The sequence below is a fragment of the Xenorhabdus bakwenae genome (assembly GCF_030272115.1).
In the GTDB taxonomy this organism is placed as follows: domain Bacteria; phylum Pseudomonadota; class Gammaproteobacteria; order Enterobacterales; family Enterobacteriaceae; genus Xenorhabdus; species Xenorhabdus bakwenae.
The window spans coordinates 1,326,235-1,383,905 of sequence record NZ_CP119194.1; the positions used below are offsets into that span (position 1 = coordinate 1,326,235).

Consider the following 57,671-nt stretch of genomic DNA (forward strand, 5'->3'; position numbering starts at 1 on the left):
AGAACACTACAGAACATAGCGATAAATACGCCACCAACTGGAATAAAGATAGATAAAGCAGCAAATACAAGAGCAATAATAGATAATGCTTTCATTTTTAAACATCCCTAATTAAGGTGCCAAAATGTTCAGAAGCCTACCACTGAAAGGCTGGGCTGATTCCCCATTACTGGGTATTATATTCACCACCATCTCGGCATTGTTAAATTTAAGTTTTATTCATATTCGCTTTATTTAAGCGATATATCTTCGGAGCTGGTTCTGACACCAATCACAATAGTACTTGAATTCACATATTAAGTGCAACATCGTTATAAACAAAGTAAATGAGTTTTTGTCCCTTTAAATATCTCCTCCGGTGTACTATAACCACGTGTTTTTCGTGGCCGCTTATTTAAGCTGTTTGCCGCGAGATTTATCTCCAACTCTGATACCTTATTAAAATCGGTTCCTTTTGGAAAGTATTCCCTGATTAATCCATTCGTATTCTCATTTATACCCCTCTCCCAAGGCGAGTAAGGATGAGCAAAATAAATTTTTGCCCCTAAATTTTTACTGATAAGTTCATGTTCGGCAAATTCGAGGCCATTGTCAAAGGTAATGGTTTTAACTTTCTGTTTTAAAAGTGATAAGTGTCTTGTTATCGCTTTTGTGACTGCTTCTGCTGTTTTATTCTCAAGCTTAATGATAATGGTAAATAGCGATTTTCGTTCAACTAAGGTCAGCAGTGCACTTTTATGATCTTTTCCAACGAGGGTATCGCTAAATATTTAGAGTAGTTCCGTTCGTCGGACGTAAAACTAATTCTCGGCCATCGTCCCTGAGTTTCAACAAACGGGGTGTATTGCCTGAAAAAATTATCAGAGACCCATTTCTCTGTCGCTGTATCCGTTAAACCGAGGTTTAATGTAAATCAATACGTTAGTTCACGGAGTTGATATGATTATCCATCATGGACTGAATGGAGGTGAGTTATGGCGAAAATTGGCTATATTCGGGTATCAACGACTGATCAGAACAGCGACTTACAACGCAATGCATTAATCGCAGCCCACTGCGATCACATCTTCGAAGACAAAATCAGCGGCAAAACGGCTAACCGTCCGGGACTCAAACAGGCATTAGACCACCTGAAAGCAGGTGATACACTGGTTGTCTGGAAGCTCGACCGACTGGGGCGCAGCGTGAAAAACCTCATCACCCTCAATGAACGGTTAAGCAATGACGGCATCCACTTTCAAAGCCTGACCGACAGTATTGATACCAGCTCACCAATGGGTCGATTTTTCTTTTATGTGATGAGTGCGTTGGCGGAAATGGAACGGGAACTGATTATTGAACGCACGAATGCTGGATTAGCCGCAGCTCGGGTACAGGGGCGAATTGGCGGGCGTCCGGTGGCACTGCCAGAGCAAAAATACCAGCTCGCCTGTCAATTGCTCGCAGAGGGAAAAGCGCGGCGGGATATTGCTAACATTTTCAATGTCTCACTCTCAACGATTTATAAATACCTGCCTGTAGGTTCGGCAGCAAATGATGATGTTTTTTGAAGAGGGGCGACGCCCCTTATAATGCTGATTTTGCCAGATCCAATAAATCACCCGCAGTGACTGCATGCAACCCTTCCCGAATGTCTTCACTGACCCGCTTAAGCGATAACGTGAATTCAATCCGTCTGGCTTTGCCATCGGCAAAAAACTCTGTACGATTTTCGGTCAGGCTGTCGATGACAAACATCCCGTAAATCATCCCGGTGCCCTCAATCAACGGCCACGGTTTGGCCGAAAACGCCATTGTTCTGAGCAGCTCCAGAGAAATATCACCGCCTGTCACTTCGGGGTACAAAATCCCATTCAGGGTTATAGCGTCTTCCCCGGGGCCAACATATTGCCATTTGGCCGATTTGCCGACGCGATCATTTTTTACGTGGCGCCAGTCCATATTGCGGTTCATGGACTGATACGGCGTGCTACTGAGCATAAAAACAAACATGCCATAAATCATCATCATGGGTTTAATCCTCATCGTACAGGCTGGAACGGCGGCGAATGCCTTGTTTTTGCATCAGTTTCTCTATTTCCGCTTTGACCATTGTGGCAATAGAGCGGCTGTTTTGCATATCCATACCGTGAAAGTGCAGTTCAAAAGTGTAGCGGTCATCGGTAGCTTTATTGCTGCCACCTGCGCTGGCGGGAGAAATCGGCACAGGGACGCCTGCCAGTGTCGGTTGCATCGGCTGCAACTTGTCCTTGATGCGATCCAATAATGAGGGCTGCTGTAGTGTCGGTTCCTGATACATGCCATCAATCGGAATAACGGGCGGGCGGTTTTTGAAAACGATATCACCCAGCTTATTGGGATCGGCCTGTGTTGCCGCATTACCCACGCTGGCTAACTCAGTGCTCTTTTTATCCTTTTTGGCGCTGGGGTCATAAACCAGCTTACCAAAATCCGGCGTATCGATCTTAGGAATATCCGTTTTAGGCTTATTTTCCTCCGCTTTTTCAGCGGCCTTAGTGACTGCATTCGGTGGTATGGGTGTCCACTCTTGCTGTACCATTTTCTTGGCGTTGTCATCCCAGACCCATTTTACGGATTTCTGGACTTCGGGCAGGTTAACCGGTCCCATCGCATTGGCTGCTTCGGCAGCAGCTTGGGTCGCATCCGGGATCATACCCAGTTTTTCCAGCAACCAACCCACGCCCTTGGCGACGGCTGCAATGACATCTACGACACCAGCAATGGCCTTGCCAACCAGTCGGCCGAAGGTCTGGCCGGCTTCGGTGGCGGCTTTCAGTCCTTCTGAGGAAGTTGTTACCGGTTCGAAAAGCGATTTAAACCAGTCCCAGACTTTCTTGATGGCATTGCCGATAGCATCAAAAATCGGCGCGAACGGCGCAAAGGCAGCGGCGAGGGTGTCACGTACCGGGGCGATGGCTTCCATCAATCCAGCGAAAAAGCCGGAAAACCAGGCCTTAATAGGTTCCCAGTATTTCCAAATCAGTACGGCAGCGGCAACAATGACGGCAATCAGCAAACCTAATGGACTGAACAGCAAGGACAAACCGCCGCCAATAACAGATATGGCCGCTTGAAAAGCAACACGCAGCGCCCCGAGTCCGCCACTCGCCAGCCCTGTTAATCCGTTCCTCAGCATCGATATTGCGGCCATCGGGTTAGTGAAAACCATCGATAAACCATTTTTCGCCAGCGTTGCGCCATTTTTTAACATTGTCCATCCGCCGCTTGCCAGTCCTTTTATCCGGTCGCGCAGATTGCCGATCGCTGTACCGGCATTACGGAAAATACCCCCCAACCCGTGACACTACGGCTAACGCCCCCGAGAGAGGGGATTAATCCCCTCAACCCGGCTGATAATCGTCCTAACACGGGGAACAATGTCATCAATCCGCCACCACGGGTCAGCATAAACAAACTGAGCCGGAGCGCGGCAAAGGGCACAATCACCGCCGCCGCTGCCAGTGCCAGTGCACCCATAGCAGTGATAATAATACCGATCGCCGCTGCCCCTATGGCTAAGGCTTTAGTCAAATCAGGATGCGTTTTTGTCCATTCACTGATCCGACGCAAAACGGTAGTGATACGCTGGGTAACTGAACGTAGTACCGGATCGACCTTTTCTTTCACTTCTATGCGTAAGCCTTCCCAAGCAGACGTCATGTTTTTGATATCACCATCCCAGCTATCCATATTGGTATCGGCAATTTTCTTTGAGCGACCATGGGGATTGTCATTATTGCTTTTTTTCTCGGCGTATTTTCCGTCTACCATGCCATCCAACAGGCCGGTCATGGCAATCATGGCTTCTTCACCGAAGATATCTTTTTTCAGCCTGAGCTGGCTGGGCTGATCATACTTGCGCAGGCTGATAGCCATTTCTTTCAGGATATCGTCGGTATCGCGCAGTTTCCCATTGGCTTTTTGTACCTTGATACCTAACGCGGTCATGGCATCCGCCGCGCCCCCCGTAGGAGAAATCATCCGGGATATCCCGCCACGAAAGGCGGTGCCGGCCATACTGCCTTCCATCCCGTTATCAGCCATGACACCCAGCATCGCGGCGGTACTTTCCAGACTGATCCCCAGCTGGTGTGACAGCGGACCGGCTTCCTTCATCGCCTCGCTGAGTGCTTGCAGGTTCGTGGTGGCACCCGTGAAAGTGGCTGTTAAGACATCAGACACCCTGCCCATCTGGTCAGGATTCAGTTTGAATTGTGCCAGAATTTTAGCCCCGATATCCGAGGCTTCACCCAGATCCACTTCACCGGCCAGCGCCATATTCAGGATATCCGGCAAGGCGGCCTTGATCGCCTCCGGGGTCAAACCGGCCGTCGCCAGAAACTTTTGTCCCATCGCGGCATCGGTAGCAGTGTATGCCGTGTTGGCGCCAAGTTGCTTTGCTTGATCGCGTAACATCTGGAGGCGAGGATCGCCTTTATCCAGACTGGTGAGTGCCCGCACGTTGGCCATCCGGGCGTCAAAATCCCGCCCCGGCGCAATAAAGCGATTCATGCCGTAAAGGGAGCCCGCCCCGGCCGCTACCGCCGTTGCACCGGATGCCGCCAGTTTGTTACGGGTTTCTTTGGCCGCGGTATAACGGGACTGGGCCTGTGTAACGGCGGTTAAGCGCCGTTGTTGTTCCGCCAGTTGCCGATTATAGGCGGCGGCGCGTTGAGCCGCCTGTTCAGTGACACTGGTACTACGATTGACAAAAATTCCGTGTCGGTACAGGCGATCACCCAGTGAGCGTAATTCCTGCTGCTCATTGCGTAAGGTGTTTCTGTAGCGCTCCCGTTCCTGTCGAGCTGCCAGTAAGATCCGGCGTTGTTCTTCCGTCTGTTCCCTGAAACGGGGAAATTCCGCGGCCAGTGCTTTCACTTTGGCTTTGGCGGCTTCGTAACTCTCGCTGTTCTTTTTAACGGAGTCAGATAGCCGCTCAAAGGTGCGCGTCTGACCTTGCAGATTGCGGATCGTGGTTTGGGTATTGCGGATCTGGGAAGACAGCCCCGCTGCGGCGCGGTTTGCCGCATTCAGGGGGCCGGAAAGACGGTTAGCCGCGTTCAGCGAGACCCGAATATTTAAATTGCGGTCGGTCATGATTCATTTCCGTTTCGGGTCGCCGCGCGTTCGTGCCATTTCAGCAGTTCACTGACCGTCATTGTATAGCACTCTGACGGCGACCAGTGAAATACAGTAGCAATATCTGCAATGATTTCGTCAGTATCGACAGTGGGGCAGGGAATTAACTGTCGGCCTGTTCGCTCGTCTCGCTGGCTGGCGAGGTGGGCGCTAAAAAATCAGCGACTCCGGCAGCCAGTAAAGCAAAATCCTGAATGCCCATCGTGCTGACATCCGTTTCACTCAAACGCGGGTGAGTAACGCGGGGCAACAGCGTGATCAGCGAATTCACATCACTGGTCATCACGTCATACAGTTTTAACCCGCGCAATGCGCCGACCTGCTTCATGGTATCAGTGATCGTGATTTCGGTAATTTCCTGACCGTTTGTCAGTTTCATTGGCTGACTGAGTGTGATTGTTTGTGCCATAGTGTGATAACTCCTGAGAATAAATTAATGGCCGATATTGGCGCGATGTTTTTCCAGTAAATCTTTACCATTGACCCGCCAGACCAGATTGAGCATATCGATTTCGTGCAGCTCTTCATTGTTCAGCGTGATCTTGCAGTAGGTATTTTTCAGGGTGTATTTATGCTGGGTATTCTCTCCAGCCTTGGCGCTGCCCCAATCCACTTCGGTAAACCGCCCGCGCGTCTGGATCTCACAGGCGACGGTTTCCCCTGTGGCATCGTCATAGTACGACCCGGCAAAGCGCAGTTGCAGGCTGTCAATCAGGCCGCCCCATGTTTTGAGCAGGTTTGATTCCAGCCCACCCATTGTCACTTCCATATCCAGTGCGCCCCCGTCCATTCCCATCAGAACGGCAACAGAACCGGGCATTCCTGCCCCTTGATAATCTTCGGTTTTGAGAGTGAGTTTTGGCGTTGTCACTTCCTCAACCTGCCCCAGATATGTCTGACCATCAATAAAGACGTCAAACATAAAGAGTTTTTTCGGCATCCCCATGCGAAGTTCCCCTTAGCCTAACTGATCGAAAACAGCGAAATATTCATCGGTAAACGTCTGTACCAGTTGCAGGTTTTCCAGCGGCGGTACAGGCGTGTATTTGTAGCGGATCGTTGCCGTGCCATCACGCAGCATTTCTTTCGGGTTGTCTGCCGAGTCATACCAGCATTCAAAGCCCAGCAAACGCCCCTCGGTGACGAGCTGTGCGCCTTTGCGATTGATACCGTCAACAACATCTTTCACCAGTGACGGCAGCAATGGTTTATCGAGATAGGCAAAGTGCGCTTCGGCGATCATATCTGCCAGTATCTGCGCCGTGCGGGTGTAGACTTCGAAGAAGTAAGTCTGGGTATCGCAGGTACGGTTGCCCCAGAAACGGAAGCCATCGCGTTTTATCAGCGTGGTAATACCTTTACTGTTGAGGTCATCCGAATCCGTATCCGTGCCCTGTAATGTCCAGTAAATATCGGCTGAAATACCCAGCACGCCGTTAACCGGTACGTTGGATAGCGATTTATGCCAGCCCTGTTCGGCATCAATGCGGGCACGTAAGCCCAGCGCAAAGGCAGTGGCAGGTACGGTTTCATTTTCCCCGGCTTGGCTGTTATAGGTAATGAAATCCGGGTAAATCATCATGACTTCCCGTTGATGGAAGTTGTCGCGGTAGCGCTTCACTTCCGCCAGTGTCTTACAGTTGTACGCGCTGATATAAGCGAACGCCTTTAATTTTTCCGCGAATACCTCCAGTTGCAGGGCGACCGGTTGCGTATCGAGTCCGGGAACAGCCAGCAAGCGCGGGTGTTCGCCTGTGTTGATTTCCGCAGTCAGCAGCGCATATAGCCCGGTATAGCGTCCTGCGGCATTCTGCCCGCCGATAACTAACTGATCCTGCGTGGGATTCTCGCCATCCCCTTTCTGGTTGTGCGCATCCGCCACGCGGATCACAATCACTTTCGGGCTGCACTGGTCAGAAATGGCCTTGAGCGTGGTGTATAGCGTGCCGGTTTTCCCCGCCTTACCAATCACGCTATTGATACGGGTAATGAGTACCGGTGTATCCTGCGGGAACGCCCCGGTGTCCGCATCGTCAGCGGTACAGATGACGGCAATCACCGCAGTATTAATATCGCGTATCAGCGTGCTGAGTTTGGTTGTCTCCCGGACTGATACGCCATGATGAAATGACATAGCTTTTTGCCTCATCGATTTGTGATGTGCCTATGTTGCGATGTCATGGCATGAGAATCACGCAATACCGCCTGTCACCGCGCCGCGACACAGCACGAGCGTTGTTTACGCGCCCGCGCAGGGCAATCATGAGGCTATTTCCCAAGAGTGGCGACGCACACATGAACCCGATTGATATTCTGACCAGTACGGATTACGTGAAAAAACCGGCCTTTGACCTGAAAATTGGCGGCCGGCAAATCACCATGCTCAATGAGCGGTTAATTTCATTAACCCTGACCGATAACCGCGGTTTTGAGGCGGATACGCTGGAACTCTCGATAGACGATGCTGACGGTAAAATTGAGCTGCCACCACGTGGTGCAGAAATTGTGGTCAGGATAGGCTGGCACGGTGAGCCGCTGATTGAAAAAGGATTGTTCACTGTGGATGAAATCGCCCACAGTGGCCCGCCTGATCGACTGGATATTACCGCCCGCAGTGCGGATTTTCGGGAAGAGTTCAATATCAAACGGGAATACAGTTGGCATAACATCACGGTCGGTGATGTGGTCAGTGCTATCGCCGGGCGCTATGACCTGCAACCCGCAGTCAGTCGCCAGCTCATGGACATTGAAATTGATCATGCTGACCAGACCAATGAGAGCGACATTAGCTTTCTGTCCCGTATGGCGGAAATGCTCGGTGCTATTGCCACCATTAAAAATGGCCGGCTGCTGTTTATTACTCCCGGGCGCGGTGTTTCGCAAAGCGGCCAACCATTGCCTGTTATCACCCTGACCCGCGACAGTGGTGACAGTCATAATTTTCGTGTCGCTGACCGTGCCGCCTATACGGGCGTCAAGGCGTACTGGCTGGATCTGAATTTTGGCAAACAGCCCGCAACGACCCTAAAGCGGAAACGTAAAAAGCCGAAAAAGAAAAACGAGAAGTCCAGCCGCCGTGAGGGGGAGTATCTGGCGGGAGCTGACGGAAACGTTGACGTGATGCGCCAGACATTCAAAACCGAACAGGCAGCACGACGGGCCGCCGCAGCGAAATGGGCGAAACTCCAGCGCGGTGCTGCGGAATTTTCAATCACGCTGGCGCGGGGACGGGCTGATCTGTATCCTGATCTGACAGCCTCTGTCATCGGATTTAAGACCACTATCGACAGTCACCAATGGACCATTTCGCGGGTGGTTCACACTATCGGTGAAAGCGGATTTACGACCCAGTTAGAGCTGGAGTTAAAAATTAATGATTCTGAGATGACAGAAAGTGAACAATAAGCAGAAACAATGCGTTATAATCTCGGCAGGCACACCCCCAATGATGGAGGGTTTTTTCATGGCGTTTACCTGTCCCCAATGCGGCGCTGTGGCAAAGACACGTACCAGCGAGATGATGAGTGACGAGACGCGGCGCAGTTATCACCAATGCCAAAATATTCTGTGCGGCTGTACCTTTACCACTGTCACCACGGTTGAGCGGTATTTGACACGTCCTGTCCCCCAGCAGTTACCGGCTGATTTTAAAGTCCCGAAACTGGCATTTCCGACCAGCCATTATGGTGATGAACAAATTGGATTTGGTTTTTAAACCAAAAATAAAAAGAGCCTCAATAGCGAGGCTTTTTTATTTCAATCCGTGATCTGAATCACTTTTCAAAATGGGTAAATTGGCAGGCACCTGAAGGAAGTTGCCCTTTTGTGTCGCCACCCCGTCGCCATTCTATCGCCACTTTGCATTTTTCATACAATCGCAGAAAGCAAAAAAGCCACCGTAAAGGTTAATACCGCTCGCTTAAGAAAACTAAGATAAGTCATAATTGGTCTTAGACAAGCATCTGAGGCCAATTTTTTTATGTCTGAATTTTCTCGTGAACTCCAAGCCACTGCGGCCTTAAATTACCCGGGATCCATGGATGCCTTTAGTCAACACATTCCGATGGCATGGGTGACTGAAGCGGTTAAAGAAACGGGGCGAGCCACTGTGCGAAAACGTCGATTTCCCGCCGAACAAGCCGTCTGGTTAGTGCTGGGTATTGGGCTCATGAGAAATCGTTCGATCAATGATGTTTGTGACAAATTAGATCTGGCGTTTCCTGACGCGAAAGGGAAACTGCCGCCATTAGCGTCAAGCAGTCTTTCAAAAGCCAGACATCGTCTTGGTATTGAACCCTTGCGACACCTTTTTCATACCACGGCCACCGAATGGGAAAAAGAAGATACGGCTTATTCTGCCTGTGGACTGAAAATCTTCTGCGTGGATGGCACCCAGTTTAAGGTGCCCGAAACGGCTGATAATCAACAGCTGGGTTATGCCTCAGGCAAAGCCCCCTTTCCCTCTGTGCTGGCGGTGACCCTGATGTCCGCCCGGACACATCTTATCTCCGATGTGGCGTTTGGCCCCATCACCCAAAGTGAGATTAGCTACGCTCAGCGACTGGTGGGCTCTGCCCCCGAAAATACCCTGACGTTGTTTGATCGGGGCTTTCTCTCTGCGGAGTTATTTCAGGCCTGGCAAGGCACCGGCAAAAATACCCATTGGCTCACTCCGATAAAAAGCAAAATGCGTTATGACGTCATTCAGGAATACAGTCCTTATGACAAACTTATCGATATGCCGGTTTCTCCCCAAGCCCGGCAACTGCATCCTCACCTTGAAAAAACCTGGCGGGCGCGCCTCGTTCTGATCCCGGAACCGAAGGGAGAAATTAAAGGGTTTATTACCTCTATGGAATGTCCCGTGACGTATCCCCTCAAAGAGATCCTCACTGTGTACTGGGAACGATGGGAAACCGAAGAAGGCTATGGTGAGCTGAAACAAAGACAGCTCAATAATACCGCCCTCCTGAGAAGCCAGACACGGGCAGGTATCTATCAGGAGTTATGGGGCATCCTGATCGCCTACAATCTGGTTCGGCTGGAGATGAGCCGGATGGCAAAGGACTATCGTGTTGAACCGCTTCGGATCAGCTTTATCAATGCGTTACGACTGATACAGGATGAATTTTTATGGTGTTCAGGACGCAGCCCCGGCACGATCCCGCAAAAATTAAAAGCCCTCAGAGAAAGTGGCAAACGGCTTATTTTACCTCAAAAGCGAAAACGCCCATCGGTTCCAAGGCAAGTGCTCTGCAAAGCACCCTGTTACCCTTATAAAATCAAAACCACCCGCATAGCGGGTGGTTTGCTCTCGCCCTATAAGGGCATGTTACCGACTGCGCCAAAATGACGCCGCTTTCTCTTTGTTCAAGCTAAATGTCATTGTCTCTTTGGCTTACCCCTTAAAGGGGTCCTCATACTCACGTGCACTCAATTTATCCTGTATGAAATCTTGCTTTTCCTGCTCTCGGATATACTTACGGATCGTGGCTTCATTGAGTCCTACTGTACTCACATAATATCCTTCTGACCAAAACTTCCTGTTGCCAAATTTGTATTTTAGATTCGCGTGCTTATCAAATATCATCAGTGAACTTTTACCTTTCAAATATCCCATGAAACTCGATACACTGATTTTCGGCGGGATACTCACCAACATATGCACATGATCTGGCATCAAATGTCCTTCTATTATTTCTACCCCTTTGTACTTACAAAGGTTTTTTAAAATCTCACCTATACTTGAACGTAAACTTGCAAAAATAACTTTACGTCTGTATTTCGGCGAAAAGACGATATGGTATTTGCAGAGCCACTTTGTGTGGGCCAAGCTTTGTGCTTTAATTCCCATAAACACCTTTCCTTCTTAGTTACGCATATTAGCTTGAACATCTATATCGTAACGGAAAGGTGTTTTTCTTGGTATAACCCCCTGATCTCCACCCGCATAGCGGGTGGTTTTATGTTTAAGAAGCATAGGGCTTCTTAAACTGGCTAAAGCCCTAAAAAAGAACCGCTCGTGCTTAAGCGAGCGGTATTACCGTAAAGGTGGCCTTTTCTAACCTTAACTCAATGTTTTACATCAAGTTTTCATTTGGTGCCAGGGCGGGACTGGTAATTTAATGTAACTTATTGAATATATTTGATTTATTTTTAATTATTTATTTGATGCCCCTTTTTGTGCCCCTAAAAGTATTTGTTATCTTATGATGTTATTTCAATCACCTGATAGCGTGGATGGTGGAAAATTGAGCCAGAATTCTAATAATTCGAGCCCAATCCATAATTATGTCAAACCACTTGATTAAGAACGGTTAATAACTGTTAACGGTAATGATGGTAGCCCTAACTCTTTCATAAACTCGTTGTGACAAAGGGTTGCACTCTTGATTTTTTCTTCCAGAGACACCAACTCACAGTGAACTGCTTTTAAATCTATCTTCTCTTCGGGCTGTGCCGTGCTCACATAACGTGAGATATTCAGGTTGTACTCGTTTTTCTCGATCTCTTCCATCGATACGCGGCGGGCATATCTATCTTCTTCCTTGCGGAACTGATAGTAATCAACAATCTTATCAATGTGTTCTGGCAGCAGGTAGTTCTGGCGTTTGCCTTTCTCGAAGTGTTCTGCTGCATTGATAAATAGTACATCGTCAGACTTCTTACAGCGTTTGAGCACCAGAATACAAACAGGAATACCTGTTGAGAAGAACAGATTCGCAGGTAAACCAATGACTGTATCTATATGACCATCTTTTAAAAGCTTGGTACGGATACGCTCTTCTGCACCGCCACGGAATAAAACACCGTGAGGAAGAATAATTGCCATTACACCATCATCACTGAGGAAGTGGAAACCATGTAGCAAGAAAGCGAAGTCTGCGGCTGATTTAGGTGCAAGGCCGTAGTTTTTAAACCGGAAGTCATCAGCTAGCGACTCTTTTGGCTCCCAGCGTAAGCTAAACGGTGGGTTGGCTACGATGGCGTCGAACTGTATCTTTTTGGCGGGATTCATCTCGTTGAGAATATCCCAATCATTTTCCAGGGTATCACCGTGGTGAATCTCAAATTCGGTATCTTTGACCCCGTGCAATAGCATGTTCATACGTGCCAGGTTGTAGGTAGTGATGTTTTTTTCCTGGCCATATATCTTGCCAATACCATGAGGTCCAAGCTGCTTACGTACATTCAATAGCAATGAACCAGAGCCACAAGCGAAATCCAGCACCTGCTTGATTTTCTTCTTCTTACCGGTAGCCGGTTCCTGACTATCGAGAGTCACTATTTCTGAAAGAATCTGGGAAATAGGTTGAGGTGTGTAGAATTCCCCCGCTTTCTTACCGGAATCTGCGGCAAATTGGCCGATTAGGTACTCGTAGGCGTCTCCTAAAATGTCTGTGTCTGTACTAAATTGGGAGATACCCTCGGCTATCTTTTGGATTACCACACAAAGTTTATTATTGCGATCTTTCTGTGTTTTACCTAATTTTTCAGAATACAGATTGATTTCAGAAAATAGCCCCCGAAAATTACGGCCAAATGATCGTTCTTCGATATAGTCGAAACCTTTGTCGAGAGTGATAAGCAAATCACTATGTTGAGTTCTCGCCATTTCAGCGATGCTACTCCACAAAAACGGCGGTTCAATTACATAATGGGTTTTAAGCCGCATTTGCTTTTCAAAATCGGCAATATCTGCTGGATTGTTCTGATACCAAATTGCTAGCGGTGCTCGACGGTCGTCTTTGGCTGGTTCCGGATAATCGCCCCCCAATTCCTTTTTAGCTGCTTGCTCATAGTTATCAGAAAGATAACGCAGAAACAGGAAAGACAGCATATAATCGCGAAAGTCATCGGCATTCATGGCTCCGCGTAATTGATCGGCGATATCCCAGAGGGTTTTGCCAAGCTGATTTAATTGTTCTTTAGTCATATTAATTATCTACCTAACTCTATGGATGAACATCTGGCAAATCGAAGGTGTATCTCTCCAGAAACCCATTCAGAATGCTATTGAAAAGTTGCTTGTTGTCTTCAGTGAGTTCTTTGGGATCAAATAACGAGTAGTCGCCGTGGCTCAACAAGTTTAAAGCACGCGAAAATAGCACTTCATCCTCAATGCCGTGGATACAGCCAGAAAAATCCTTAAAGCCAAAAAATGCAGAGGTTTTTTCGAGAATACCGCGCAGCACATTAAAGTGGTTGGCATAAAGTCTGCCCGCTTCTGCGGCTTTCTTTAATTCGCTGAGCATGGCTACATGGTGAAAAAATGGCGTATCAGTCGTCGTTTGTAGGCTATAGCCATCACCATTGCGGCTGTATATAAAATAGGATTTATGCGGCTGCTTTTTTAACTCATTACACATGACGTTAAAAAACAGGCTATGGTGTGATGAGATAACGGTTTTGACCTTGCCTATGGAACGCCTCAATAGCTTTGCTAGGTCAGAGCCCACCGCAATGGCATTATTGTCATCTAAAGATGAAATAGGATCATCGATATAGAAGTACTTCACCCAATTGTAGGCTTCAGAACCATCGATCACCAGTTCGCAAATCGCAAGGAACACACACCAAATGAAGATATTCTCTTCGCCACGAGAGATCTTGATGTTGTCCTGCACAACAGTCTCGGGCACTTCAGAATTTGGACGAAAGCGCGGGTTCTTTACCAACTTACTGAAACTGACACTCCAGTTGTCATAATCAATTTTAAAATTGAAGTTACTGTAGCGCGCCAAATAAGTAAAAATCTTTTCTTCAAGAGCGAGCTCTTTAAAACCTTCAAAAAATTTGGAACCTGAATTGATCTGTAACACCCTATTGGCATCGTTTTCAAGGTCGTTGTCCCAGAAGAATAAGTCTTCAGTAAACGCATTAAAATAGAGTGTATCTCGGTTTTGCCCTCTTTTTCGTTTTCCTGCATCTTTAAATTCCATTGATAGGCGTGTTTTGCCTGTGCCGTTATAGGCATACAATAGCACAAAATAGACACCGCCATTATCACTCTGGCGCAGATCATCTCTTAAAAGTTCAACAATTTTACGTAAACTTTTGCGGTTTTGAATTTTCGGTCTTCCACTCATCAGATTACATCATCCATGACAGGAAAAAGCTTCTGTATTAAGCCTTGTTTGTGATTTTTAAGCTCATTAACTTTCATTATCTGAGAGGAGATCATTTGATCAATAGATGAGAGAAAGCTGGCTATTTTATCTTGCTCTTCTTCTGACTTGGGGATGTGAAAATCATATTTTTTGAGTTGATTTCCATTTATTGAATTGATCGTTGCGCCCAGATCAGCAGCTACTTGCCTATCGTATGCGTATGTTTGAAAGAGCTGGTAAATGAAAAATGAACGATTTGTTCTAAAAATAGTCATAAAAGCACCATGAGTGCATCTAGGTAAATTTTCTGGAATTAACGCATTCTTCCCAATTAGTGCTTTTGATCCATTACGAACGCAGATCAGTATGTCACCGGGTTTGGAAAGATTTGCTCCTTTTACATCAGGTCTTACAAAAACATTATCTCCTAAGGAAATTTGCCCATTTTGAACATTTGAAGATCTCAAAACGAGCAAACCTTCCTCACAAACATCTGTCGGGCTATATGTTAAACCTGACACAAGCTCTCCTAGTTGACCTAAAGTTACTTTAATCCATTCCTGATTACTCCGAAATTCCGGAAAGCGTAGTTTGGGTACGTTTTCACCTTCGGCTGGAAAAAGTTGTTGCATCAGGCCTTTTTTATAGGATTTGAGTATGTCGAGTTTTTGGGCATGGAGTGTTATCAGCTCATCAATGGAGGCGAGGCAATCAGCGATTTTTTGTTGTTCCACTTCTCCTGGATAGGGAACAGGCATCGCCATAAACTCACTACTAGTAATACTCATACGATCATGGCGAGCACCATTATTTGATACTGTTCGCAAATAGCCATGCCATCTTGACGACTTAAAAAAATGTTCGAAGAATTCATTGTTCTTACTGTTGAACCTAAAGACTGTATAAAGAGGTGACATCACCCCTTTGCCAACCTTATTCTTTGAGATCGGTCCAACCGGTGCCACCGTGGATATTCTAGGGTTATAGACGTAATCCCCTTTATCAACAACATAATAGGTTTCAAGATTTCCTTTAACTGCAATATCCTTGTCAAAATAGTCACGCTGATCTACAACTCCATCAACCGCAGAATTCGTTAGTACTCGGGAAACATTTTCTCCCTTGTTTTTATTTTTTGACCGCTTTGCTACCTCATTCAACTCTACGCATGGCCAATGAGGATCATCCTTGAACTCTGGGAATCGTAATTCTGGAACCATATATTTCTTCTTATTCATACGCATCTAATCCCGAAATCTCACGACCTTCTGCCAGCTTTTGCAGGTAAGGTACTAAATCTTCCATTAAGGCCAGCTCCGCCATACGGCGTGCTTTCCAGCCTAGTTTCAAAGGTGCGAGCAGGTCGGTCAGCTGTTCGCCATCAAAGATCATGCGATCCAGAATGCTATCAATAAAAGTTTGCAGCGATTCGGTTTGCAAGCCGTGTTTTTCAGCAATCTTAGCTAATTCCTGTACCGCTTTTTGGATTTTAAATGTTTGGTAACCTTCGCTAATTTGCTTTTCATCAAGAGCAATACCAGCTTCTAAGCTGTTGATGTAGGCAATAATGTCCTCTCGCTCTTCCATCAGATTTGCATTGGCGCAGATCATGTCGATCAGTTGCTGGCGTGTCATTTTCTGTTTGCCGGTTTTTTGGGTAGATTTAGCAATCAGTCCCATAATGTAGTCGTAATCGATGATACTGGAAGCAAACAGCACTAGGTCAAACTCAAGTTGTTCTACCGTCTCTTCGTTTTCGTTACTTTTACCTTGTTTTCGCTTTAGCTCCATCGCTGTGTCGAGGTAAATGGCTTTGAAACCACGCAAGGTATCTGTTGGCAATTTTTGCTCGATAATGGCTTTGCTTTCTTCATCCAGATCGGTGTATTGCTCTAACTGGGTTTTGAGCTTCTGAACTTCTTTAAAGTGGTTGATGAACTCGGCCTTGGCGGTATCACCCTCGAGGTTATGCACTTGAGATGGCTCGCAAGTTAATCCTTTGGATTTCATAAAAGTCTGTAGTTCGTCCACCTTCTTCTGGAAGGCATCGACTACTTTTGGGGCAGGGTCGACCAACCAAATTTCTCGTGCTTCATCTTTAGGTCCGCCCGAAAACAGTTCAATGGCAGCGTTCACTTCGTTTTCCTGATAGCGGAAATCTAATATGTTGCCCCAGGGCTTAGTGTCGTTCAATACGCGGTTGGTACGTGAAAAAGCTTGGATTAGGCCATGATGCTTCAGATTTTTGTCCACATACAGAGTATTGAGATACTTAGAGTCAAAACCAGTTAACAACATATCTACGACAATAGTGATGTCGATTTTGTTTTTACGCGGGTAATCGGCATTGCTGTATTTTTGGTCTTTAATACGTTGCTGCACATCCTGATAGTAAAGATCGAACTCGTTAATGGTGTGATTAGTGCCGTACTGCGCGTTGTAGTCGACAATTATCGCCATCAGCGCTGCCTTTTTCTTTTCTGGCTCTACTTGGTTGTCGGCACTTTCTTGCGGCAGATCTTCCTGAAGTTGCTTGATATCCGCAGCATTCTTATTGTTACTAATGTTGTTACTTTCTTCACCTTTAGCAGCTTGTACTGGAGGTGAAAACACACAGGCGATATTCAACGGCTCGAAATTTTCGTCTTCTGCTTGTTTTTTCGCCTGTAGATTTTTAAAGAGTTCGAAGTACTCAATGGCATGATTGATGGACGCTGTGGCTAATACAGCATTAAAGCGACGCTGATTGGTGGCGCTATCGTGTTTATCCAGAATGGCTTTTACTACAGCTTCAGGAGGTGGCAGTTCTTTTTTCTTGGGTTTCGTTTGTCCGCCTTTAGTATCGTTCTTACCGAAATAGTCAATATGAAAACTCAACACGTTTTTGTCGTCAATGGCATGAGTAATTGTGTATTTATGTAGTTCATTTTCAAAAATTTTTTCTGTTGTAAGATCATAAGCTATTGCTTTATCTGCCGATACACCTTCAGCCGCATCATTATCAATACGAACATAACTCGCATTTTCGGGGAAAATAGGTGTTCCGGTAAAACCAAACAATTGAGCCTTCGGAAAGAACTCTTTGATGGCTTTATGGTTCTCTCCAAATTGGGAGCGGTGACATTCGTCAAAGATAAATATTACGCGTTTGTCACGCAGAGGTTCTAACCGTTCTTTGTAGGTTTGTTTGCCTTTTTTTTGCTGAGCTTTATTGCGTTTGCTGTTTTCATCCAGCGCTAAACCAAGCTTCTGAATAGTGGTGACAATCACTTTATCAGCATAGTCTTCCGATAACATGCGGCGTACCAGCGATTCGGTATTAGTATTTTGCTCGACACAGCCTTCCTGAAACTTGTTGAATTCTTCTCGCGTCTGGCGGTCTAGATCTTTGCGGTCGACTACAAACAGGCATTTTTCAATGTCAGGGTTATTTTTCAGGAGGGTAGAAGCTTTGAAAGAAGTGAGTGTTTTGCCTGATCCCGTCGTGTGCCAGATATAGCCATTACCACGGTTTTGGTGGATAGCATCAACAATGGCCTTAACTGCGTAAATTTGATAAGGACGCATGATGAGTATTCTTTGCTCACTTTGCACCAGTACCATATAGCGACTTATTAACTGACCTAACGTACATTTAGCCAGGAAGTCATCAGCAAAATCGTGCAAATGAGCAATTTTTTTATTGTCCTTATCTGCGTTCTGATAGATAGGCAGGAATCGCTCATCGGCATTGAAACTGAAGTGCTCTTTTCGGTTATTGGCGAAATAACGGGTATCGTTGCCATTACTGACGATAAATAACTGCATAAAGCACAGCAGAGTATTGGTATAGCCATTACCGATATCATTTCTATACTCAACGATTTGTTCCATCGCTCTACGAGGGCTGATTTGGAGCGATTTGAGCTCTATCTGTACCAGTGGTAGTCCATTGAGCAACAGGATTACGTCATACCGATGGTGGCTATTTTCAGTATTGATACGAAGCTGATTGATGACTTCAAAATCGTTTTTACACCAATCTTTGATATTAACCAGCATGTATTCGAGAGGCGTACCGTCTTCACGGGTAAACTTGCCTTTTTCTCGCAAAGCCTCCGAAGCCAAAAAGACATCCGTTGTTATGATTTCATCACGTAGACGATTGAATTCAGCATCGGAGAGATTAACTCGGTTTAGAGCCTCAAATTTCCGGCGGAAGTTGTGCTCAAGGCTTACCTTATCGCGTATGTCATTGCGATAGACGTACTTGAGATCTTGCAACTTGGCAATTAAGCCTTGCTCGATTTGTTGTTCTTTAGTCATTTCTGAAACCATGATTTCTAACTCTGCTATGTAACATTGTATTTTTAAGTAGAGTTATGCAGATGGATGCTGAGGACATGTTAACAGCATTACTTATTAGTAAACTCCAGAATCTCGGCTACTTCGCATTCAAAGAGTTGACAGAGTTTATCTAGGGCTTCTACATCGATTTTTTGTGCTGTCTCTTTGTACATCAGCGTCACGGTGTTCCGGCTGAGTCCCGTTTCCCGTAACACATCGGATATTTTCATTTTACGCTCTCCCATTAAGCGAGCGAGATGGCAACGAATCATGTTTGCACCCCAGATTAGTCCTGTTTAGACTAATACTAACAGGTTAAGCTATAAAAATTAAATTTAATCTTGAATTTTTTCAGTCTAAATTGACATATTTGAAGAACCATAAATCAGTGATAGATTGGCTTATTACCAAATTTGCAGAGGTGATTAAACACTTCCTGATTGATATCACTACTGTAAATTTTTCTCATGCTGAAAAAATACATGAAAAACAATCATGTTTGAAAAAGATTCTGGATAGGTTATTCAGGAATAAATCATAGGCGCAAATCCATGCTAAGGTTCGTTATTATATTAACAAATTTGTTGTAAGGTATGAAAATCCTTATTAATTACAGTATGTAAAAGAAGGTTTATTGTGATGAGGAGTAATCTCTAATAGAGATTTTTTCAAGATTATATTTTAAAAAAGCCATGAGATTCAAAATGACCAAATTAAACTGCCATTCCATGCTCAGGGCTTTTAATCAATATTTATCATTTTTACAAAGTTGATTACCAATTAACGCAGATTATTCCTGTGGTTTATTGCGAATCTTACGTTCAATTAACTGACCATAACTATCAAAATACCGACTAGGCCAGATTTCAGAGGGATGTATTTCGAGATAGTTAGCGATGATCCATTCGCCTTTAGGCCACTGTCTACTGAGTGCATTTGCTAATGTTGATGAACTAAGTCCCACTTCACGAGAGAGAGCCGCTAAGGTTGTACCACGTTTGCGTAATGCAGCAATAATGTCGGCTTGATGCCAATCATTTTTAACGTTGTTATTCATTCCTGCTACCCCTTCCATTAATTAATATTGATGGTGGCGATTCAGACAGGGTTCGCAGTACCGGTGGTGTCCAACCGGCGAGGCCGAAGCCTCCCCCGTCTGAACCACCATTGAAAGGGTGATAGCAGACGCACTGGTAGAAATATCCTACCAGTGGGACACCATATTTCGAGGCTGCGAAACCTCACCACTAGATTTTGCTAATGGCAGGAATACTTTAACTGATTGTTTTACCTAAGACAATAACTGAACGACTAAGCTTAACGACTATAAACCCGCTCAACATAACGCCCACGACCATCACCATGCCCCAAATCCATTGATACCAAAGCCCTTGCTTCCTGACGGCTAAAACCATTTTGCTGGTAAAACACCAGAGCATCCTGTGCCCACGCATAGCGCAAACTATGAGGAGAATGGCGACCGGTTAAACCAATCTTTGTGGTATGCGTTCGCCAGTAGTTCATGGCTTGCTTGAGGTCAGGTTTATCAATCAACCTGCTGCCACGTTGTTCTGCGATAGTCATTGCCTGTTCGACAGCGGTTTTTACCGCTGCAACATCCAATACACGGGTTTGCCGTGGTCGGCCTCCCTTTGTACCAAAAACAACCAGAAGTTTCGGTTCGGGTTGTTCTAACTGTTTGCGCCAGCTTTTCAGAGAGGCGCTACATTGTACCGCTTCCTGAGAACGTAGCCCCAGCAAACGGGCAAGTTTCAGTGTGACGGCAAATCCGGCATCACGCTCAAGGGCTTTTTGATAAACAACTTGAAACATAGCATCAGGGATCGCCTGTTTCGTGCCGGCGCGACTGGTTCCGCTTAATCCCAATGCCTGATTACTCAAACGCGGCGAGGTTTCCAGTTTTTCCCTGCCTGCCATGCGGAAGATATTACGCAGTGCGGACATTTCATTTTGCACCGTTCGTTTGGCGATCCCTTGAGATAAGCGTGCATCAACATACTGTTCCACATGCCTGGCTTTCAAATGGTTGAGACTTTTAACCTGAATATTCAGGCTCAATAATAACGCGCCCAAACGACCTGCGATCCGAATACGGTCATGGCAGGTCTTATGGCTGCCGCCCGCCTTCCGGGCAAAAAACTTTAATTCTTTAATCAATCGACTCATTGGCTTCCCCTTACTGATACCTGACAACATGCGATCTCTGGCGCGCGACAGTGCGGCAAAACAAGTAGCACCTGCTTTGCCCTTGACGGATATCTGTGCGCCAGAGTGAACGCAGGTTGAGGTATTGCGGGGTATCGGTTGAGTACGCAGTACTGCCGCCTGTATGAACAAGTCATCCCCTCTGGCTAAATGCCAGCCTCGATATCGTCAAGTTCTCCTTTTTCAATCTATAAAATGCAGTGTCAGATTCACTGCTTGGTGAAGCAGGCGTGAGCCTGTCAGGGTTGTGTTGTCTTTTGGCTGCGGCGTCACTTTCAGCGGTAAACCGGCAAAAAGTGACGCCTTTAAGTTCCGTAGACTGTCAGCAAAAGTCGTGCAGCTTTGAAATGCCAGCAGGCACAGCAAAACGCCGTAAGGTTAGGGTTCAAACGGAAGCAATGAGTTAATCGTTTAGGTGTAGAAAGTAGTCTGCTGAATATTTCAGACAGGGATAGTCAGAAGCATGAACGGGATGCGTGAAAGACATCCGGTTGTTTATTGAAGATAAATGAAAATGTGATCTGGTACTGATACGAAAAGTCAGTGCATGAACCAACGTCCAACACACTTTGGAGACAATATAAAAACACCTTTTGGGTGTCTTTTTCAGTTTAAGAAACCTTCATCACCAGACAAGGGGTTTATGTCTGACAATATCTGCTTCCAAAGGTGGGCAGATGTACCACAATCTTGCTCTCCCTTTCAGGCTACGGGAGTTTTGTTTCGCCACCCGAAGGCGATCCTGACAGGCGATGGATCTTTGATAATAATTAAATACTTTATCGGTTGGAACGAGTAGGGTCAAATTTTTATTTGATATGAAATTGAGAAAAAACGATAGGGATAATCTAGGTAACAGCTCTTCCTACCGCTTTCAAAGTAAATTTTCTTATTGAGGTCTGTGATTCCCTTATACTTATCTGCTATACAGCCATTCGTTCTCCATTAAAGGAGACATATGTCCTCCTATCCAATTAATTAACCGTGCATTTAGTCGGCTGGCAAAAATATGTTGTAGTAAAGGAGATGTTAGCAAATCTTGCTGTGTGATTACATAGCTAACTGGACAGCTCAAGTTAGTTATACGTGGTGGTGGCGGAGAAAGTAATAACTGCACTGGCTCACTTGGTGCTAAAGGAACAGATTGGCCTAAAAGTGTGAGGAAGAGTTCAGGTTTATGTATGTAGATACGGCCACTACTTATATCCAACCTACAAATTTCTGATAACGCCTCTTGTCCACTCTCTTGATAGCTTTCAAGAGCACTGCCACCTTGGCTAGTCAGCGCACTCAATAACCATAAATGGCTAACCTTTTCTCCCAATCGTGCTGCCAGACATTGTGCTAGATATCCTCCGAAACTGTGACCAATAATTTCTATTGGTTTATTAAAAGTCGAGGCGAGCATTTCCGCTTCATCTAGCCAATGCTGGAGGTCACACTCTGATTGGTCTCTGATATCATCTACATCTTCCCCAATCAAATTTGAAGACCAAACACTACGACGTAAAAAAAAACCTGAAACCAGAATACGTGCAGTCATGGTGTAGTTACCTCACTTTGTGTCCGTTTCATCGCGTTTACAGTGCGTTGTAGTATCATGGTGAGCAAACAAAGCCCGGCTAGGCTAAGAAAAAGTATCTGGTGGCTGCCAAGATCCAACATTAAACCACCATACAATGGAGCAATGGCACTGCCCAGTAGGTAAAGGTTAGCGGCACCAAAATAGCTCCCACGTAACGCATTTGGGGTTATCTGATCCACTTCCACACTGAATGTAGGGAATACTATCAATTCACCCAGACTAAGGATGATGGTTGCTACAGCGAGCATATAAAATTGTGTAACAGGAGCAAAAGCGAATAGCAGCTGTGCCAATAACATCATTAGTAATCCTGTCATTAGCCTAACTCCAGTCGAATAACGTTGTAGCAGACGTAATAAAGGAAACTGAGCAATAATAATAGTCAGAGCATTAATCGCAATCAGGGTAGCAATCAGCGACATAACATTTGGTACATGACTACGAGTGAGATATTGGACCAATGTGGAATCGAAGCTGGCGTATACTAAGGCTGCCAGAATATTACAAAGCATCAACAAAGCAAAAAGTCGATGACGGATCATTTGTCCGCAGGCAGCAAAAAACGTGGAAGATGTGGTACTAGTTTGCTTTGGTGTAGTACTTCTCCATACGGTATAGTGCAGTGAGCGCCATAGCAACAAACCATAAATAAAATAGATTGAGGCAGTAATTAAAAAGGTTAAGCCTTGTTTGTCAACGCCTAAGGTCACCCCAAATAATGGGCCTACCGCAGCGCCGGCATTGATAGCGTAATAACGGCAATAGAGTGCCAGCTCACGCGAAGCCTTATCATTAATACGATCTCCTATTAATGCCTTGCAGCTGGATTCAAGTAGAGCACAACCGATACTGACACCGGCAATACCAATGCCATACAGTGCGGGGTTATTACTATAGCTTAATAAGACAAAAGCCAGTGCACTCAATGTGGTTCCACAAAGTATAAGGCGTTTACGACCAAAACGATCTGATAACCAACCAGTATAGACACCGCTGATTGCACCAAAGATGATAGCGATGGAGAGTAAGGCACCGATGGTAGTCGCAGAGAAGTTGAACTGGCGGTACAGTATCACTGCTAAAAAAGGCCAGATCATAAAATAGGCTCCCCGCGTTAGCAGGGTGCCTACCAACATCAAATGAATTTCTGCAGGTAGAGCACGAAAACGTGCCAAGGTAAAGGTTTTACTCTGCATCGGATCACCATGTCTTATCTGCCAGAACGCCACCACGCAAAGTTCCTGCGTCTACGCTATGAAACAAAGGCAAAAAACTTGTGGGTAATGGACGAGTAAATTCACTGCTAAGCCAACAACGCAACAAGCAACGTTCATGTTTTTCATCATTTTCAAAACAAGTGCGAGCATGTAATGTAATGTGGTTATTGACCATTACCAACATTCCTTTACTGAAGTTCAGTTCAGCGTAATGACCAGGCTGTTCAACAATTGAATCTATATCTGCTAGCATCTGGTTGATTTCTTGTGACTGCTCTATGCCATGGCGAACTACTGAGTCGTTAAATTTACGTATATAACGTAAAACGAATTGATCATGATTTTCACTCAATAGTGGCAAAGCAATCCAAGATTGATCACCTTCATCACGCAAATCATGAGGAATGGGCTTTTTTAGGTGGGAAAGCCAAGTAAACTGGCGTTGTTCTGCTTGCAATACTACATCGGCAGAAGAACGAATGCGAAAAGCACCTCCGCGAGCAGCAGGGCTCCAACAACCCAGCACAGTGATATCTGCTCTATCAGAATGAAAAGCGAGCTCTTGATTAGTTAAGTGTCCACGTTGTGGCATATTAAGACTATCGCGTACACCATGATCACGAACTTCTTTTAAGTAGTGACCTTGTTTGTTAATTGAAACTGGAATACCAAACCAAAGACAAAACTCATTAAACAGTGCTCGAAATGGTTCAGCCGATAGGGATTTGAGCGTTGGGGAATCATGCACTACTACACCACTTTCCAGCTCAAGTTCTCGATGCAAATCACGACGCAATATATCATCACTCTTATCGGGCTGATAACCTTCCGCCATTGCGCTAAGCAGAGCTTCCAGCGACTGATTAAAACGAGCCGAACGTTCAAACACGATATTTCCTCGCCAGGCAATCGGGCGCGGGTAGGAAGAAAAACTCATAAATTCACCTCATATTCTTGTTGCCAAAGGGAAAGCGTAGTTAGAGTAAAAAGTTGAGTATTATCCGCCGTTTCTATATATGTAGGTGTTAAATTCACCAGACCGATATTGCGTAATGTCTCGCAGTGTTCCTGCAGATAGTGACGCATTTCCTGTACTGCTTTAGGCCAATAGGCGAAGGGTAATCGGAAGTGCTGCTTAGGTTTCCATTGCCAGTTTGGTAGTCGTTTCTTGAGTAAATTACACAGAGGGGCTTTAGTTATACCATCCGCAAGGCGTGTAGAACGACTTGCCAGCATACCAAGTCCAGCATGTAAATAAGGTGTTCGAGCTTCAATTGTGCGTGACATCAGGAGATGATCAGCTCGACGCAGCAGAGGCTCCAAAGAGTAATGCAGATCGAAATGGTCAATAGCTGCTTCATACCCTTTCTTTAGGGCTGAATTAGAAATCTCTTCAATTTGATCATTCAGTTCAGAGGCAATTTTAGAAGAAAATAACTTTGCTTTGTTTTGATAGTCGCCGAACCAAATGCGGGCAAAGCTGCCTGCATCATGTAGCTTTGATTGTTGTAGGTCAAGGTGGCGTGGATAGCCCCAGAACAACTCGTCAGCCCCCTCTCCCAGCAATACACAGTGGTATCCTGCATCTCCGACTGCATCCGCTAATTGTTGATACATCAGCAGGCTGGACATACGGGTTGCTGCACCAAAGTTTTTTACCGCCTTTCGCAACACAGGCATAAAAGCGGCTTGTTCCAGAGAAATCCGATGCAAATTGGGCTGTAGGCGCACTGACTCCTCGGCACCTTCTAAGGCCAGAGTGAATTTAGCTATATCAGGCTTCATCCAGGTATTAAGCAGAGTTGAGTCTATTCCCCCACTGAGTAACAGTGCTGATGGACGAAATGTCGCTTTACAACGGCTGATAGCCTCACCCAATGTTTCTTCAATTGAATACGATGATGGTTCAGTTTGAGGAAAAAAATACTGGCGTTGAATCAACTGTGCTTGCCCTTTACTAAGCCTAAATATTAACTGCTCCCCAGGGGATACAAGGCGTATACCGGAAAATAAACTTTCGCCTTCTAAAGTGACTCCTGTTGTCACAACCTGAGCTATCGCAGCGATATTTGGTGTACACTCACCTAACAAAGTCAGTATCGGTGTAAGCTCGGATGAAAATATCAGCCGTCCACGATCTGCTTGATAAAAATAGTAGAGAGGTTTGATTCCGTAACTATCACGTTGTAGTGTCAATGAAGCACTATGCGGTTGCCATAATGCCAGCGCAAACATTCCATCTGGTAGTATTCCTTTTTCTATTCCCTCACAGAGCAAGCGAACTTCATCCACAATTCCCACATTTGGGGAGTAAACTTCACCATTATATGCGGCATAAGTTTCTCCATATTTCACTGGTATCGGTAGTGAGGCTGCACTAGACATTGGCAGGCGTGTCATTCCTAATGCACCTGCAGGCAAGTCAACAAACCCGTTACCATAAGGACCCCGATGATGAAGATTCTGAAGTGCTTGACGAAAACGAGCACCATCAAACCCTGGTCCAATATCACCCAAAATGCCGCACATTATAATACTCCCTGGGTAATAAGCTCAGTAATAGCGCGTCGGTCGTGTTTACCGGCACCATTTAGTGGGAGTTTTTTATTGAAGCAGAAAACAGAACGCGGGGCACGGGATATACCTAAATGCTGTTGTAACCAAGTTAGCAGAACACTTTCTTGCCCAAGTTTTCCTTGGATAACCGCAATATAATCTTCACCATAAATATCACAGGGTACTTTCAGACAACACACATCTATCACATCACTACGGGTATTCAACAATTGTTCACATTCGTTAAGGTGGAACAAATTTCCTCCTTTATTTATTGTTCCATCCACACGACCCAGTACATAAAATCCACCTTGATCATCGAAATAGGCAATATCTCGGGTATCCAGCCAGCCATCATGTACCACTTGTGCCGTTAGCTCTGGTTGATTTACATATCCTGAAAACAGACTGGGTGTTTTCACCCATAATCGCCCGCGAGAATCAGGTTGGGTAATTTCATGACCCTGTTCATCAGTCAAACGTAGTGTCAGACCAACAGCAGAACCTACCGTATTGTCAAATCTACTTCTATTTAGACGACCAAATAAAAAGGCAAAACCACACTCACTCAGTCCATAAATGTTAGCTAACGGAGCAAAATTGCGTTGAAATTCCTCCTGTAAACCGGCATCCAAGCGGGCTGAACCAGACACACACAATAAGCGGGATAATGGAAAAGGAACCGTGAGCGGAACCCCTTCCTTAACCATAAAATTGACAATGGGTGGAACCATATAGAGAAAGCTGATATTGAATTGTTCTACTCGCTGCCAAAATTGTATGCAGTCAGACCAGCAATGTTGCGGAAGTAGTACTACACTGCCACCATACAGTAGAGGAAATAGGAAGTTGATACCAAGTATTCCTAATCCGCTGACTCGATAAAAGCAGCCGGCACGAGTATGTTCTCCTATCTTTAGGCAGCGCTGACCAATGGCATAAGCGCTCACCATAGCTTGCTGACTGAGAACGATACCTTTAGGTTTACCTGTAGTTCCTGAGGTAAAAATAATCATTCTGCTATTTGCAGCTGCGTGTTCATCAAACATCTCAACAGAATCGGATGAAAAGTCAGGAATAAATTGCAATGAGGCAAACTCATCCTGAATAGGGACAGCACTTACCAATATCTGTAGCGCTATTTCATCAATAATTGCCTGTTTTGCTGTAATACCCCATTCAGGATCGATTAGGACCAAATCTTTTCCTGAACGGATAACGCCATAAATCATACACAGGCAGTTATAGCTGTTGTCCAGTATCACACCAATGCCTTTGCCGGGTAAATCCGCAAACTGCCAAGCCAGAGCATCGACAAGCATATTGGTTTCTTTCCATCGATATTCAATAGCTGATTCGGGTCTTAAGGCATCAATCAACAGAGATTGCTGTGGCGAACTAAGGGCTTTCTTACGGAGTGTAGTATCCAGCGTGATGGGCAGATATTCCATCTGTCCTCCTAGCGGTTTACCGCAGTAAAAGCATGAATATCAAAGTTAACAGCAATCGAATTAGCACCGCCAATTGTCATGACATTTTCCATAAATTCATGAGCGTAAGCCTCTCCGCCTTCCAGTTCAATATAGCGAGTCACGTAGCTAGTCGACAAAAAAAACAAGGCTATTTCTTCCGCAGAAAGGAAAAGAATATTGGCAAACACCTCACGTTGTGCGTTATGCAGGTGTGGACAGTTACGCATCAGTTCGAGCGTATCATCATATTGTGTCAGACGGGGATCTCGGTGTTTTGCCCAGCGCGAGATCAACTCTTTTTCGATATAATCGCGCAATGGCCCATAAACCATTGGAAAATCATATTTATAGGCGCAAAAAAAGCCCTCCGGATTTTAACCACTTTTGTAAATTCATTAACACGACTTGACGATCCATCCAGTAAAATGAGGTTGCACTGGTTATCAGGTCATAATTGCGTGGCGGAGAGAAAATTTCTGCTGGAGATACGTTAAACGTTATATCAGGATAGCTATGGCACGCTCGCTCAATGAGAGCATCACCAATATCACACCCTTGAACATGAGCAAAATACTCTTTCAGACGAATGGTAGAGACTCCATTGCCGCAGCCAATATCCAATGCTGCTTCATTTGAAGGTGCTCGAACAGAGAGTGAACGATATAACTCATCGGGGTAGGTGATCTTTCCCCTTACGATATCATAAGATTCTGCATTTTTATTAAATTGTTTCACTGTGTTATCTCCAATAAACTTTCATGATAATCGCCTTTATGGACAAAGTTAATATAGGTGCCACAACCGCGAATAAAACGATAGGAGTGAGCCACACCCGCTGGGATAAAAACACTGGCTGGGCTATGTAGATGACGAATATCACCCCCAAGATCGACTTCCACCTCTAGGCCGATATAGTCCTGACCATCTCCTAAAAACAAGAATACGGAGTCACAATTATGAGTATGGCTATCAACATGACCTGTCTCTGCAGACTCATCAGCGCCTATCATCGAAAATTGGCGGGCAATAAAATAGTAGGGAGACCCATCTACCAATCGTTTATCCAACATCACAAAGCGTTTTCCTGGGCCGTGGCGGTGATACTTCAGTTCTGTTGAAGATTTTTCCAACGGAACCAGAAAAAGCTCTTGTTCTTGTAAGGGAGTAAAATGCGCCAGAGAAATGTGTCCCTTGATGAGTTTTGGATCAAAAATGCTGTAAGCAGCACTGTCTTTCTGCATAGCAAGTTGGTGCAAGCGGGCAACATGCACAAAAGCATTTTTACCTACAACCGGTTGCATTGGAGACATTGGTATTCGGCTATACGCTTCTACCAATTCAGAGAGCGCCAAAATTCGGGAAATATCAAAACGATTTTGTTCAAAACGTGTAGCAAGCAGCGTGATCAATTGGAAAGTATCAGTGATACCTGCACGTTCACCTATGCCATTGCAACTCGTAGAGATCCATTCAACTCCCGCTTCAATCGCTTTTAACGTGTTAGCTAGCGCTAGTCCTCTGTCGTTATGAACATGATATTCAAGAATAATATCAGGAAACTCATAGCGTAATAGCGATAACACATCAAAAGTTTCATCGGGTAGTAGAATACCTACACTATCAGCGAAACAAATACGATTAGCACCTGCTTCACGAGCAGTTATAATCATACTGACCAGGTCAGGGACTGCAGTACGCCCTGCATCCTCAATGGTTGCCCTGACTAACAGCCCTTGTTCACGGGCATATCGGATAGAAGAACCAAACATGGTTAACAATTCTTCGCGGCTCTTACCTTTAAATTTCGTTGCCATTGAAATTTCATTAATAGAGGCGAACAATCCAACCCAGTGAGCACCAGTTTGTAACACAGCATCGATATCTTCCAAGCGAGCTCTGGCGTGAGCTAACACTGGCACAGGTGAAGCTGCTATCACCGCTTGCACACGTCCTGCCTCTTTCGACGAAATAAAAGGATGCCCACACTCAATCGTATCTACCCCTAATGCTGCTATTTCTCGGGAAAGTAGTACCGACTGTTCAGTAGTAAAGCAACACTGGCGGGTTTGCATGCCTTCTCTCAAGGTGCAATCAATAATACGTATCATGTAGGGCGTACCATCCTTTCATATCTTAACGTCTTCCAGAGTCTACAAAACCTCAGTAAATCAGCAATATTGTCCTTTTTTCTTTCTCCTGTAGTCTAGTAAGGTATGTTGAAATCTACGATCTTATAGGGGTATATTTAGGGGTACGTTCAGGTTCAATGAAATGAGATACCCCCATGAAGCTAACAGCCCGACAGGTGGACACTGCCAAGCCGAAAGAGAAACCCTACAAACTTGCCGATGGCGGCGGACTCTATCTATTGGTTAACCCGAATGGCTCTCGCTATTGGCGGTTAAAGTATCGGATCGCAGGCAAAGAAAAATTGCTCGCGTTGGGGGTATATCCTGAAATCTCCCTCGCAGAAGCAAGAGCCAAGAGAAATGATGCACGACGAAAGCTATCAGATGGCAATGACCCGATAGAGGAAAAAAGAGCTGAAAAGGCTGCTAAGGTGTTTGCGGTCAGCAATAGTTTTGAATCCGTCGCTATTGAGTGGCACGAATATAAACGCCCTAACTGGTCAAAAGGCTATGCCGAAGACATTCTGGAATATCTGAAAAAAAGATATCTTCCCGTATATTGGTAAACGTGCCGTTACCGAGATTAAACCTGCTGAAATGCTGGCTGTGCTGCGAAAAATGGAGCAACGCGGTGTTTTGGATAAATTGAAAAAAACCAGGCAGGCGTGTCGGCAAATTTTCACCTACGCCGTTATTACCGGACGGGCAGAGTTCAATCCCGTTACTGATCTTGCCAGTGCACTCAAAGCGCCCAAACAAAAACACTTTCCACATCTTTTAGCTGACCAGATACCTGATTTTCTCATTGCATTAAGTGGTTATAGCGGCAGTCTGATGACGCAATCAGCGGCACGTATGCTGATGCTGACCGGAGTGCGCACCATCGAACTGAGAGAATCGGAATGGAGTGAATTCGATTTCGGTAATGATCTCTGGCAAATCCCTGCTGAACGAATGAAAATGCGCCGTCCCCACTGTGTTCCTCTATCACATCAGGTTAAAGCCCTTTTAATTAAGCTGCACGAAATCACAGGGCGTGGAAAATACGTTTTCCCCGGTCGTAGCGATGCAGGGAAGCCGATGAGTGAAGCTGCCATCAATCAGGTGATTAAGCGCATTGGTTATGATGGCAAGGCTACAGGCCACGGCTTCCGCCATACCATGAGTACAATCCTGCATGAACAGGGCTATAACACAGCTTGGATCGAAACTCAGCTTGCTCATGTTGACAAGAACAGCATCCGGGGTACTTACAACCACGCGCAATATCTGGATGGTCGACGGGAAATGCTGCAATGGTATGCGGATCATATGGAGATGCTGGAACGAGGCAAAAATGTCCTGATCGGAAAATTTGGCAAAAGGGCGTAAAGAAGCGGTGATTTTTCATACTTTGTTGGCAGTGCCAGCAAAGTACGCTTTTTATACAGAATACCGATAAAAAGGTAGAAGTTCCTAAAAAAATAAATTCAACAAATCGGAAAAACAATTAACGCTGTTCATTTAATCTTGCTTTTTAAATAATCCGCCTGTCATCCAACAACGTCCACGGTGAGCGCTCAGGGACTCGATAACAGGAGAATAAAACATGAAATGGCAGCATTGAAAACCAGCCTGATCCGTCTGCCGGAAGTGCAACGCAGAACGGGTTACAGCAAAGCGTGGATCTACAAACTGATGAGTGACGGCGCATTTCCACAGCAAGTCAAAATTGGCCCGCGTTCCGTGGCCTTTATTGAAGCAGAAATTGATAACTGGATCGCCCAGCGTATCGCGGCATCACGGGCGGCATAACACAGAAAAGACTATGACATAAGAAACGTACTATAAAACACAACGCCCCAGTGTGGTAGGACACATCTGAGGCGTTTCACCAACAACCATTAAGCAAGGTAAAAAAATTATGGCTGACACACAGCATACCCAAACTCGCCCTAAATTTACAGTTCAAAAAACAGCTGGCACTCAAAAACCAATTGACTTGATCCAGACAGTGAAAACCTCTGCCATGTATTCCTGGCAAAACCTGCTGCCAGCTTGTGGTATTGATGTTCCCGCAAAGGGCAAACATGGCGCTTGCCCTGTTTGCGGTGGTACTGACCGTTTCCATTTCATCGATGATCACCATCATGGCAACTGGCATTGCCGCCAGTGTGACGCCCCGAACTATGGTGATGGGCTGGATTTAGTGGCAAAAACCAAAGGGATCTCTGTTACTGAGGCGGCAAAAGTGGTCGCTAATGTACTAGCATTGCCTTTGCCCGAACCCAAGCCAGCCAAAGAAACCCATTATCCCACACAGCCGATTGCCGAAAGAGTGGCGGCACTGATGGCGCAAACTGTCGTCGGGCAATCGCCTTATCTGGCGGCAAAAGGTTTGCAACACCTTGATCAGCGACTACTGTTCGATAATTCCACTGTGCTGGCACTGACAGCCCTGGATAAAAAAGTCACAGGGGCGCAGATCATCAAACCCAATGGTGAGAAAAAACTCCTGTCCGGCAGCCAGAAGAAAGGCGCTTTTATTGCCGTATCAGAACTGGAGGAGCACCCCGATACGGTTATCATTACAGAGGGTTACGCTACAGCCCTAACCGTTAACCAGTTACATCAAGGTGTGGTTGTGGCAGCACTGGATGCAGGTAATTTGTTCTCTGTCGCCAAAGCCGTTCGGGAGCGGTGGCCGGACATAAAAATCATTATTGCAGCAGATAATGACTGGCATCGCCCCGACGAGCTGGATAAGAACGGGAAACCCAAAATAAATGTCGGCAAGATCTCAGCAGAAAAAGCAGCCCTTGCGGTTAATGGTTGGGTTACGTTGCCACCGACAGAGTACCAAGCCGATTGGGATGATTACCGCCAACAACACTGTGTAGACACAGCAAAACAAATCTTTACTCAGGGGCTTTACCAACCAATATCAACCAAGAAAAAAGCCGCTATTCAACCTAATGATGTCGAACCGTCTAAGCTGACATTATGTCAAATGGGAGCCAGCCAGCGTGGGGAGGTTTTACTGGCACGCTATGACGGTGATTTGGCACTGGATGGCGCTTCGGAAACCGTTCATCACTATGACGGTATTGTTTGGCATCCGGTCAGTGACCGTGATTTAAAACGGGAAATGGTGGCGGCCTTTATGGAAGAAAAACTACCGTACTCACCGCACGGTATTAGTTCTGCCGTGGATGCCCTGAAATTACAGCTTCCCATGATGCAACCACCAGAGCGCCATTTAATTGGGTTTAGTAACGGTGTGTTTGACCTGAAAACCTGCCAGTTCCGGCCTCACCGTAAAAATGATTGGTTATTGCTTGCCAATGACGTTGAATTTAATTCCCCTGTTTCGGGGGAAACCCTGCAAGATCACGCGCCACAATTCTTGCGCTGGCTCAATCAGGCAACTGCCAACTGTAAAAACAAAACAAACAGAGTGCTGGCAGCGCTGTTTATGGTGTTAGCGAACCGTTATGACTGGCAACTTTTTCTGGAAGTCACCGGCGCCGGAGGCAGTGGCAAAAGCATCTTTGCCGAAATTTGTTCCATACTGGCAGGTAAAGGCAATACCGTTTCCGCCAGTATGGCAGCGCTGGAAAACCCACGGGAACGGGCGTTAATTGTCGGCTATTCGCTGATTATCCTGCCAGACCAAACTCGCTATGTGGGCGATGGTTCTGGCATCAAGGCGATTACTGGCGGCGATGAAGTTGCTATCGATCCGAAGCACAAACAGCCCTATTCAACCCGTATTCCTGCGGTGGTGTTGGCGGTAAACAACAATGCCATGAGTTTCAGTGATCGCAGTGGTGGCGTGTCACGGCGGCGGGTAATTTTCAACTTTTCCGAAGTGGTGCCGGAGCATGAACGAGATACTTTATTACGAGAAAAAATAGCAGCAGAATTGCCTGTGATTATCCGGCATCTGCTACATCGGTTCGCTGATCCACAAGCTGCGAGGCACTTGCTGACAGAGCAACAAAAATCCGCAGAAGCATTAGATATCAAACGCGGCACCGATCCACTGGTCGATTTCTGCGGCTACCTGATTGCATCCGATGAAGCCGACGGCTTGTTAATCGGCAATGCAGAAATTATGCCGTTCAATCCGCGTAAGTACCTTTATCACGCCTACCTTGCTTATATGAAAGGCAATAACCTGAACAAACCTGTTTCCGTGACTCGCTTCGGAATGGATATGCCGGGCGCACTGGCAGAGTACAGCCAGCAATACTTACGCAAGAAAAGCAAACAGGGCATTCGTAGCAATCTGAGCCTGAATCTTGATACCGCTATCGAATGGATGCCGAAACAGACAAGGAATAGCCTGCCAGAAGAATAATTTTTTTCTGATCACGAGAATTTTTCAAAGAAATATAAAAAAGTGTTCACTCCTGTTCACCCTATAATTTAAACCAGATATATCAAAGTATTATAGGGTGAATAGTTATTTTAAAACTGTTCACAACTATTCATCACTGTTCACCTTTATTCTGGTTGGAGGTGAACGGTTGGGTGAAGAGTGGTGATGAGTTTAATTTCAAATTATCATCATCTAATGAATTGAATTTAAAGTAAAATACTTAAAGGTGAACAGGGTGAACAGTTTTATTGCTAATTCTTTAACAGGGTGGGAGCAGTGAAAAATGGTTTTCTTGGCTGGAAGGATGTTTTTCAGATTCTCTGGTTTGTCTGGCTAATGTATGAGCCAGACAAACCAGAGAAGACAAGCGCAGCGCGTCAGCGGCATTTTTATCTGTTTTACTCCCGTTCACCTTTTGCTCTCATTCCCTCTGACTCCGTTTTCCAATCTGTCGTCACTAAGGCATCGGCAAGGCTTTCCGCAACAACTTATAAAGATAATTTTCATTAGTTCTATATTAATCTATGAGGTAGTGGAATTGGCTTTATTTTAGAATTAATAAGTTTACAGGATGGTGAATATTTTATTTATAATATATTTTCGGTTTTATAATCCATAAATATGACTTTGTGATTTAGGCCATATTGAAAATCAGCTAAGAGATATAAAAATAGTCTATCTCGCTTTTTTTAAATACTTATTAACTGATTAATTAATTCAACTATGGCAATGAAAATATTCAACCAAATAAAAGTTGGGCTATTAGGCTGGGCTCTGTTTGTCATACACCTCGCCCAAGCCGATGAGCCTCCCTTTAATCATCAAACGCCAGAACCGCGTTTAGAGTCCCCGTCAGCGATACTGGACAGTCAGCGTCAGCAGCAAAAAACCGTGCTGGATGATGCTCAGCAACAGCGGGAGGATTTACGGAAAAAATCGGCTATTCCCGAACAGACAATGGAGAGTGAACCGACTACTGATACCCAATGCGTCAGCATTAACGAAATCCTGTTTCAAGGCGCAGAATCCTTATCCACATCTATACAGCGCACAGTGATCCAACCTTATGTGCATCGTTGCGTGACGCTGACTGAACTTAAGCAATTAGTGCGGGCAGTCACCAACGCTTATATCACGGGGGGCTATATCACTTCGCAGGCTCACCTGCCTGAACAGAGCCTGGTCGATGGCAAACTCCGTATTACGGTGATAGAGGGCCGGGTTGATGCCGTTGAAATTGATGGAAAACCGCCCCGTATGGCAAAAATGCTGTTTCCGGGGATGGTGGGAAAGATCCTGAATTTGCGGGATATTGAACAGGGACTGGAACACCTTAACCGCCTGGCTTCGTCCCGTTTCACCATTGAGATCAAGCCGGGTACACAATCTGGTTATTCCACAGTGAATATCCGGCAGCAAGCCGGCCGCTTTCCGGGCAGGGGACAGATCAGCGTCGATAACAGTGGTCAAAAAGGGATAGGCGAATATCAGGCGAGTGCCGGATTGACCTTGGATGCTCCTTTAGGACTGGGGGAACAGTGGTCTTTCTCTTGGCTACAGGATACCGATTTTAGACCCATGCACCATAGCCGTAGCCTGGTATTGTCAACGAGTGTCCCCTATGGCTATTGGACTGCACGTTATCACTACTTTTACCATACCTCACGGCAAGAACTGGCCATCATGGGAAGAAATTATCCCTATGACAGTGAAAACCAGACACATCAGCTTGATATCACCCACACACTTTATCGGGATGGAAAACAAAAGTTAGGTTTACAAGCCGGTGGACGCTATAAGGTCGTGAAAAATGCGATTGCGGATCAAAAACTCTTTTTAAGCAGCCCAGTGATAAAAACAGCCTCTGTAGGCGCCCAATACAGTACCCTATTGGGGGGCGGTTATTTTACCTTCAGACCCACCTTTGAGTATGGGAACGCGGTAACCTCCCCTCCTCTCGCAACCCGCAACACCTTCCGTAAATTCAATTTAAGCAGCAGTTACTATTATCCTCTCTCCCCCAATACCGCGTATTTAACCTCATTTTATGGGCAGTTGAGTCCCGATGATTTGCCCTCCCCTGAACGGTTGTCTCTGGGGGGATTGTATTCGGTACGTGGGTACAAAACTCAATACCTGAGTGGCAACCAGGGGTTTTATTGGAGGCAGGAGATCACCCATCAACTCGACGCTGGTCAAATCGGTGCACTGACGTTTATGGGGGCACTGGATTATGGTCATCGGGTTGGACAGCCTCGTTATGGCGTGACAAAGGCGCATTTATTGGGCGGTGCTCTTGGCGTCACGCTGATACAACCGGTGATGTCATCCCAGATAATGATTGGCAAGCCATTGTATTACCCACACACCCTAAAGCCTGATGCGTGGTCACTGTATGCCAGCGTCTCACTCGAATTTTAAGTTAACCCTGATAAGAAAAGGTAACCCATGATGTCTGAACAAAACTCATCAAAAATGAAGTGCCTGATTTATCTAATCACTTACCTGACGGCAGTGTATCCACTGCATCCCGCGATAGGGCAAACCAATCCTGATGCTCGCGGGCTACAGGAAGGGGATATTGAGAAGTACTATTACGAGGACCCGGTAACAGGCAGCCAAATGTATTCTCATGTTATGAATATCCCCAAACCGAATACGGCAGGTGTGAGCCATATTTATTACGGCAATTTTGTGGTGCCTGGGGGCATGGGAGTGATATTAAATAACGCGAACACGGACACACAAACCGAACTGGCCGGGAGAATTCGGGCAAATCCGAACCTGATTAACGGTAAAGGAGCAGACCTGATTATTAATGAGGTGATGGGCCCCGACCCTTCTGAGCTGGCAGGCCCTCTGGAAGTGGCGGGTCAAAAAGCTCGGGTCGTCATTGCCAACTGGAATGGTATTACCTGTGATGGTTGTCGTTTTATCAATACCGCTGGGGTGACATTGACGACCGGGGAACCGATGATTGATAAAAATGGAGCACTGGCGGCCATCGGTGTGAGAGAAGGGCACATTACTATTGGCCAGCGTGGATTGGATGCACAGTCAGCAGATTATGTTGATATTATCAGCCGTGCGACAACCCTTAATGGTGTCATAAAAGCCAAAGACCTGTCGTTGGTACAAGGGGCTAACCTGTTTGACTTTGAACATGGAAATTTTCCCGTTAAAGGAACAGGGGAAGTTCCCAAACTTGCCATTGATACACGGGCGATGGGAGGCATGTATGCAAATAAAATCAGCCTGGTGGGAACGGAAGCCGGTGTTGGCGTTAATCTCGCCAATTTGACCACTCACCAGGACGGCATCCGTTTGACGGTGGATGGCAAAATCACCCTTGGGAATGTCAACGCCAAAACCGATATTAATGTGAGCAGTAAAGACATTGAAATAGCGAAAGACAGCCAGGTCAAGGCGGGGAAAGACATCACATTGGCTGCTAATACCCTGAACAATGCGGGTCAGGTGATTTCAGACGGTGATATGCGTTTATTTGTTGATCGTTTTGATAATCAAGCTGAAGAGGCTAGCCTGATTCAGGCCAATCGCAACCTGTGGCTGCAAAAAGACTGGGTGGGTAATCCAGCGAGTTGGGTTAGCAACAATAGGGGGACACTGCAAACCCAATATGGCGATATCGTCATGCGCACAAAAGAATTCAGTAATTTTAGGGGGGGGCCTCCTCTCTTCAGGGGCGAATGCTTATATCAATGCCTCAACTCTCACCAACAAAGACCACAGTCAGTTAATGGCACGTAATAACCTTATTTTAACGGGTAACAGCTTTTTCACGGGTAACCATTATGACTGGACGGAATACAAACAACTCACATCACTCCAGGGGCATAATATTGTTGCCAATTTTAAAAACAGGTTCGATTTATCATCGGGCATGACATCAATCATCGGGGGAAATATCCTGCTTCATGCCGGTGAAATAGCAGGTCCCGGTTACCTTAAAGTGAAAGCGGAAAATGAACTGTCTGTCATCGCTGACCGTAATATTGCTATTTCCCAGGGAATGATGCTGGCAGATAATAATCTGGCATTGGTTGCAGGCGATAATATCAGGATAGATTCCGCAACGCTGACAGGGAAGAAAGCGGTTGAACTGGTCGCGCGTACTGGAAACATCACGGTGAAAAAGGGGGTGACTGCGGCTGATAATAATTTGCGGATGTTAGCGGGTAACAATATCGAGATCATTGGGCTGACATCAAATCAGGCAAATAACATTACGTTAGACGCGGGAAATGCCATTGATGTACAAGACACACAATGGGAAGCAAAGCACGATCTGACATTCATTGCAGGTCGATACCTCAACGCTAAGAACGTGGTATTGAAAGGGGACAATGTTGAGTATGCCGTGCGTGAAGGCAATATCACAATAGGCAACGGTTATGGCCCCTCCATTTCAGCCACTAACAATTTACGGGTGTCTGCGGGTAAGGATTTGAGCTTCTACACGGCGACCCAGCCCAATGCGTCCTATAACCTGACATTAAGCGCCGGCCATAACCTGGATGTGAGTCCCACACTCCAGAATTGGAACGTGGGTCCCTTGAAGACAACCGGCAGTATTAATTTATTTGCCGGCAATGATATTAAGTTACTCAGAAGAGAGATTAATGCCGGACAACATGTCACGTTGGGCGCAGGGCGCGATATTGATATGCATGCACATGATGCCCCCGATGTGCCTTTAGAAGAAGCCAGCGCCAGAATCCTGGCGGGCAGCGCTCGCATTACTGCCGGCGATCAACTGCAACTGAGTGCAGGCAGGGATATTGTTGGCCGGTTTGCTACCTTAACCTCGACCAGAGGGGATATCGCCGTTAACGCGGGACAAGACGTGGTTTTTCTGGCGCAAAAATATTCGCCTGACCAGGCCTTAGATTATAAATCCTATGCGGCGGGCACCAGCAGCCTCAATGCAGCCAAAAATCTTACCCTTTCTGCGGCAGGAAATTTGTCAACCTATGGCTCAAGCCTGACATCCGGGCGCGATATGACGCTTTCCACGGGAGGGGATATCCGCTTCGAGTCGGTACAGGAACATATCGAAGACGGTAACAGTGAACGCTTCACGCAACGTGTCAGCCAGCTTAAGAGTGGCGGTGCATTAACGATACATGCCCAGGGCAGTATTTTATTTCAGGCAACCGCATTGATGGCTAAAGGGGCAATGGATATTGCTGCCAAAGGCGGTTTTCTTTATGCGCAAGCAATGGAAGAATCATACAAATGGGAAGATAAGGAAAGGAAATGTGGCGGTGTTTTAATCTTCAGGAGCTGTCAGGAGGCAACCCGGATAAAACATCACTCAACAAGTAAACCGACTGAATTTATTGCGGGTGGTGATATTACCCTGATGGCAAAAGACGATGTGACGTTGGAAGCGAGCCGGCTCGACACCCATCAAAACGCGAAAATTACCAGCCAAACGGGGAAAGTAAACTTCAGGGCGATGCCAAATACGGCATTTGAGCAGACGGTTTCAGTATCAGAAGGATTTTTTGTTACCCACCGCGATAAAGGCAGTAGTGAGGAAGTCTGGTCTATACCGTCAGTGCGTGTTGGCGGTACATTGACGGTGGATGCTGGGCAAGGTGTCAGTGCAGATGTAAAAGCCAAAGAGGGGCAGTTACTTGAAGACGCCTTAGTGAGGCTCGGCAATACCCCGGGGACGGAATGGCTGAAAGATCTGCGTAATCGTAATGACGTGCAGTGGAGCAGGGTTAAAGATGCTTACAGTCACTGGGACAAGAAAAACCAGAGCCTGAATCCGGTTGTGGGGGCAGTTATTGCGATTGCTGTCGCGGCAGTCACGGCAGGCTCGGGTATGGCTGCCTGGGCGGGAGAGGCCGCAGTGGGAGCGACTGGGGCAACTGGTGCCGCGGCAAGTGCAACTTATGGGGCGGCATATAGTGGCATGATAGGGTTGACTTCGCAGGCGGCGGTTGCCTTAGTTGAAAATAAAGGCAATCTCTCCAGGACACTGGAAGCCCTGGCAAAGCGAGACTCCGTAAAATCACTCGTGACGACAATGGCTATGGGCGGTGCCCTGGCTGGTCTGGATCACTCAATGGGATGGGGAAACATCTCTGAAAAGACCGGCGTCGTTGATCCCGCAAAAGCCCAGCTTCCTTTGGTGAATAACGACTGGATTAAGGTGGTCCAGCGCGTTGCCGCACATTCCCTCGTGAGTTCAACGTTGGGGACGGCCATTAATGGCGGCAGTTTTACGGATAATTTGAAAACGGCATTTTTGAATAATATTGGCAGTCAACTTCATGCGCATGGTGCCGATCTCATTGGTAGTAATGGAGACATTCTGGGACACGCAGGTAAGACCGTTAGCCATGCGGTTCTCAGTGGTATGGTGGCTGAAATAACGGATGCCGATGCGAAAGGGGCTGTCGTTGGCGCTCTGGCCGCTGAACTGGCCGCCATTTCTCTGGGTGAAAATACGATTAAAGCAGAAGAATGGGGAAAATCTGCACGTATACAGGCACAAATTATCCGGGCGTTAGGGGGTGTTGCCGGTGGCGTATTTACGGGAGAAGCGGGAGGGGTCTATAGCGGTGCTACAGCAGCAGAGACCACTTTCCGCTATAATTATTTAGCCCATCATCAAAAGGCCTTGCGGAATAAAGAACTGGCGGCTGAATCCAATGCATTGAAGAGAAGTCTGATCCATATCAAATGGGGATTGACCAGTGCAAATCAGGATGGAGCAGCACTGGCGGGATTTGTGGCCGGGGTTCCTACTGAACTTTATGATACTGCGGTAGCCATTATTGGTGCCACCGTCAATTATAAAGAGACACTACAGGCACTAAAAACCCTGATTAATAGTGACGGTATTCTGGATACGGTTTATCAGGCAGAAAAAGCCGATTTCATTAAACGACTGGATACCATTGAACGGGACTATGAAAAAGCCGGTGTGGATGGCGCTTTTAATGCCGGGGTGGAAGCAGGGAAGTTAACCACGAAAGTGATTGGGTATCTGACGCTGGTAAAAGGCAGTGCGACAGCGACAACGAGTACATTCAAAGCGGTTGGCGGCAAATTTAAGGGGCTGAAAAATACGGAAGGCCTGGTCAGTATCAAAGATGTTGTTCGTATTGAAAAAGATGGCAGTAAAACCGGTATGTCATGGACGGAAGGCAACTACAGACAGGGTTACCCGTTTGAGGATTTTGTGGGGAAAGAGTTAAAGCTGCCAGAAAGTGCCCGCTTGCCTTATGGTTTTGAAACATTCGATTATTTTAACCAATCGACAGGACAGGCGATCAGCGTAAAAACGTTAAACACTACAACAAAATCAAGGATGGAAAATCCTAAGCAGATAAGTAACCAACTAAATGGTTATATCAATAAAATAGAAAAATTTGATGATATAGCAAGGAAAGATGGAATTGAGCTAACACCTGATATGATCAAACAAAAAACGATGTATCTCGCCGTACCTGAAAAAACTACTCCAGCACAATGGGTCGAAATAAATAAATCTATCAGCTATGCTGCGGACAAAAATATTGATGTTAAAATAACCGTTGTAAGAGGAGATGCGCCATGATTGATGATATTGGCTTAGGCTTCAATGCTTCTATTGGTTTTAATGACGATTTTTATTATGTAGAAACAATGTCTGGTTATCGTTTATTGGTAGTAGACAATACAACGGAAACACTCTATCTACCCAAAGATACAACTGATAAAGAATTAGGTTTTTCTGTCCGACAGGCATTATCACAAAGTCGCCTCGTTGATCCCGAAGATAATGATTTTTTCCATCGCGATATGGTTTCTGTTCGTTATAAAAACTGGATTACAGAAGCAATGAAAAAAGGCGGATATAAAACTAAGCGGGCGTTATTCAAAAAAATGAACAAATGCAGTGTGAAATTATTAGATGATAAAATTTCTATTGTTCCATTGGCACATGAAAAATTGGAGGCGTGGGGGGGAAAAGGTATGCCTCGCGACCGTAAGATTGTTTTTCCCAATAGTATTACTGATGAAGAACTGGGTAAGGCGGTAAAAGAAGCCTTTACCCGTTGTAAAAGTTTTGTTTATTTACCATAAGGCATATAAATTTAATAAGGTGGTGCATTTTTGTACCACTTTTTCTATCTGTTATGTGAATAAATAATTGTCACACTAAATGATTATTTTAACAAATCAACAGGACAGGCGATCAGCGTAAAAACGTTAAACACTACAACAAAATCAAGGATAGAAAACCCTAAACAGATAAGTAGCCAACTAAACGGTTATATTAATGACATGGTTGGATTTCAGAGTACAACCAAGGGTGCTCTAAAGGTAACCAATGCTATGATCGAGAAAAAAACATTGATATCAAAGTAACTGTTGTAAGAGGAGATGCTCCATGATCGATGACTTCGGACAAGGTTTAAATGCAAGTATTAGTTTTAATGGAGATTTTTATTATGTGAGAACATTGTCAGGTTATCGCTTATTGGTGGCAGACCACGAGGCAGACACCCTTTACTTGGCTAAAGACGCCTCTGATAAAGACTTAGGTTTTACTGTCCGACAGGCGTTATCTAAAAGTCGATTAGTTGATCCTGAAGATCATGTTTTTTTTCATCGCGATATGATTGAATCTCGCTCTAAAAAATGGATTACAGAGGTAATGGAAAAATGGGGATACAAGACTAAACGTGCGCTATTTAAGAAGATGAACAAGTGCTTTGTAAAGCAGTTAGAGGATAACCTAACAATTACGCCAGAGGCTCATGAAAAACTTGATACGTGGGGAGCAAAAGGCATGTCTGCTGATTGTAATATCATCCTCTCTGATAATGTCACTGATGAAGAGTTGGGCAAAGCAATAAAAGAGGCCTTTACCCGTTGTAAAAGTTTTGTCTATTTACCATAAGGCATATAAATTTAATAAGGTGGTACAAAAATGTACCACTTTTTCTATCTGTTATGTGAATAAATAATTGTCACACTAAATGATTATTTTAACAAATCGACAGGACAGGCGATCAGCGTAAAAACGTTAAACACTACAACAAAATCAAGGATAGAAAACCCTAAACAGATAAGTAGCCAACTAAACGGTTATATTAATGACATGGTTGGATTTCAGAGTACAACCAAGGGTGCTCTAAAGGTAACCAATGCTATGATCGAGAAAAAAACATTGCATCTCGCTGTACCTGAAAAAACCACAACAGCACAATGGGCAGAGATTAATAAATCCATCAGCTATGCGGCAGAAAAAAAACATAGATGTCAAAGTGACTGTTGTAAAAGGAGACATGCCATGATTGATGATATTGGTTCAGGACTCAATGCATCCATTGATTTTAATGGAGATTTTTATTATGTAAAAACATTATCTGGCTATCGCTTATTGGTAGCAGATCATGAAGCAGGAACTATCTATTTTCCCAAAGACGCTTCTGATAAAGAGTTAGGCTGTTCTGTTCGAAAAGCATTATCTCAAAGTCGCCTCGTAGATCCCGAAGATAATGATTTTTTTCATCGTGATATGATTTCCATTCGTTATAAAAACTGGATTGCAGAAGCAATGAAAAAAGGGGGATATAAAACTAAGCGGGCATTGTTCAAAAAAATGAACAAATGTGATGTGAACTTATTAGAAGGTAAAATCACAATTTCACCACAAGCACACCAGAAATTAGATACTTGGGGGAAAAAAGGAATGCCCGATGATTGTAATATCACTCTTTCAGTAGATGTCACTGATGAAGAATTAGGTAAGGCAATAAGGGAAGCCTTTACCCGTTGTAAAAGCTTTGTCTATTTACCATAATGTATGTAAATTTAATAAGGTGGCACAAAAATGTACCCCCTTTTCTATTTGTTAATCTCGAGTTGGGTGCGGTTTGGGCCTGACATATTTTCCTCCACACTCCATCATCAAAAAAAATTTGACCTCGCTCAATCCAATCGATAAGGTATTTAACTATTATCGATGATCCATTGCCTGTAAGGATCAGCGTTGAGCGGCGAAATAAAACTCCCGTAGCCTGAAAGGGAGTGCATGCAATGCGGTACATCTGCGCATCTTTGGAAGCAGATATTGTCAGACATAAACCCCTTGTCTGGCGATGAAGGTTTCTTAAACTGAAAAATACACCCAAAAGGTGTTTTTATATTGCCAGTCAAGTGTAGTGAACATTAGATCATGCACTTATCTTTCATATCAACATGAAGCCTATTTTCCTTTATCTTCAATGGATAACAGGATGGCTTTCGCGCATCCGATTCATACTTCTCGCTATCTCTGCTTGAATTATTCAGCAGATAAACTTTCTACACCTAAACAATTAACTCATTGCTACCGTTTGACACTGAACCTTGCGGCGTTTTGCTGTGCCTGCTGGTATTTCAACGCTTTCACTACCTTGGCTGACCGTTCGCGGAACTCAAGGCGTCACTTTTGGCAGGTTTACCGCTGAAAGTGACGCCGCAGCCAAAGAACAATCGAACCCTGACAGGCTCACGCCTGCTTAACCACTCAGTGAATCTGACACTGCATTTTTAGATTGAAAAAGGAGAGCTTGACGATATCGAGGCTGGCTTTTAGCCGGTGGGGATGACCTGTTTAAACAGGCGGCAGTACCGTGTACTCAACCGATACCCCGCAACACCTCAACCTGCGTTCACTCTGGCGCACAGATATCCGTCAAAGGTAAAGCAGGCATTGCCTGTTTTGCCACACTGTCGCGCGCCAGAGATCGCATGTTGTCAGGTATCAGCAAGGGGAAGCCAATGAGTCGATTGATTAAAGAATTAAAATTTTTTGCCCGGCAAGGTGGTGGCAGTCATAAGACCTGCCATGACCGTATTCGGATCGCAGGACGTTTGGGCGCGTTGTTATTGAGTCTGAATATTCAGGTTAAAAACCTTAATAATTTGAAAGCCAAACATGTAGAACAGTATGTTAGTGCCCGTTTATCTCAGGGGATTGCCAAGCGAACGGTGCAAAATGAAATGGCCGCACTGCGTAATATTTTTCGCATGGCAGGCCGGGAGAAGCTCGAAACCTCGCCGCGCTTGAGTAATCAGGCATTGGGATTAAGTGGAACCAGCCGCGCCGGAACGAAACAGGCGATCCCTGATGCCACGTTTCAGGTTGTTTATCAGACAGCACTTGAACGTGATGCCGGATTTGCCGTCACACTGAAACTCGCCCGATTGCTGGGGCTTCGTTCTCAGGAAGCGGTGCAATGCAGTGCTTCATTAAAAAGCTGGCGCAAACAGTTAGAACAACCAGAGCCAAAACTGCATGTTGTTTTCGGTACAAAGGGCGGTCGGCCAAGGCAAACCCGTATCTTGAATGTTGCGGCGGTGAAAGAAGCTGTCGGGCAGGCTATTGCCATTGCAGAACAACGAGGCGGCAGGTTGATTGATAAGCCGGATCTCAAGCAGGCCATGAACTACTGGCGGACACAGACCACAAGAATTGGTTTAACAGGCTGCCATTCTCCCCATAGTTTGCGCTATGCGTGGGCGCAGGATGCGTTGGCTTTTTACCAACAGAATGGTTTTAGTCGTCAGGAAGCAAGGGCACTGGTTTCAATGGATTTGGGTCATGGCGATGGCCGCGGGCGTTATGTTGAAAGGGTTTATAGCCGTTAAACTTAGCCGTTCAGTTATTGAGTAAGCTAAAACAATCAGTTAAAGTATTCCCGCCATTAGCAAAATCTAATGGTCAAGGCGTCGCGGCCTTGTCACTCATAGACACTGGCAGAAATTTTGCCAGTGTGCCTGTTATCGCCTTTTCAATGGTGATTCAGGTGGGGGAGACGTAAGTCTCGCTGGTTATGAGTGCCAGTCCGCGAACCCTGTCTGGATCACCACCATCAATATTAATTAATGGAAGGGGTAACAGGAATGAATAATAATGTTAAAAATGACTGGCATCAGGCCGATATTATTGCTGCATTACGCAAACGTGGCACAACCTTAGCGGCTCTCTCCCGCGAAGTGGGACTCAGTTCATCGACACTGGCAAATGCACTCAGCAGGCAGTGGCCTAAAGGCGAATGGATAATTGCTAACTATCTTGAAATCCATCCTTCTGAAATCTGGCCTAGCCGATATTTTGATAAACGTGGTCAACTTATTGAGCGTAAGGTTCGTAAAGTCTCTGTTGAGTAGATTAGTTTCAATGAAATAAACCATGAGATAAGATAATATCAATAGTTTTTAATTTTATACTCATGGTTATTTTTTAATGATAAATTATCAAGGAATATATTTTGAAGCATTGTCAAAGATCACCTGCATTCTCAGAAATAAAACGTGATATAAGAAAATATGCTAGAAATATGAATAAATGGTGGGGGAAACTACAGCACTATACAATTGCGGAATGGTCCTTATTAATAGGTATAGGATGCTGGTGTGTACCAAATAAAGTAGCTCAAACAATTGCCTTTACACTTAGTTTGATGTTCTTTTTTGATAAACTTTTTTCTATTGGTTATAAATCTAATTTCTCAAAAATGGAAAAAAACATAAAAGAGAAGATAATAAACTCATGTATATCTGATTATGAAAGAGAAGTTTTGTTTAAAAAATTAGATAATGTGAGAAGATTCAGAAGTATTTGGAATTCTTGGTATGTTTTTAAACGTAATTGTAAATTTATATCTGGATATACTTTTCTTGCAGGATCATTTATCTATATGATTCATTCCGAATATTATCTTCAATTCTTAGCTTTAAAATAATATATAATTTGGGCTTCTCTATTATCTCGATGGTTTAAACTTGTCATTTTTTTCTACAATAAGTAGTCACCAACTCGACTAGATTAAAACCATTATTGCATTTTTAGCAACATTTATCTTATTGATGATATTTTTACAACAAAAGGTCTGTTCTCGATAGCTTTTTTTTGGGTAAAAATTAGGCAAATAGAAGAAAGATGATATGGGGGTATTACAGGGGGTATGATAGAAAATTGAACCTGACAAAATCATTTAAAAACAATAAAATAATAACCATTATTGAATCCTGTAGGGGCTCCATACTTCTTACTAAGGTTTCAAAACAAGGAGCAGCCTGAAAATCCATAATTTTTGGTGCATGATTAAATTGTCGAGCAAAGCGTGCTAGAAAAGTCACCATTTTCATTGAATGATTTAATAGTTCCTTGAGGGATTCATCAATATTGTCTTCTGAAATCTCTCTATCAGGGAAAATAATTCTTAGATTATCAATTACCCATACTTTCATATTTGCCTCACATTAGTTTTTGATATTCGATCTCTTCAACAAACACTATCGGCATGCCTATACGCAATTGACCGCTGATATTCATGTAACTGCCATGTGGGGTTTTTGCAGGCCACACCAAGATGTCTCCTGCTTGGAGTGATACATCCTTTAGTTCTTCCTGAGAAATTTGGTTTTTTTCGAGGTCGATGCACTTAAACATGGGATAATTTAGATCGAACTCGTGCGGGTAAACCACATCAGTATCGGGCAGATAAAACATACCTCCGTTCTCTTTAAATGCGGGGGTCAAAGCTACCCAGAATGTCCAAGCGGTATTAAAGGGTTTTTCCCACAATGCAATGTCCTGATGTAGAGGAATAAACGATTCATCAGCATGACGTTTAATAAAAGCTGCATGACGTAACAAACGAGGGTTATCGAGGTACTGATTTACAATTTTCGTCAGCCCGGAATCATAACTCCATGCCTGCCAGAACTGTGGATCATGATTTGAGATGTTGCGGATTTTTTTTGCATAACGCAGTTTATCATCACCAATATCGAACTCTGGCTCTAGCCCTGCAGACGGAGAATCAGATTGTGCAAGAATCCAATCCAGAGCCAGTTTTTGAAAATCAAGTGAAATTGCCTGCTTATGAAATATCATGAAAAGGTAACCTCTTGAGTTAGTCGGATAAGGTAAGAAATTACGCTACTCTCTTTCATCACCTCGTGATGACATACCGAGGCATCGAATTGGTGTATGTGCTTGATCAATAAATGCCAGTCAGTGTTTACGTTGATATTATTTCGAGTGCAGCGTATCCACCATGCTTGTTGCAAAGTTGGTTTTGGTTGCCATTGGCTGAATAGGCTAATGTTATTTAGAATGACAGGTAACTTTATTTCATTAAGCTCCTGCATCAAGGAAAGCCAGTCTTGTATATCTGTTGTTAGCCAGTGCTGGTACTGTTCGTCGACAGGCATTTCACGTAACGAAGACGAAGGCAAATGACTGTCCACCATAACTAAGCGGGCAGTAGGAAAATTGCGTTGGCAGAGTTCGTATCCCAGAGCACCTCCGAATGAATAGCCAATGATCCAAGTCGGCTTATATTTCAGTCCATCAGCGATAAGATCAGCCAGTTCAGAAAGATCTTCTTTCATAGCTAATGTGTGATAATTAACGCTTTCCACCTGTTCAGGCAGATGGGAAAGCAGGGTCTGAAAACAACCAGGATGCCCGACGAAGTCAGGAAGCAAAAGTATCATCAGGTCAGCTCCTCCACCAAGGCACTGTGTAAAGCGTTGCTAAATGTTTCTCCCCAGCGGGTTGTCAGCTTAACGTGCCAGAATCCTGGTTCTCCATGAGTGACGGTTATGGTGATAGGCTTCCTGCTACGAAATTCAGGATGATGTTGAAACCCTTCCATTACTATTGGTGTATCTATGAAATTGATCATCACGATAGCATCACGATAATTGAGCTCACACAGAGAAGTAATTTCCTCCTGAGGTAGCTGTGCGTGCTCTAGCCACGACAAACGTAGCAGGTCAAACTCCGTTACTTCATAGCGAGCATCCAGCAGTATCGGTAACAGATTGACATAACATCCACTGCTCGTATTTCGCCCTATACGGCGCAAAGTAACCGGAGTTACTGCTAACTGAGGACCATTAATATTCAGCTTAACCAATGTCCGTGAGAGCGACAGAATCATACGGGTAAACATTTGTGGTTCATCGTGCAACGTGAAGCTCATCAATGAGCTCTCGGGTAACAACTCCCGTGTCGGAGGCATGGCTAGTATGCTGAAAAGCGCTTTTTGATTGCGCCAGAAAGTTTGCAGCCGTTCTCGGTGTACTGTGATTTGTTGTTCTAGAACCCAAATTTGTTGAATAAAATCCAGATCAGGCTCTGGCCATGCAGTTGTCTTTAACCAAACTTGTACCTGAGAAAGTAATGTCTGAACAAAGTCGGCATCCGCAATCAAGTGATGCAGCCATATTCCCCACCGCATATCCTTACCACAACGTGCATATACGATTCGCAGCATTCCTCTTTTAAACACAGAGTGAGAGTGCTGTAATTGTTCGCGAATAAAAGCCTGAGCATCTGCATACTGCACAGATTCCTGATATTCAGGTTCGGCCTTATATGGTGAGGTAAAAAGACGTAATTCGAGTCCACTATCCCCCCACTCCACTGCACTATTGAGAAGTGGAAAGGTTCTATATAGACCTTCGATCAAGTTTTTTAGTTTGGAAGGTTCTGGAGGGATCGAGTCTGGTGCCAGGTAAAACAATCCGAATTGTGAACAGTCACCGGAAATAATCTCACTCAGTACCATTGCATTAAGCCAGCAAGGAAGTGGCAAAATGCAGGAGCTATCACTGGTAAGCAGCTGTTCTTTTCCTTGCTGTAGCCAGGAACGTTCCTCTTGATCTAACTGTTGCCACTGACCATAAATAACCAGCCGATTACCAAATCGTAAGCAATAGATTTGCCGCAGAGATAGCTTCTCAAGGATTTCATTCATAGTACCAGAACCCCCTCAGGAATAGGATTCTGTAATGTATTGACATTAATTCCCTTGCGGTTTAACAGGGAAGCAAAATCAGCAAGAATCGCATGCTGATAAAGCTCCTGGAGGGAAAGTGCCACATCAGGATAGTATTGAAAACAAGTAGCCAGTACGCGCAAAGCATGTAATGAATTACCACCTGATTCAAAAAAATTGTGTGTTGGAGAGGTAACTGGATAGCCCAGCAATTCTGACCACCAGATGGCACAGGCTACTTCTTGCTGGCTCATTTCCATAGTTGATGATTGTGATTGTAATGCTTGCCATTGCGAAAAAAGCGCTTGACGATCCACTTTTCCATGCTGAGTCAAAGGTAGTGAACGGACACAAAACCAAGAGGACGGGCGTTCCCAAGAAGGAAATTTCAGCATAGCTTGACGAGCTGGACGATCATCTTCTGCTTGTAGTACGGCTATCAGCTGTTTACTACCATGATATTGCTGCACCAATAATGAACAATCTTCTACTCCCGGAATATTGCGCAGTCTATTTTCTATTTCACTTAAATTAATGCGGTAGCCATTAATTTTTATTTGACTGTCCGCTCGACCAATAAAATGTAGATTTCCCTCTTTGTCATAATATGCAAGATCGCCTGTACGATAAGCTCGTTGGGATATTCCCTGCCAAGTGATGGTGACAAAGGCTTGTGCTGTACGTTCTGGATCACCGAAATATCCCAATGCTACTCCCTCCCCAATAGCATATATTTCACCACTGACACCGGGTGCAGTTATATGTTCACCTTGCAAATCGCAAAGTAATACCTGCGTGCCGTTGATTGCCTGTCCAATAGGAATATCATGCCCCGTTAAATCCTTAGCCCGAATTATGTGGCAACAAGTAAATGTGGTGTTCTCAGTTGGACCATAGCCATTTACAAAATTGATTTTTGGATGGGCAGTAACGGCTTTACGTACATGAGAAACTGATAAAATATCTCCACCAGTTAGTACAGTATGTAATCCATGTAGACATTGAATATCGGTATCAACGAGAGCATTAAAAAGGGCTGTAGTCAGCCACAGGGTATTAACGCCATAATAGTGAATGGTTTTTTGTAGAGCCTGTGGGGTCAGTATTTTTCCTTGATGGATGATACAAGTGCCGCCATTGAGCAATGCTCCCCAAATTTCCAGAGTAGCAGCATCGAAAGATAAAGGGGAATGAAATAGAAATACTGGACGAGAGTCAAAGTCGAGAAATGTTTGTTGGCGACAAAGACGGATAATACCAGCGTGAGTACAGACAATTGCTTTTGGTTTACCCGTACTGCCGGATGAAAAATTAACATAAGCCGCCTGATGAGTTGGTACATCGAGAAAAGTACTTGGAACAAAGCAACTATCGCTCTTAATTCTTACAGAAAACAATGTAATACCGTTAGGTATATTTGCAGGGTAACTACCTGTGGAATAGAGCATTATATGGCAATCTAGTCGACTAAGTTGCTGTTCAAGCCAAGTTTTTGGTTGATTTAAATCAACATAGACATAGTAATTTCCGGAAAGGACGATTGCCAATAAAGCAACAATAGTTCTGACATTATGAGGACCTGCGACAGCAATACACTTCCCTTTACCTTGCTGGATATTCGCCAAATGCACGCAGAGCTGGCTTGCCGCAGCATATAGCTGCGAATAGCTTAAGGATTCTGTTTCGTCAATAACAGCCTGTGAGTTCCCATAAAGATCAACAATATGGGATATTATAAAATTTATTGATTTATAATTATCCATTTTCCCAGTAACAATATAGTTCAATCTTTTTAGCCTGGAAAAAATATTAATAAAAACTAAAGAGACAATCCATACAATAAGAGCTGGTTAATTAAACAAATTTTAAATAAATGTTATTATTTTTGTTAACAATATGTTATTTAAATGATTTTATACGTACATAGAGAATGCTATTAGCTGCATAAATTTGGAACTGCAGTGGCACAAAACTAATGGCCAGCCAGAAAAAGTTTCTCGCTTAATCGGGTAATAACCATTTTGACCGATGACGTCACTGACGCGCTGCGCTTGTCTTCTCCGAGCTACCGGATTAATGTATTAGCCCGGTAGCTCGGAGATCTGAAAAAATACCAACCGGAAAAAATTCTTATTTAGCCCTGGCCCACCCTATAAAAGAATTAGTGATAAAACTGTTCACCTGTTCATTTTTAAATATTTTTATTTAAATTCATAATGTTAAGTGGTGATAACTTGAAATCAAACTCATCATTACTCTTCAACCAACCCATCACCCTAAATTAGAAAAAGGGTGAATAGGGTTGAATACTTGTGAACAGTCTAAAAATAACTATCAACCCTATAATATATTGATATATATTATTTAAATTATAGAGTGAATAGTGGTGAACACTTTTTAGCTTTCTCTGAAATATGTCTGTATAAGAAAAAAATTATCCTTCTGGTTGGTTACTTCTTGTCAATTTTGGCATCCATTCATTAGCTGTGTCGATATTGAGGCTCATATTGCTGCGAATGCCGTATTTGCTTTTCTTGCGCAGGTAATGCAGCCCATACTCTGCCAGTGCGCCCGGCATATCCATGCCAAAACGCGTTACGGAAACAGGTTTATTCAGGTTATTGCCTTTCATATAAGCAAGGTAGGCGTGATAAAGGTATTTACGGGGGTTGAACGGCATAATTTCCGCATTGCCAATTAACAGGCCATCAGGTTCATGGGATGCAATCAGATGACCGCAGAAATCGACCAGTGGATCGGTGCCACGTTTGATATCCAGCGCTTCTTCTGACTTCTGTTGTTCTGCCAGTAAACGCCTCGCTATCTGTGGATCAGCGAACCGATGCAGCAGATGTCGGATAATCACAGGCAATTCCGCCGCAATTTTATCCCGCAGGCGTGGATCACGTTCATTTTCCGGCACAACTTCGGAAAAGTTGAAAATCACCCGACGCCGCGACACACCACCACTGCGATCACTGAAACTCATGGCGTTATTGTTTACTGCCAGTACCACCGCAGGAATACGGGTTGAATAGGGTTGTTTGTGCTTCGGGTCAATGGCAACTTCATCACCGCCTGTAATGGCCTTAATACCGGAACCATCGCCCACATAGCGAGTCTGGTCTGGCAGGATAATCAACGAATATCCGACAATCAACGCCCGTTCCCGTGGGTTTTCCAGAGCAGCCATACTGGCGGAAACGGTGTTGCCTTTGCCTGACAGCATAGCGCAGATTTCAGCAAAGATGCTTTTTCCACTGCCTCCGGCGCCGGTGACCTCCAGAAAAAGCTGCCAGTCATAACGGTTCGCCAGCACCATAAACAGTGCCGCCAATACGCGACTAAACTTGCTTTCACAGTTGGCTGTTGCCCGATTCAGCCAGTGCCAGAACTGTGGCGCATGGTTTTTCAGGGTTTCCCCCGAAATGGGGGAATTGAATTCAACATCATTAGCAAGTAGCAGCCAGTCACTTTTACGATGCGACCGGAACTGGCAGGTTTTCAGGTCAAACACGCCATTATTGAACCCGATTAAATGGCGTTTTGGCGATTGCATCATGGGAAGCTGTAATTTCAGGGCATCCACGGCAGAGCTAATACCATGCGGTGAGTACGGCAGCTTTTCTTCCATAAAGGCCGCCACCATTTCCCGTTTTAAATCACGGTCACTGACCGGACACCAGACAATACCGTCATAGTGATGAACGCTTTCCGAAGCGCCATCCAGTGCCAAATTGCCGTCATAACGTGCCAGTAACACTTCCCCGCGCTGGCTGGCTCCCATCTGGCATAATGTCAACTTTGAAGGCTCGGCATCATTGGGCTGAGTAGTTGCTTTTTTCTTGGTTGATGTCGGTTGATAAAGTGCCTGAAAAAAGGCCAGCTTTGCCATTTCCACACCGTGTTGCTGGCGATAATCGTCCCAATCAGCTTTATACTCTGTAGGTGGCAATGTGACCCAGCCATTAACCACAAGGGCAGCTTTTTCTGCCGAGATCTTGCCGATATTCACTTTTGGTTTGCCGTTCTTATCCAGTTCGCCGGGGCTGTGCCAGTCATTATCAGCAGCAAAGATGATTTTCGTGTCAAGCCATCGTTCCCGAACTGATTGAGCGACAGAGAGCAAATTACCTGCATCCAGTGCCGCCAGAACAGTACCTTTATAGAGTTGGTTAACTGTGAGCGCAGTGGCATAACCTTCGGTAATGATTACTGTATCGGAGTACTCTTCCAGCTTTGATAAGGCAATAAATGATCCTTTTTTCTGGCTGCCAGAGAGTAATTTTTTCTCGCCATTAGGCTTAATGATCTGTGCACCTGTTACTTTTTTATCCAATGTTGTCAGAGTCAACACTATCGAGTTATCGGACAGCAGCCGCTGACTAAGGCAATGCAGCCCTTTTGCGGTCAGGTAGGGAGATTGCCCGGCGACAGTTTGCGCCATCAGTGCCGTCACTCTTTCAGCAATCGACTGTGTTGTTTGAATGCTTTCCCTAGTTGGCTTGGGTTCTGGCAAAGGCAATGCCAGCGTATCCGCAATAACTTTTGCTGCTTCAAGAATCGAGATCCCTTTGGTTTTTGCCACTAAATCCAGCCCATCACCATAGTTTAGAGCGTCACATTGGCGACAATACCAGTTACCATGATGATGGTCGTCAATAAAGTGAAAACGGTCAGTACCACCGCAGACAGGGCAAGCGCCATGTTTCCCCTTTGCGGGAATGTCGATGCCGCATGCAGGCAGCAGATTTTCCCAATGGTACATGGCGGATCTTTTCACGGTCTGAATCAGATCGGGCGGTTTTTGTCCGTCTGTTTTATCTGAAGATGTAAATTTAGGGCGAGTTTGGTTATGCTGTGTATCAGCCATTATCGTTATCTCTCAACGGTTAGTGGTCAGACGCCCTGTATGTGTTGCGAGCACTACGGGGCGTTGTTTTATTTGGTTACTAAAATTAAAATGGTCATTACCATGTAATTTAAAATATCCTTGGGTAATTACCATGTCAACACAAAAAGAAAAACGATCTCCACAATACCAAATGAGATTAACGGAAGAATTCAGACAACAAATTGAAGAACAAGCAAAAGCCGATGGTGATGCTTCCCTTGCTACATGGATCAAGCGCATACTCCGTAAAGAACTCCAATCGCGTGGTATTGACCCCAAAGGTTGAACCAACCAACAGTTAGTCAGGAGGATAGCTCCCATCCCGCTATCCTTTTGTTGTTTAAATAACAATTGCAAGATTTGTCTATCTCTCAATGAATGGATTACCTGCATCGTGAACTGATGCACCAAAATTCAGTCAGCACGCTATCAGGAACGGGATTCAGCAATACGCTGATCGACCCAGCCATCAATCTCTGATTCAATAAACGCAACCGAACGAGGGCCGATTTTGACTTGCTTCGGGAATTTATCTTCTTTAATGAGCCTGTAGATCCATGCCTTGCTGTAGCCCGTTCTGCGCTGAACTTCTGGCAGGCGAATGAGACTTTCTTTAGATGTTGTCATTGTTGGCATGTATACCCCCTGTGATCGAGTCCTTGAAATGCCTTAATGGACGTTATTTGACGACAGAGGGATTATTTAAAAATTCAGATTAATTGAAAGCGTAAACTCTTTAACCAATGCGTAAAATTAATTGCTGTCTATTGACCTGTATAAAAAGCAACCTTGTGTTCCACGGGCACAGCAGCCTAAAAAAACACCATGTATATAGCTGTGATGGTAAATTTAACCAAATGAAAAATAAGGAAAATACATGATGGGTCAGGGTATGGGATTTTTAGTGGATTACACACTATATTAAAAATAGTCTTTGTTGTCCTGGGCAACAAAGTTTAAAAAAACACCTTTTGCATAAAGGTTAATCAAAAGAAAGACAAGATAATTCATTGACAAGATCAAAATATGGAATTCTTACCTGTTTATGCACTGCATAAAAAATAGGCTTTGCTGGCACTGCCAGCAAAGGTTAAAAAAACATCATATGATGATTGCCATAACAAAGGGTAGGATGCGGAGTTTTTAGCTGGCTAACCCGAATTCTGCTTAAGCCATCATTGGAACATCTTCTTCTAAGTAGAAAACTTTCAGTGATGGTTTCTTCAATTTAAGGCAGTAAGCAATCAGTCCACCTAAAACGGTCAACATAAATCCTCTTAGACTTCGGTGACGCGAATGCTCTATCTGAGAAATCAATTTTAATTGCCCATTAATCGTTTCAATAATAAAACGCTTTTTTAACATTATTTTATCCCACTCAGCTTGCATGCACGCTTTCATGTTGCGCCGTTTTTTCGTGATGAAAGTGACATCGGTTTTGGCTAAATCGTCCGCCAATTCCTGGCTGAGATAACCTTTGTCACCGTAAAGAGAACCTATTAATTCTTTTGATAATTCACGAACAGGTTCCCGATCATCCACATTTCCCGCAGTCACTTTAAGCGCTAGAATTTCCCCCTGATGATTGACAACCAAGTGTAATTTGAAACCGTAAAACCAACCCATTGAATTTTTTCCGCGCTTTGCTATTCCCGCAAAGACCTTATGTCGAGGGATGCGAATGTTATGGCAGACACTCAAACTGGTGGAATCAATAAAAGCAATGCCTGTGGGTTTCCCTTTTAATTGAGTCAGATAGCTGCATAGTGGCACCAGAACGGAAGAAGCCACACTGACAAAGCGAGGATAGCTGAGCAAGGTTGGAAAATCCTTATGGTGATATTTCCAAATATGCTCTAGATAAAAATGTTTAAAATCACGGTAATGCGACAGATGAAAAAGGATCAAAAGGGTCATGATTTCACTGGGATACATATGACCTTGTCGGCGGCGTAAACGATGCCCGCTATCGAGACAAAATTGTTCCCATTGAGGGATGAAAAAACGGCAAAAATCATCGACATCACAGAAAACTTCAACTAACTTGTCCATAGCCTGTTCCACCTCGGAGCGGTTTTTGGTGTGCACCAAAACTTTGCTCCCGGAACAGGCTTCTCGTCAATTTCTTATCCAGAATTCGGGTTGGCTATGTATTGTGTGAAAAGCAGGCTCTGTTGGCAGTGCCAACAAAGTCTAAAAAATCATCATGAACTCAATACGTTCTGAGCATTAATCCATGTTATTTCCGGTGTTTTTTCGCAAAATCATACGGTGTGATATGTTTTTCCCGGTTTGCATCCAGATAATCCGCCCACCATTGCACCATCAGCCGCCGTTCGTCCAGATGTTTAGAGGTGTGAATATAGGCGGCCCTGACGTTCTTTCTTTCCACATGGCTTAACTGGCGTTCGATGGCATCATCGTTCCATAATCCCGATTCCCCCATTGCACCGCGAGCCATTGTTCGAAATCCATGACCGCAAACGTCTGTTTTGGTGTCGTAGCCCATGCCACGCAAAGCATTATTAACCGTGCTTTCGCTCATAACTTTTTGTGGATCGTGATCGTTAGGGAACATCACTTCACACTCGCCACTCAGTTTGTGCAATGATTTGAACAGAATAACAGCCTGGCGACTCAGCGGCACAATGTGCTCGGTTTTCATTTTCATGCCCCGTTCGGAGAATTTAACGCCCTCAATAGCTTTTCTTGTGGCGGGAATTTTCCAGACTGCATTTTCAAGGTCGAGTTCTTCCCAACGGGCAAATCTCAGTTCGCTGGAACGAACAAAGGTTAATAACGTCAACTCTACAGCAAT

At 44.8% G+C, this 57,671-nt stretch carries 54 protein-coding genes and 2 pseudogenes (2 of these 56 only partly in view); 22 read left to right on the top strand and 34 right to left on the bottom strand.

The annotated features are described in order from the left end of the window. Together PXH59_RS07025 and PXH59_RS07030 are read right to left on the bottom strand one after the other, a co-directional pair. Window positions 1-95: the 5' end (the start) of a hypothetical protein gene (locus PXH59_RS07025; protein ID WP_285810940.1), read on the bottom strand. 250 nt of this gene lie to the left of the window's left edge; 95 of the gene's 345 nt are visible here — the first part of the coding sequence; it begins with the start codon at window positions 93-95; the stop codon falls past the left edge of the window. A 216-nt stretch (window positions 96-311) separates the two neighbouring features. After that, window positions 312-761, bottom strand: a pseudogene (locus PXH59_RS07030) (IS30 family transposase); the annotation flags it as partial. A 213-nt stretch (window positions 762-974) separates the two neighbouring features. Here PXH59_RS07030 and PXH59_RS07035 point away from each other — a divergent pair. Next, entirely contained in the window at window positions 975-1,550 is a 576-nt protein-coding gene (locus PXH59_RS07035) for a recombinase family protein (protein ID WP_285810941.1), read from the top strand. Window positions 1,551-1,566: 16 nt separating this feature from the next. On the opposite strand, the gene PXH59_RS07040 is transcribed toward PXH59_RS07035, so the two are convergent. Genes PXH59_RS07040 through PXH59_RS07065 form a run of 7 tightly spaced genes read right to left on the bottom strand, consistent with a single transcriptional unit; the run spans window position 1,567 to window position 7,294 of the window. Further along, window positions 1,567-2,010, bottom strand: a complete 444-nt coding sequence (locus PXH59_RS07040; protein WP_285810165.1) for a phage tail protein — start codon at window positions 2,008-2,010, stop codon at window positions 1,567-1,569. A 4-nt stretch (window positions 2,011-2,014) separates the two neighbouring features. Continuing rightward, a complete protein-coding gene (locus tag PXH59_RS07045; protein WP_285810942.1) occupies window positions 2,015-3,316 on the bottom strand; it encodes a phage tail tape measure protein in 1,302 nt (433 codons plus the stop codon). Further along, window positions 3,259-5,118: a phage tail tape measure protein gene (locus tag PXH59_RS07050; RefSeq protein WP_285810943.1), complete on the bottom strand. Its 1,860-nt coding sequence runs from the start codon at window positions 5,116-5,118 to the stop codon at window positions 3,259-3,261. The genes PXH59_RS07045 and PXH59_RS07050 overlap by 58 nt, the downstream gene beginning before the upstream one ends. After that, a complete protein-coding gene (locus PXH59_RS20235) occupies window positions 5,115-5,264 on the bottom strand; it encodes a GpE family phage tail protein (RefSeq protein ID WP_434223367.1) in 150 nt (49 codons plus the stop codon). Before PXH59_RS20235 ends, PXH59_RS07050 begins: the two co-directional genes overlap by 4 nt. Then, complete coding sequence (locus PXH59_RS07055; protein WP_285810167.1) at window positions 5,264-5,569, bottom strand: phage tail assembly protein; 306 nt, start codon at window positions 5,567-5,569, stop codon at window positions 5,264-5,266. Before PXH59_RS07055 ends, PXH59_RS20235 begins: the two co-directional genes overlap by 1 nt. A 24-nt stretch (window positions 5,570-5,593) precedes the next feature. Continuing rightward, window positions 5,594-6,106, bottom strand: a complete 513-nt coding sequence (locus tag PXH59_RS07060; RefSeq protein WP_285810168.1) for a phage major tail tube protein — start codon at window positions 6,104-6,106, stop codon at window positions 5,594-5,596. A 12-nt stretch (window positions 6,107-6,118) separates the two neighbouring features. Further along, the gene (locus PXH59_RS07065; protein WP_285810944.1) at window positions 6,119-7,294 is read right to left on the bottom strand and encodes a phage tail sheath subtilisin-like domain-containing protein; all 1,176 of its coding nucleotides are present in this window, start codon (window positions 7,292-7,294) and stop codon (window positions 6,119-6,121) included. A 161-nt stretch (window positions 7,295-7,455) separates the two neighbouring features. On the opposite strand from PXH59_RS07065, the gene PXH59_RS07070 reads away from it, so the two are divergent. From PXH59_RS07070 to PXH59_RS07080, 3 genes are all read left to right on the top strand, one after another. Next, window positions 7,456-8,565 (top strand): phage late control D family protein, encoded by a 1,110-nt coding sequence (locus PXH59_RS07070; protein ID WP_285810945.1) that lies wholly within the window; start codon window positions 7,456-7,458, stop codon window positions 8,563-8,565. A 58-nt stretch (window positions 8,566-8,623) separates the two neighbouring features. Next, window positions 8,624-8,875, top strand: a complete 252-nt coding sequence (locus PXH59_RS07075) for an Ogr/Delta-like zinc finger protein (RefSeq protein ID WP_285810170.1) — start codon at window positions 8,624-8,626, stop codon at window positions 8,873-8,875. Between the two features lie 264 nt (window positions 8,876-9,139). Beyond that, window positions 9,140-10,513, top strand: coding sequence for an IS4 family transposase (locus tag PXH59_RS07080; protein ID WP_285810946.1), 1,374 nt, complete (start codon window positions 9,140-9,142; stop codon window positions 10,511-10,513). 45 nt (window positions 10,514-10,558) lie between these two features. On the opposite strand, the gene tnpA is transcribed toward PXH59_RS07080, so the two are convergent. From tnpA to PXH59_RS07120, 8 genes are all read right to left on the bottom strand, one after another. Further along, the gene (tnpA, locus tag PXH59_RS07085; protein WP_047767579.1) at window positions 10,559-11,014 is read right to left on the bottom strand and encodes an IS200/IS605 family transposase; all 456 of its coding nucleotides are present in this window, start codon (window positions 11,012-11,014) and stop codon (window positions 10,559-10,561) included. A gap of 453 nt (window positions 11,015-11,467) precedes the next feature. Further along, window positions 11,468-13,096, bottom strand: a complete 1,629-nt coding sequence (locus PXH59_RS07090) for a type I restriction-modification system subunit M (protein ID WP_285810948.1) — start codon at window positions 13,094-13,096, stop codon at window positions 11,468-11,470. Between the two features lie 19 nt (window positions 13,097-13,115). Beyond that, the gene (locus PXH59_RS07095; RefSeq protein WP_285810949.1) at window positions 13,116-14,249 is read right to left on the bottom strand and encodes an AAA family ATPase; all 1,134 of its coding nucleotides are present in this window, start codon (window positions 14,247-14,249) and stop codon (window positions 13,116-13,118) included. Further along, window positions 14,249-15,508 (bottom strand): restriction endonuclease subunit S, encoded by a 1,260-nt coding sequence (locus PXH59_RS07100; protein WP_285810950.1) that lies wholly within the window; start codon window positions 15,506-15,508, stop codon window positions 14,249-14,251. Before PXH59_RS07100 ends, PXH59_RS07095 begins: the two co-directional genes overlap by 1 nt. After that, complete coding sequence (locus tag PXH59_RS07105) at window positions 15,501-18,575, bottom strand: type I restriction endonuclease subunit R (protein ID WP_285810951.1); 3,075 nt, start codon at window positions 18,573-18,575, stop codon at window positions 15,501-15,503. The genes PXH59_RS07100 and PXH59_RS07105 overlap by 8 nt, the downstream gene beginning before the upstream one ends. Before the next feature lie 89 nt (window positions 18,576-18,664). Further along, window positions 18,665-18,868 (bottom strand): helix-turn-helix domain-containing protein, encoded by a 204-nt coding sequence (locus PXH59_RS07110; RefSeq protein WP_254852611.1) that lies wholly within the window; start codon window positions 18,866-18,868, stop codon window positions 18,665-18,667. A 518-nt stretch (window positions 18,869-19,386) separates the two neighbouring features. Next, window positions 19,387-19,653, bottom strand: coding sequence for a helix-turn-helix domain-containing protein (locus PXH59_RS07115; RefSeq protein WP_285810952.1), 267 nt, complete (start codon window positions 19,651-19,653; stop codon window positions 19,387-19,389). 260 nt (window positions 19,654-19,913) lie between these two features. Continuing rightward, window positions 19,914-20,783: an integrase domain-containing protein gene (locus tag PXH59_RS07120; RefSeq protein ID WP_285811671.1), complete on the bottom strand. Its 870-nt coding sequence runs from the start codon at window positions 20,781-20,783 to the stop codon at window positions 19,914-19,916. Between the two features lie 239 nt (window positions 20,784-21,022). On the opposite strand from PXH59_RS07120, the gene PXH59_RS07125 reads away from it, so the two are divergent. Continuing rightward, window positions 21,023-21,229, top strand: a complete 207-nt coding sequence (locus tag PXH59_RS07125) for a hypothetical protein (protein WP_285810953.1) — start codon at window positions 21,023-21,025, stop codon at window positions 21,227-21,229. Window positions 21,230-21,738: 509 nt separating this feature from the next. Here the strand turns inward: PXH59_RS07125 and PXH59_RS07130 are convergent. From PXH59_RS07130 to PXH59_RS07165, 8 genes are read right to left on the bottom strand one after another with little or no spacing between them, the layout of a single operon-like run. Next, window positions 21,739-22,365, bottom strand: a complete 627-nt coding sequence (locus PXH59_RS07130; protein WP_285810954.1) for an alpha/beta fold hydrolase — start codon at window positions 22,363-22,365, stop codon at window positions 21,739-21,741. After that, a complete protein-coding gene (locus PXH59_RS07135; protein ID WP_285810955.1) occupies window positions 22,362-23,603 on the bottom strand; it encodes an MDR family MFS transporter in 1,242 nt (413 codons plus the stop codon). The genes PXH59_RS07130 and PXH59_RS07135 overlap by 4 nt, the downstream gene beginning before the upstream one ends. Before the next feature lie 4 nt (window positions 23,604-23,607). Beyond that, on the bottom strand, window positions 23,608-24,561 hold the full coding sequence (locus PXH59_RS07140; RefSeq protein ID WP_285810956.1) for a TauD/TfdA family dioxygenase: 954 nt from the start codon (window positions 24,559-24,561) through the stop codon (window positions 23,608-23,610). Beyond that, the gene (locus PXH59_RS07145) at window positions 24,558-26,153 is read right to left on the bottom strand and encodes an asparagine synthetase B family protein (RefSeq protein WP_285810957.1); all 1,596 of its coding nucleotides are present in this window, start codon (window positions 26,151-26,153) and stop codon (window positions 24,558-24,560) included. Before PXH59_RS07145 ends, PXH59_RS07140 begins: the two co-directional genes overlap by 4 nt. After that, a complete protein-coding gene (locus PXH59_RS07150) occupies window positions 26,153-27,631 on the bottom strand; it encodes an ANL family adenylate-forming protein (RefSeq protein WP_285810958.1) in 1,479 nt (492 codons plus the stop codon). The genes PXH59_RS07145 and PXH59_RS07150 overlap by 1 nt, the downstream gene beginning before the upstream one ends. Window positions 27,632-27,639: 8 nt before the next feature. Continuing rightward, on the bottom strand, window positions 27,640-27,984 hold the full coding sequence (locus tag PXH59_RS07155) for a hypothetical protein (RefSeq protein ID WP_285810959.1): 345 nt from the start codon (window positions 27,982-27,984) through the stop codon (window positions 27,640-27,642). 13 nt (window positions 27,985-27,997) lie between these two features. Beyond that, window positions 27,998-28,387 carry a class I SAM-dependent methyltransferase gene (locus PXH59_RS07160; protein WP_285810960.1) on the bottom strand — a complete coding sequence of 130 codons (390 nt, stop codon included), beginning with the start codon at window positions 28,385-28,387 and terminating at the stop codon, window positions 27,998-28,000. Then, window positions 28,384-29,760: a hydroxymethylglutaryl-CoA lyase-like TIM-barrel protein gene (locus PXH59_RS07165; RefSeq protein WP_285810961.1), complete on the bottom strand. Its 1,377-nt coding sequence runs from the start codon at window positions 29,758-29,760 to the stop codon at window positions 28,384-28,386. The genes PXH59_RS07160 and PXH59_RS07165 overlap by 4 nt, the downstream gene beginning before the upstream one ends. 176 nt (window positions 29,761-29,936) lie before the next feature. Here PXH59_RS07165 and PXH59_RS07170 point away from each other — a divergent pair. The 16 genes and pseudogenes from PXH59_RS07170 to PXH59_RS07240 all read left to right on the top strand — a co-directional run bounded on the left by PXH59_RS07170 (window position 29,937) and on the right by PXH59_RS07240 (window position 46,908). After that, window positions 29,937-31,152 (top strand): annotated as a pseudogene (locus tag PXH59_RS07170) (tyrosine-type recombinase/integrase). 222 nt (window positions 31,153-31,374) lie between these two features. After that, window positions 31,375-31,575, top strand: a complete 201-nt coding sequence (locus PXH59_RS07175) for a helix-turn-helix transcriptional regulator (protein WP_285810962.1) — start codon at window positions 31,375-31,377, stop codon at window positions 31,573-31,575. Window positions 31,576-31,684: 109 nt separating this feature from the next. Further along, a complete protein-coding gene (locus PXH59_RS07180; protein WP_285810963.1) occupies window positions 31,685-34,123 on the top strand; it encodes a toprim domain-containing protein in 2,439 nt (812 codons plus the stop codon). Between the two features lie 297 nt (window positions 34,124-34,420). Then, window positions 34,421-34,654: a hypothetical protein gene (locus PXH59_RS07185; RefSeq protein WP_285810964.1), complete on the top strand. Its 234-nt coding sequence runs from the start codon at window positions 34,421-34,423 to the stop codon at window positions 34,652-34,654. A 213-nt stretch (window positions 34,655-34,867) separates the two neighbouring features. Then, entirely contained in the window at window positions 34,868-36,565 is a 1,698-nt protein-coding gene (locus PXH59_RS07190) for a ShlB/FhaC/HecB family hemolysin secretion/activation protein (RefSeq protein WP_285810965.1), read from the top strand. Between the two features lie 30 nt (window positions 36,566-36,595). After that, complete coding sequence (locus tag PXH59_RS07195) at window positions 36,596-37,915, top strand: filamentous hemagglutinin N-terminal domain-containing protein (RefSeq protein WP_285810966.1); 1,320 nt, start codon at window positions 36,596-36,598, stop codon at window positions 37,913-37,915. Beyond that, window positions 37,905-41,744: a DUF637 domain-containing protein gene (locus tag PXH59_RS07200; RefSeq protein WP_285810967.1), complete on the top strand. Its 3,840-nt coding sequence runs from the start codon at window positions 37,905-37,907 to the stop codon at window positions 41,742-41,744. The genes PXH59_RS07195 and PXH59_RS07200 overlap by 11 nt, the downstream gene beginning before the upstream one ends. Further along, window positions 41,741-42,253, top strand: a complete 513-nt coding sequence (locus tag PXH59_RS07205) for a contact-dependent growth inhibition system immunity protein (protein WP_285810968.1) — start codon at window positions 41,741-41,743, stop codon at window positions 42,251-42,253. Before PXH59_RS07200 ends, PXH59_RS07205 begins: the two co-directional genes overlap by 4 nt. A 66-nt stretch (window positions 42,254-42,319) precedes the next feature. Then, window positions 42,320-42,538, top strand: coding sequence for an endonuclease toxin domain-containing protein (locus PXH59_RS20070; RefSeq protein WP_434223368.1), 219 nt, complete (start codon window positions 42,320-42,322; stop codon window positions 42,536-42,538). Window positions 42,539-42,560: 22 nt separating this feature from the next. Continuing rightward, window positions 42,561-43,073: a contact-dependent growth inhibition system immunity protein gene (locus PXH59_RS07210; RefSeq protein WP_285810969.1), complete on the top strand. Its 513-nt coding sequence runs from the start codon at window positions 42,561-42,563 to the stop codon at window positions 43,071-43,073. A 66-nt stretch (window positions 43,074-43,139) separates the two neighbouring features. Continuing rightward, a complete protein-coding gene (locus PXH59_RS07215; RefSeq protein WP_434223369.1) occupies window positions 43,140-43,979 on the top strand; it encodes a contact-dependent growth inhibition system immunity protein in 840 nt (279 codons plus the stop codon). Window positions 43,980-44,542: 563 nt separating this feature from the next. Beyond that, window positions 44,543-44,683 carry a hypothetical protein gene (locus PXH59_RS07220; protein ID WP_285810972.1) on the top strand — a complete coding sequence of 47 codons (141 nt, stop codon included), beginning with the start codon at window positions 44,543-44,545 and terminating at the stop codon, window positions 44,681-44,683. Between the two features lie 258 nt (window positions 44,684-44,941). Further along, window positions 44,942-45,811 (top strand): integrase domain-containing protein, encoded by an 870-nt coding sequence (locus PXH59_RS07225; protein WP_285810974.1) that lies wholly within the window; start codon window positions 44,942-44,944, stop codon window positions 45,809-45,811. Window positions 45,812-45,828: 17 nt separating this feature from the next. Continuing rightward, complete coding sequence (locus PXH59_RS07230; RefSeq protein ID WP_161803413.1) at window positions 45,829-45,984, top strand: hypothetical protein; 156 nt, start codon at window positions 45,829-45,831, stop codon at window positions 45,982-45,984. An 82-nt stretch (window positions 45,985-46,066) separates the two neighbouring features. Continuing rightward, window positions 46,067-46,333, top strand: coding sequence for a helix-turn-helix domain-containing protein (locus PXH59_RS07235; RefSeq protein ID WP_053460741.1), 267 nt, complete (start codon window positions 46,067-46,069; stop codon window positions 46,331-46,333). Between the two features lie 101 nt (window positions 46,334-46,434). Continuing rightward, the gene (locus PXH59_RS07240) at window positions 46,435-46,908 is read left to right on the top strand and encodes a hypothetical protein (RefSeq protein ID WP_285810976.1); all 474 of its coding nucleotides are present in this window, start codon (window positions 46,435-46,437) and stop codon (window positions 46,906-46,908) included. A 211-nt stretch (window positions 46,909-47,119) separates the two neighbouring features. On the opposite strand, the gene PXH59_RS07245 is transcribed toward PXH59_RS07240, so the two are convergent. The 6 genes from PXH59_RS07245 to PXH59_RS07270 form a co-directional block, all read right to left on the bottom strand. Next, window positions 47,120-47,416, bottom strand: a complete 297-nt coding sequence (locus PXH59_RS07245) for a hypothetical protein (RefSeq protein ID WP_285810978.1) — start codon at window positions 47,414-47,416, stop codon at window positions 47,120-47,122. Window positions 47,417-47,423: 7 nt separating this feature from the next. After that, on the bottom strand, window positions 47,424-48,065 hold the full coding sequence (locus tag PXH59_RS07250) for a phytanoyl-CoA dioxygenase family protein (RefSeq protein WP_285810979.1): 642 nt from the start codon (window positions 48,063-48,065) through the stop codon (window positions 47,424-47,426). Continuing rightward, window positions 48,062-48,670 (bottom strand): thioesterase domain-containing protein, encoded by a 609-nt coding sequence (locus tag PXH59_RS07255; RefSeq protein WP_285810981.1) that lies wholly within the window; start codon window positions 48,668-48,670, stop codon window positions 48,062-48,064. The genes PXH59_RS07250 and PXH59_RS07255 overlap by 4 nt, the downstream gene beginning before the upstream one ends. Then, on the bottom strand, window positions 48,670-49,938 hold the full coding sequence (locus PXH59_RS07260) for a hypothetical protein (RefSeq protein WP_285810983.1): 1,269 nt from the start codon (window positions 49,936-49,938) through the stop codon (window positions 48,670-48,672). Before PXH59_RS07260 ends, PXH59_RS07255 begins: the two co-directional genes overlap by 1 nt. Continuing rightward, window positions 49,935-51,746, bottom strand: coding sequence for a non-ribosomal peptide synthetase (locus tag PXH59_RS07265; RefSeq protein ID WP_285810984.1), 1,812 nt, complete (start codon window positions 51,744-51,746; stop codon window positions 49,935-49,937). Before PXH59_RS07265 ends, PXH59_RS07260 begins: the two co-directional genes overlap by 4 nt. 647 nt (window positions 51,747-52,393) lie before the next feature. Then, window positions 52,394-54,832: a DUF5906 domain-containing protein gene (locus PXH59_RS07270; protein WP_285810985.1), complete on the bottom strand. Its 2,439-nt coding sequence runs from the start codon at window positions 54,830-54,832 to the stop codon at window positions 52,394-52,396. Between the two features lie 133 nt (window positions 54,833-54,965). Between PXH59_RS07270 and PXH59_RS07275 the strand changes: the two genes are divergently transcribed. Next, a complete protein-coding gene (locus tag PXH59_RS07275; protein ID WP_285810986.1) occupies window positions 54,966-55,139 on the top strand; it encodes a hypothetical protein in 174 nt (57 codons plus the stop codon). A 143-nt stretch (window positions 55,140-55,282) separates the two neighbouring features. Here PXH59_RS07275 and PXH59_RS07280 read toward each other — a convergent pair whose 3' ends face one another. The 3 genes from PXH59_RS07280 to PXH59_RS07290 all read right to left on the bottom strand — a co-directional run. Further along, on the bottom strand, window positions 55,283-55,489 hold the full coding sequence (locus PXH59_RS07280) for a helix-turn-helix transcriptional regulator (protein ID WP_047685675.1): 207 nt from the start codon (window positions 55,487-55,489) through the stop codon (window positions 55,283-55,285). A gap of 531 nt (window positions 55,490-56,020) precedes the next feature. Next, window positions 56,021-56,905: an IS982 family transposase gene (locus PXH59_RS07285; RefSeq protein WP_285809472.1), complete on the bottom strand. Its 885-nt coding sequence runs from the start codon at window positions 56,903-56,905 to the stop codon at window positions 56,021-56,023. 187 nt (window positions 56,906-57,092) lie between these two features. Continuing rightward, window positions 57,093-57,671, bottom strand: partial view of a tyrosine-type recombinase/integrase gene (locus PXH59_RS07290; RefSeq protein WP_285810988.1) — the final stretch only. The gene runs 684 nt beyond the window's last position; the window shows 579 of its 1,263 coding nt (coding positions 685-1,263); its start codon lies beyond the right edge, outside the window; it ends in the stop codon at window positions 57,093-57,095.

Excerpts from the sequence above, each read along its gene's own strand:
- PXH59_RS07130 (WP_285810954.1), bottom strand. The coding sequence starts at position 22,365 with ATGACTGCACGTATTCTGGTTTCAGGTTTTTTTTTACGTCGTAGTGTT.
- PXH59_RS07270 (WP_285810985.1), bottom strand. The coding sequence starts at position 54,832 with ATGGCTGATACACAGCATAACCAAACTCGCCCTAAATTTACATCTTCA.
- PXH59_RS07285 (WP_285809472.1), bottom strand. The coding sequence starts at position 56,905 with ATGGACAAGTTAGTTGAAGTTTTCTGTGATGTCGATGATTTTTGCCGT.
- PXH59_RS07280 (WP_047685675.1), bottom strand. The coding sequence starts at position 55,489 with ATGCCAACAATGACAACATCTAAAGAAAGTCTCATTCGCCTGCCAGAA.
- PXH59_RS07040 (WP_285810165.1), bottom strand. The coding sequence starts at position 2,010 with ATGATGATGATTTATGGCATGTTTGTTTTTATGCTCAGTAGCACGCCG.
- PXH59_RS07115 (WP_285810952.1), bottom strand. The coding sequence starts at position 19,653 with ATGAATAACAACGTTAAAAATGATTGGCATCAAGCCGACATTATTGCT.
- PXH59_RS07150 (WP_285810958.1), bottom strand. The coding sequence starts at position 27,631 with ATGGAATATCTGCCCATCACGCTGGATACTACACTCCGTAAGAAAGCC.
- PXH59_RS07120 (WP_285811671.1), bottom strand. The coding sequence starts at position 20,783 with ATGAGTCGATTGATTAAAGAATTAAAGTTTTTTGCCCGGAAGGCGGGC.
- PXH59_RS07065 (WP_285810944.1), bottom strand. The coding sequence starts at position 7,294 with ATGTCATTTCATCATGGCGTATCAGTCCGGGAGACAACCAAACTCAGC.
- PXH59_RS07155 (WP_285810959.1), bottom strand. The coding sequence starts at position 27,984 with ATGGTTTATGGGCCATTGCGCGATTATATCGAAAAAGAGTTGATCTCG.
- PXH59_RS07100 (WP_285810950.1), bottom strand. The coding sequence starts at position 15,508 with ATGAATAAGAAGAAATATATGGTTCCAGAATTACGATTCCCAGAGTTC.
- PXH59_RS07175 (WP_285810962.1), top strand. The coding sequence starts at position 31,375 with ATGGCAGCATTGAAAACCAGCCTGATCCGTCTGCCGGAAGTGCAACGC.
- PXH59_RS07035 (WP_285810941.1), top strand. The coding sequence starts at position 975 with ATGGCGAAAATTGGCTATATTCGGGTATCAACGACTGATCAGAACAGC.
- PXH59_RS07060 (WP_285810168.1), bottom strand. The coding sequence starts at position 6,106 with ATGGGGATGCCGAAAAAACTCTTTATGTTTGACGTCTTTATTGATGGT.
- PXH59_RS07075 (WP_285810170.1), top strand. The coding sequence starts at position 8,624 with ATGGCGTTTACCTGTCCCCAATGCGGCGCTGTGGCAAAGACACGTACC.
- PXH59_RS07105 (WP_285810951.1), bottom strand. The coding sequence starts at position 18,575 with ATGACTAAAGAACAACAAATCGAGCAAGGCTTAATTGCCAAGTTGCAA.
- PXH59_RS07165 (WP_285810961.1), bottom strand. The coding sequence starts at position 29,760 with ATGATACGTATTATTGATTGCACCTTGAGAGAAGGCATGCAAACCCGC.
- PXH59_RS07050 (WP_285810943.1), bottom strand. The coding sequence starts at position 5,118 with ATGACCGACCGCAATTTAAATATTCGGGTCTCGCTGAACGCGGCTAAC.
- PXH59_RS07225 (WP_285810974.1), top strand. The coding sequence starts at position 44,942 with ATGAGTCGATTGATTAAAGAATTAAAATTTTTTGCCCGGCAAGGTGGT.
- PXH59_RS07180 (WP_285810963.1), top strand. The coding sequence starts at position 31,685 with ATGGCTGACACACAGCATACCCAAACTCGCCCTAAATTTACAGTTCAA.
- PXH59_RS07070 (WP_285810945.1), top strand. The coding sequence starts at position 7,456 with ATGAACCCGATTGATATTCTGACCAGTACGGATTACGTGAAAAAACCG.
- PXH59_RS07255 (WP_285810981.1), bottom strand. The coding sequence starts at position 48,670 with ATGATACTTTTGCTTCCTGACTTCGTCGGGCATCCTGGTTGTTTTCAG.
- PXH59_RS07095 (WP_285810949.1), bottom strand. The coding sequence starts at position 14,249 with ATGAGTGGAAGACCGAAAATTCAAAACCGCAAAAGTTTACGTAAAATT.
- PXH59_RS07055 (WP_285810167.1), bottom strand. The coding sequence starts at position 5,569 with ATGGCACAAACAATCACACTCAGTCAGCCAATGAAACTGACAAACGGT.
- PXH59_RS07135 (WP_285810955.1), bottom strand. The coding sequence starts at position 23,603 with ATGCAGAGTAAAACCTTTACCTTGGCACGTTTTCGTGCTCTACCTGCA.
- PXH59_RS07250 (WP_285810979.1), bottom strand. The coding sequence starts at position 48,065 with ATGATATTTCATAAGCAGGCAATTTCACTTGATTTTCAAAAACTGGCT.
- PXH59_RS07245 (WP_285810978.1), bottom strand. The coding sequence starts at position 47,416 with ATGAAAGTATGGGTAATTGATAATCTAAGAATTATTTTCCCTGATAGA.
- PXH59_RS07210 (WP_285810969.1), top strand. The coding sequence starts at position 42,561 with ATGATCGATGACTTCGGACAAGGTTTAAATGCAAGTATTAGTTTTAAT.
- tnpA (WP_047767579.1), bottom strand. The coding sequence starts at position 11,014 with ATGGGAATTAAAGCACAAAGCTTGGCCCACACAAAGTGGCTCTGCAAA.
- PXH59_RS07190 (WP_285810965.1), top strand. The coding sequence starts at position 34,868 with ATGGCAATGAAAATATTCAACCAAATAAAAGTTGGGCTATTAGGCTGG.
- PXH59_RS07090 (WP_285810948.1), bottom strand. The coding sequence starts at position 13,096 with ATGACTAAAGAACAATTAAATCAGCTTGGCAAAACCCTCTGGGATATC.
- PXH59_RS07145 (WP_285810957.1), bottom strand. The coding sequence starts at position 26,153 with ATGTGCGGCATTTTGGGTGATATTGGACCAGGGTTTGATGGTGCTCGT.
- PXH59_RS07195 (WP_285810966.1), top strand. The coding sequence starts at position 36,596 with ATGTCTGAACAAAACTCATCAAAAATGAAGTGCCTGATTTATCTAATC.
- PXH59_RS07235 (WP_053460741.1), top strand. The coding sequence starts at position 46,067 with ATGAATAATAATGTTAAAAATGACTGGCATCAGGCCGATATTATTGCT.
- PXH59_RS07080 (WP_285810946.1), top strand. The coding sequence starts at position 9,140 with ATGTCTGAATTTTCTCGTGAACTCCAAGCCACTGCGGCCTTAAATTAC.
- PXH59_RS07140 (WP_285810956.1), bottom strand. The coding sequence starts at position 24,561 with ATGAGTTTTTCTTCCTACCCGCGCCCGATTGCCTGGCGAGGAAATATC.
- PXH59_RS07110 (WP_254852611.1), bottom strand. The coding sequence starts at position 18,868 with ATGATTCGTTGCCATCTCGCTCGCTTAATGGGAGAGCGTAAAATGAAA.
- PXH59_RS07260 (WP_285810983.1), bottom strand. The coding sequence starts at position 49,938 with ATGAATGAAATCCTTGAGAAGCTATCTCTGCGGCAAATCTATTGCTTA.
- PXH59_RS07275 (WP_285810986.1), top strand. The coding sequence starts at position 54,966 with ATGTCAACACAAAAAGAAAAACGATCTCCACAATACCAAATGAGATTA.
- PXH59_RS07205 (WP_285810968.1), top strand. The coding sequence starts at position 41,741 with ATGATTGATGATATTGGCTTAGGCTTCAATGCTTCTATTGGTTTTAAT.
- PXH59_RS07200 (WP_285810967.1), top strand. The coding sequence starts at position 37,905 with ATGGCACGTAATAACCTTATTTTAACGGGTAACAGCTTTTTCACGGGT.